The sequence below is a fragment of the Kitasatospora sp. NPDC088160 genome, from assembly GCF_044741445.1.
Taxonomy (GTDB): Bacteria; Actinomycetota; Actinomycetes; order Streptomycetales; family Streptomycetaceae; genus Kitasatospora.
On record NZ_JBIUSS010000011.1, the window covers coordinates 262,346 to 318,083 of the forward strand.

The 55,738-nt window shown below is 72.5% G+C and carries 51 protein-coding genes and 2 tRNA genes (1 of these 53 only partly in view); 30 read left to right on the forward strand and 23 right to left on the reverse strand.

What is annotated here, in order from left to right; all coding sequences use genetic code 11:
- Positions 1–237 precede the first annotated feature (237 nt).
- A complete protein-coding gene (locus tag ACIOGZ_RS19465) occupies positions 238–561 on the forward strand; it encodes a hypothetical protein (RefSeq protein WP_363589160.1) in 324 nt (107 codons plus the stop codon).
- 203 nt (positions 562–764) lie between these two features.
- Here the strand turns inward: ACIOGZ_RS19465 and ACIOGZ_RS19470 are convergent, their stop codons facing one another.
- On the reverse strand, positions 765–1,817 hold the full coding sequence (locus ACIOGZ_RS19470; RefSeq protein ID WP_400986560.1) for an alpha/beta hydrolase: 1,053 nt from the start codon (positions 1,815–1,817) through the stop codon (positions 765–767).
- Between the two features lie 114 nt (positions 1,818–1,931).
- On the opposite strand from ACIOGZ_RS19470, the gene ACIOGZ_RS19475 reads away from it, so the two are divergent.
- Positions 1,932–2,567: a TetR/AcrR family transcriptional regulator gene (locus tag ACIOGZ_RS19475; RefSeq protein ID WP_400986561.1), complete on the forward strand. Its 636-nt coding sequence runs from the start codon at positions 1,932–1,934 to the stop codon at positions 2,565–2,567.
- A gap of 445 nt (positions 2,568–3,012) precedes the next feature.
- Here the strand turns inward: ACIOGZ_RS19475 and ACIOGZ_RS19480 are convergent, their stop codons facing one another.
- On the reverse strand, positions 3,013–4,266 hold the full coding sequence (locus ACIOGZ_RS19480; RefSeq protein ID WP_400986562.1) for a serine hydrolase: 1,254 nt from the start codon (positions 4,264–4,266) through the stop codon (positions 3,013–3,015).
- An 830-nt stretch (positions 4,267–5,096) separates the two neighbouring features.
- Between ACIOGZ_RS19480 and ACIOGZ_RS19485 the strand changes: the two genes are divergently transcribed.
- Positions 5,097–6,332 carry a hypothetical protein gene (locus ACIOGZ_RS19485; RefSeq protein WP_363589152.1) on the forward strand — a complete coding sequence of 412 codons (1,236 nt, stop codon included), beginning with the start codon at positions 5,097–5,099 and terminating at the stop codon, positions 6,330–6,332.
- A gap of 781 nt (positions 6,333–7,113) precedes the next feature.
- Here the strand turns inward: ACIOGZ_RS19485 and ACIOGZ_RS19490 are convergent.
- Positions 7,114–7,524 (reverse strand): hypothetical protein, encoded by a 411-nt coding sequence (locus ACIOGZ_RS19490; RefSeq protein ID WP_363589150.1) that lies wholly within the window; start codon positions 7,522–7,524, stop codon positions 7,114–7,116.
- Positions 7,525–7,984: 460 nt separating this feature from the next.
- Complete coding sequence (locus ACIOGZ_RS19495; protein ID WP_400986563.1) at positions 7,985–8,731, reverse strand: hypothetical protein; 747 nt, start codon at positions 8,729–8,731, stop codon at positions 7,985–7,987.
- 505 nt (positions 8,732–9,236) lie between these two features.
- Here ACIOGZ_RS19495 and ACIOGZ_RS19500 point away from each other — a divergent pair.
- On the forward strand, positions 9,237–10,220 hold the full coding sequence (locus ACIOGZ_RS19500; RefSeq protein WP_400986565.1) for a hypothetical protein: 984 nt from the start codon (positions 9,237–9,239) through the stop codon (positions 10,218–10,220).
- 424 nt (positions 10,221–10,644) lie between these two features.
- Here the strand turns inward: ACIOGZ_RS19500 and ACIOGZ_RS19505 are convergent, their stop codons facing one another.
- Together ACIOGZ_RS19505 and ACIOGZ_RS19510 are read right to left on the reverse strand one after the other, a co-directional pair.
- The gene (locus ACIOGZ_RS19505) at positions 10,645–11,469 is read right to left on the reverse strand and encodes an alpha/beta hydrolase (RefSeq protein WP_363589144.1); all 825 of its coding nucleotides are present in this window, start codon (positions 11,467–11,469) and stop codon (positions 10,645–10,647) included.
- A gap of 287 nt (positions 11,470–11,756) precedes the next feature.
- Positions 11,757–12,560: an alpha/beta hydrolase gene (locus tag ACIOGZ_RS19510; RefSeq protein ID WP_400807353.1), complete on the reverse strand. Its 804-nt coding sequence runs from the start codon at positions 12,558–12,560 to the stop codon at positions 11,757–11,759.
- Positions 12,561–12,700: 140 nt separating this feature from the next.
- Here ACIOGZ_RS19510 and ACIOGZ_RS19515 point away from each other — a divergent pair, with 140 nt between their 5' ends.
- Positions 12,701–13,372 (forward strand): TetR/AcrR family transcriptional regulator, encoded by a 672-nt coding sequence (locus ACIOGZ_RS19515; protein WP_400986567.1) that lies wholly within the window; start codon positions 12,701–12,703, stop codon positions 13,370–13,372.
- Between the two features lie 241 nt (positions 13,373–13,613).
- On the opposite strand, the gene ACIOGZ_RS19520 is transcribed toward ACIOGZ_RS19515, so the two are convergent.
- The 4 genes from ACIOGZ_RS19520 to ACIOGZ_RS19535 all read right to left on the reverse strand — a co-directional run bounded on the left by ACIOGZ_RS19520 (position 13,614) and on the right by ACIOGZ_RS19535 (position 16,333).
- Positions 13,614–13,697, reverse strand: a tRNA-Leu gene (locus tag ACIOGZ_RS19520).
- Between the two features lie 62 nt (positions 13,698–13,759).
- Positions 13,760–15,088 (reverse strand): hypothetical protein, encoded by a 1,329-nt coding sequence (locus ACIOGZ_RS19525; RefSeq protein WP_400807350.1) that lies wholly within the window; start codon positions 15,086–15,088, stop codon positions 13,760–13,762.
- A gap of 146 nt (positions 15,089–15,234) precedes the next feature.
- Positions 15,235–15,369, reverse strand: coding sequence for a DUF397 domain-containing protein (locus ACIOGZ_RS19530; RefSeq protein ID WP_400807347.1), 135 nt, complete (start codon positions 15,367–15,369; stop codon positions 15,235–15,237).
- Positions 15,329–16,333, reverse strand: coding sequence for a helix-turn-helix domain-containing protein (locus tag ACIOGZ_RS19535; protein ID WP_400807345.1), 1,005 nt, complete (start codon positions 16,331–16,333; stop codon positions 15,329–15,331). The genes ACIOGZ_RS19530 and ACIOGZ_RS19535 overlap by 41 nt, the downstream gene beginning before the upstream one ends.
- 109 nt (positions 16,334–16,442) lie before the next feature.
- Between ACIOGZ_RS19535 and ACIOGZ_RS19540 the strand changes: the two genes are divergently transcribed.
- The 6 genes from ACIOGZ_RS19540 to ACIOGZ_RS19565 all read left to right on the forward strand — a co-directional run bounded on the left by ACIOGZ_RS19540 (position 16,443) and on the right by ACIOGZ_RS19565 (position 20,424).
- Positions 16,443–16,892, forward strand: coding sequence for an ATP-binding protein (locus ACIOGZ_RS19540; protein ID WP_400843983.1), 450 nt, complete (start codon positions 16,443–16,445; stop codon positions 16,890–16,892).
- Between the two features lie 13 nt (positions 16,893–16,905).
- Entirely contained in the window at positions 16,906–17,466 is a 561-nt protein-coding gene (locus ACIOGZ_RS19545) for a hypothetical protein (RefSeq protein ID WP_400843980.1), read from the forward strand.
- A 147-nt stretch (positions 17,467–17,613) separates the two neighbouring features.
- Positions 17,614–17,889 carry a putative ATP-grasp-modified RiPP gene (gene tgmA / locus ACIOGZ_RS19550; protein WP_363588642.1) on the forward strand — a complete coding sequence of 92 codons (276 nt, stop codon included), beginning with the start codon at positions 17,614–17,616 and terminating at the stop codon, positions 17,887–17,889.
- Entirely contained in the window at positions 17,889–18,854 is a 966-nt protein-coding gene (gene tgmB, locus ACIOGZ_RS19555) for an ATP-grasp ribosomal peptide maturase (protein WP_363632537.1), read from the forward strand. The genes tgmA and tgmB overlap by 1 nt, the downstream gene beginning before the upstream one ends.
- Positions 18,851–19,996: an ATP-grasp peptide maturase system methyltransferase gene (tgmC, locus tag ACIOGZ_RS19560; protein WP_363588638.1), complete on the forward strand. Its 1,146-nt coding sequence runs from the start codon at positions 18,851–18,853 to the stop codon at positions 19,994–19,996. Before tgmB ends, tgmC begins: the two co-directional genes overlap by 4 nt.
- A gap of 170 nt (positions 19,997–20,166) precedes the next feature.
- Complete coding sequence (locus ACIOGZ_RS19565; RefSeq protein WP_363588636.1) at positions 20,167–20,424, forward strand: hypothetical protein; 258 nt, start codon at positions 20,167–20,169, stop codon at positions 20,422–20,424.
- Here the strand turns inward: ACIOGZ_RS19565 and ACIOGZ_RS19570 are convergent.
- A complete protein-coding gene (locus tag ACIOGZ_RS19570) occupies positions 20,408–20,869 on the reverse strand; it encodes a nuclear transport factor 2 family protein (RefSeq protein ID WP_363588635.1) in 462 nt (153 codons plus the stop codon). The genes ACIOGZ_RS19565 and ACIOGZ_RS19570 overlap by 17 nt on opposite strands.
- Positions 20,870–21,157: 288 nt before the next feature.
- Between ACIOGZ_RS19570 and ACIOGZ_RS19575 the strand changes: the two genes are divergently transcribed.
- A complete protein-coding gene (locus tag ACIOGZ_RS19575; protein WP_363588633.1) occupies positions 21,158–21,676 on the forward strand; it encodes a hypothetical protein in 519 nt (172 codons plus the stop codon).
- Positions 21,677–21,802: 126 nt separating this feature from the next.
- Here ACIOGZ_RS19575 and ACIOGZ_RS19580 read toward each other — a convergent pair whose 3' ends face one another.
- A complete protein-coding gene (locus tag ACIOGZ_RS19580; protein WP_371519123.1) occupies positions 21,803–22,600 on the reverse strand; it encodes an SDR family oxidoreductase in 798 nt (265 codons plus the stop codon).
- Positions 22,601–22,746: 146 nt separating this feature from the next.
- Positions 22,747–23,277, reverse strand: coding sequence for a hypothetical protein (locus tag ACIOGZ_RS19585; protein WP_363618807.1), 531 nt, complete (start codon positions 23,275–23,277; stop codon positions 22,747–22,749).
- A 168-nt stretch (positions 23,278–23,445) separates the two neighbouring features.
- Between ACIOGZ_RS19585 and ACIOGZ_RS19590 the strand changes: the two genes are divergently transcribed.
- On the forward strand, positions 23,446–24,366 hold the full coding sequence (locus ACIOGZ_RS19590) for a sigma-70 family RNA polymerase sigma factor (RefSeq protein ID WP_400986569.1): 921 nt from the start codon (positions 23,446–23,448) through the stop codon (positions 24,364–24,366).
- Positions 24,367–24,500: 134 nt separating this feature from the next.
- Here the strand turns inward: ACIOGZ_RS19590 and ACIOGZ_RS19595 are convergent, their stop codons facing one another.
- The gene (locus tag ACIOGZ_RS19595) at positions 24,501–25,076 is read right to left on the reverse strand and encodes a nucleosidase (RefSeq protein ID WP_400986570.1); all 576 of its coding nucleotides are present in this window, start codon (positions 25,074–25,076) and stop codon (positions 24,501–24,503) included.
- Between the two features lie 373 nt (positions 25,077–25,449).
- On the opposite strand from ACIOGZ_RS19595, the gene ACIOGZ_RS19600 reads away from it, so the two are divergent.
- The 10 genes from ACIOGZ_RS19600 (at position 25,450) to ACIOGZ_RS19645 (ending at position 38,946) form a co-directional block, all read left to right on the forward strand.
- The gene (locus tag ACIOGZ_RS19600; RefSeq protein ID WP_400986572.1) at positions 25,450–26,943 is read left to right on the forward strand and encodes a hypothetical protein; all 1,494 of its coding nucleotides are present in this window, start codon (positions 25,450–25,452) and stop codon (positions 26,941–26,943) included.
- Between the two features lie 16 nt (positions 26,944–26,959).
- Positions 26,960–27,934: a transporter substrate-binding domain-containing protein gene (locus ACIOGZ_RS19605; protein ID WP_371519115.1), complete on the forward strand. Its 975-nt coding sequence runs from the start codon at positions 26,960–26,962 to the stop codon at positions 27,932–27,934.
- 192 nt (positions 27,935–28,126) lie between these two features.
- A complete protein-coding gene (locus ACIOGZ_RS19610) occupies positions 28,127–29,482 on the forward strand; it encodes a hypothetical protein (protein WP_371519113.1) in 1,356 nt (451 codons plus the stop codon).
- Positions 29,483–29,487: 5 nt separating this feature from the next.
- On the forward strand, positions 29,488–32,088 hold the full coding sequence (locus ACIOGZ_RS19615; protein WP_400986574.1) for a tetratricopeptide repeat protein: 2,601 nt from the start codon (positions 29,488–29,490) through the stop codon (positions 32,086–32,088).
- A gap of 3 nt (positions 32,089–32,091) precedes the next feature.
- Positions 32,092–33,438 (forward strand): protein phosphatase 2C domain-containing protein, encoded by a 1,347-nt coding sequence (locus ACIOGZ_RS19620; RefSeq protein WP_400986575.1) that lies wholly within the window; start codon positions 32,092–32,094, stop codon positions 33,436–33,438.
- Positions 33,439–33,560: 122 nt separating this feature from the next.
- A complete protein-coding gene (locus tag ACIOGZ_RS19625) occupies positions 33,561–34,919 on the forward strand; it encodes a VWA domain-containing protein (protein WP_063349411.1) in 1,359 nt (452 codons plus the stop codon).
- 73 nt (positions 34,920–34,992) lie between these two features.
- Complete coding sequence (locus tag ACIOGZ_RS19630) at positions 34,993–36,237, forward strand: FHA domain-containing protein (RefSeq protein ID WP_400986577.1); 1,245 nt, start codon at positions 34,993–34,995, stop codon at positions 36,235–36,237.
- A gap of 143 nt (positions 36,238–36,380) precedes the next feature.
- Positions 36,381–37,298, forward strand: a complete 918-nt coding sequence (locus tag ACIOGZ_RS19635; protein WP_363588618.1) for an ABC transporter ATP-binding protein — start codon at positions 36,381–36,383, stop codon at positions 37,296–37,298.
- Entirely contained in the window at positions 37,295–38,443 is a 1,149-nt protein-coding gene (locus tag ACIOGZ_RS19640; RefSeq protein WP_363588617.1) for an ABC transporter permease, read from the forward strand. The genes ACIOGZ_RS19635 and ACIOGZ_RS19640 overlap by 4 nt, the downstream gene beginning before the upstream one ends.
- Before the next feature lie 98 nt (positions 38,444–38,541).
- A complete protein-coding gene (locus tag ACIOGZ_RS19645) occupies positions 38,542–38,946 on the forward strand; it encodes a globin (protein ID WP_363588615.1) in 405 nt (134 codons plus the stop codon).
- Positions 38,947–38,994: 48 nt separating this feature from the next.
- On the opposite strand, the gene ACIOGZ_RS19650 is transcribed toward ACIOGZ_RS19645, so the two are convergent.
- The 5 genes from ACIOGZ_RS19650 to ACIOGZ_RS19670 form a co-directional block, all read right to left on the reverse strand.
- Positions 38,995–39,687, reverse strand: coding sequence for a hypothetical protein (locus ACIOGZ_RS19650; RefSeq protein WP_363632519.1), 693 nt, complete (start codon positions 39,685–39,687; stop codon positions 38,995–38,997).
- Positions 39,688–39,720: 33 nt separating this feature from the next.
- Positions 39,721–40,164, reverse strand: a complete 444-nt coding sequence (locus ACIOGZ_RS19655) for a thioesterase family protein (protein WP_063349408.1) — start codon at positions 40,162–40,164, stop codon at positions 39,721–39,723.
- A 109-nt stretch (positions 40,165–40,273) separates the two neighbouring features.
- Positions 40,274–41,938 (reverse strand): energy-dependent translational throttle protein EttA, encoded by a 1,665-nt coding sequence (gene ettA, locus ACIOGZ_RS19660; protein ID WP_079135893.1) that lies wholly within the window; start codon positions 41,936–41,938, stop codon positions 40,274–40,276.
- A 213-nt stretch (positions 41,939–42,151) separates the two neighbouring features.
- Positions 42,152–43,645 (reverse strand): Cys-Gln thioester bond-forming surface protein, encoded by a 1,494-nt coding sequence (locus ACIOGZ_RS19665; RefSeq protein ID WP_363632518.1) that lies wholly within the window; start codon positions 43,643–43,645, stop codon positions 42,152–42,154.
- Positions 43,646–43,998: 353 nt separating this feature from the next.
- Entirely contained in the window at positions 43,999–44,598 is a 600-nt protein-coding gene (locus ACIOGZ_RS19670) for a single-stranded DNA-binding protein (protein ID WP_363632539.1), read from the reverse strand.
- A gap of 643 nt (positions 44,599–45,241) precedes the next feature.
- Between ACIOGZ_RS19670 and ACIOGZ_RS19675 the strand changes: the two genes are divergently transcribed.
- A tRNA-Arg gene (locus ACIOGZ_RS19675) sits at positions 45,242–45,317 on the forward strand.
- A 354-nt stretch (positions 45,318–45,671) separates the two neighbouring features.
- On the opposite strand, the gene ACIOGZ_RS19680 is transcribed toward ACIOGZ_RS19675, so the two are convergent.
- On the reverse strand, positions 45,672–46,289 hold the full coding sequence (locus ACIOGZ_RS19680; protein WP_363376299.1) for a TetR/AcrR family transcriptional regulator: 618 nt from the start codon (positions 46,287–46,289) through the stop codon (positions 45,672–45,674).
- Positions 46,290–46,380: 91 nt separating this feature from the next.
- Between ACIOGZ_RS19680 and ACIOGZ_RS19685 the strand changes: the two genes are divergently transcribed.
- Positions 46,381–46,929, forward strand: a complete 549-nt coding sequence (locus ACIOGZ_RS19685; RefSeq protein WP_400812206.1) for a GNAT family N-acetyltransferase — start codon at positions 46,381–46,383, stop codon at positions 46,927–46,929.
- 103 nt (positions 46,930–47,032) lie between these two features.
- Here ACIOGZ_RS19685 and ACIOGZ_RS19690 read toward each other — a convergent pair whose 3' ends face one another.
- Complete coding sequence (locus tag ACIOGZ_RS19690; protein ID WP_400812205.1) at positions 47,033–48,517, reverse strand: MFS transporter; 1,485 nt, start codon at positions 48,515–48,517, stop codon at positions 47,033–47,035.
- Positions 48,518–48,668: 151 nt separating this feature from the next.
- On the opposite strand from ACIOGZ_RS19690, the gene ACIOGZ_RS19695 reads away from it, so the two are divergent.
- The 3 genes from ACIOGZ_RS19695 (at position 48,669) to ACIOGZ_RS19705 (ending at position 51,034) form a co-directional block, all read left to right on the forward strand.
- Positions 48,669–49,358: a TetR/AcrR family transcriptional regulator gene (locus ACIOGZ_RS19695; protein ID WP_400812203.1), complete on the forward strand. Its 690-nt coding sequence runs from the start codon at positions 48,669–48,671 to the stop codon at positions 49,356–49,358.
- Positions 49,359–49,393: 35 nt separating this feature from the next.
- On the forward strand, positions 49,394–50,203 hold the full coding sequence (locus ACIOGZ_RS19700; RefSeq protein ID WP_400986580.1) for an enoyl-CoA hydratase/isomerase family protein: 810 nt from the start codon (positions 49,394–49,396) through the stop codon (positions 50,201–50,203).
- Between the two features lie 228 nt (positions 50,204–50,431).
- A complete protein-coding gene (locus ACIOGZ_RS19705) occupies positions 50,432–51,034 on the forward strand; it encodes a hypothetical protein (protein ID WP_400986581.1) in 603 nt (200 codons plus the stop codon).
- A 69-nt stretch (positions 51,035–51,103) separates the two neighbouring features.
- On the opposite strand, the gene ACIOGZ_RS19710 is transcribed toward ACIOGZ_RS19705, so the two are convergent.
- Entirely contained in the window at positions 51,104–52,330 is a 1,227-nt protein-coding gene (locus ACIOGZ_RS19710; protein ID WP_363588595.1) for an acyl-CoA dehydrogenase family protein, read from the reverse strand.
- A 127-nt stretch (positions 52,331–52,457) separates the two neighbouring features.
- Between ACIOGZ_RS19710 and ACIOGZ_RS19715 the strand changes: the two genes are divergently transcribed.
- Positions 52,458–53,078: a TetR family transcriptional regulator gene (locus tag ACIOGZ_RS19715; RefSeq protein WP_400986582.1), complete on the forward strand. Its 621-nt coding sequence runs from the start codon at positions 52,458–52,460 to the stop codon at positions 53,076–53,078.
- An 85-nt stretch (positions 53,079–53,163) separates the two neighbouring features.
- A complete protein-coding gene (locus ACIOGZ_RS19720; protein ID WP_400986585.1) occupies positions 53,164–54,612 on the forward strand; it encodes a cellulase family glycosylhydrolase in 1,449 nt (482 codons plus the stop codon).
- A gap of 27 nt (positions 54,613–54,639) precedes the next feature.
- On the opposite strand, the gene ACIOGZ_RS19725 is transcribed toward ACIOGZ_RS19720, so the two are convergent.
- Positions 54,640–55,738: the 3' portion of a M3 family metallopeptidase gene (locus ACIOGZ_RS19725; protein ID WP_363588590.1), read on the reverse strand. It continues 926 nt past the right edge of the window; 1,099 of the gene's 2,025 nt are visible here — the last part of the coding sequence; the start codon falls outside the window, past its right edge — the gene reads right to left on this strand; its stop codon occupies positions 54,640–54,642.

Consider the following 55,738-nt stretch of genomic DNA (forward strand, 5'->3'; position numbering starts at 1 on the left):
GCCGCGGCGGGGGGGTCAGTTCCCCCGGGCGCCCCGCCCAAAACCCCCCCGCCCCCCCCGGCCGGCGCGGCGCCCGGCCCCCCCGGGGGGGTGGGGGGCCCCCCCGGCCTCCTCGGTTCGCTCCCGTCGTCACCGGGGCGGCGACAGCATGACGTGTTCATGCGAATGGGCCGATACGCAGGTGGATCGCAGGGGAACTGTCTGCGGAGTCCCGTCCCTCACCCAGGAGGTCCCCTCATGAAACGACTGCTCCTCGCCGCCGGCATGGCCACCGCCGTCCTGAGCCTGACCGGTGTCGGCGCCGCCGGCGCGGCCGACGGGGCCGACGGGGGCGTGCACGGCGCCCCGGGCAAGCGGGTCGGTGGAGTGATCCGGTGCGATGAGGTGAGCAGCGAGCCGCCGAACGTGTTCGGCCGCTCCTGCGACAGCACCACCTGGGGCCCGCTGAGCGACTTCGTCGTCATGGACCGGACGACGCGCGCGGCGTACCAGTGTCAGACCGGCTGGGCCGAGGGCTCCCTGTGGGTGAACGGCCAGAACTGCCGCCCCATCCCCGCCTGATCGGCGGTCGGCTCCGGGTGTCGGCGCGATCGACACCCAGTCGCCACTGTGGAACCAGAACGGCCGGTCGGCTGTCGAGTCGACCGACCGTTCTGGTGCGGCGAATCGGCACAATCCTTTGACCAGCAGCGATCCACCCGAGCGCCAGGCCAGCAGCGATCTACCCGAGCCCTGGGCCACCAGCGATCCACCCCCGCGCCGGATCAGCCGCCCAGGGCGTCCTTCAGCCAGGGGGCGATCACGGCCATCGCCTCGCCGAAGCGCGAGATGGCGCAGTGGCCGGTGTCCGGGATCAGTTCGACCCGGGTGTCCCGGCGCCCCTGGAACACCAGGGTGTCGTCCAGGGGGACGTGGACGTCCTCGGTGCCGTTGACCACCAGCATCGGCCCGTTGGCGTCCTGGTCCAGCAGCGGGCGCAGGTCGAAGGCCGCGAAGGCCTTTTCGAGCTCGGCCCCGCTCGGCATGGCGTCGAAGCCGAGGGCGTTGCCGACGATGCCGTCCATGCCGAAGGCGAAGCCGCGACCGGGAGCGAAGGAGCGCTCCACCGGGCCGCCGAGCACCACGGAGGCGTCCACCGATCCCGTCAGTCCGGTCCGGGCGGAGTAGTAGCCGCCCATCGAGATGCCGAAGTGGCCGACCTTCCCGTTGCCGGCCGCGCGGGCGAAGGAGACCAGTCCGGCGATCACCTCGGCCCCGCCGTCCGGGGTCATCGGCAGGTGGGCGGTCTCGCCGGTGCCGGGGAGGTCGAACAGCAGCAGCCGCGCCGGCAGGGTGAACGCGAGCTGCTCCCACATGCCGTGCAGGTCGGTCTTCCAGGAGTCCACGCCGCCGCTGGCCAGCACGACCGGCGCGTCGGCGGGCAGGCCGGGGGCGGCCATCAGGTGGATCGGCAGGGTGGCGTCGCCGCCGCGGTACGGGACGGTGAGCGTGCGGCGCTCGAACTCCACCGGAAAGCCGGGGGCGGCGAGGACGTACTGCTCGACCTGGCGGGCGAGCGCGGTGTGCTTCGGCTCGTCGGCGAGCGAGGGGAACTTGGCCCAGCCGTACGCCTGCGCGGCCAGGCGGTGGCGCCCGGCCTCGGCGTGCCGGGCGGCGAGGGCGGACCACTCGTACACCCAGCTGCCGGGCCGGTCGGGCCACATCTCGGTGACGGCGGCGCGGACCGCGTCCACCTCGTCGGTGGGGAGGCCGAGGGTCATCTGCGGGTAGCGCTCGACGAACAGGTCCTGCGGGTCCAGGGGCCAGGTGAAGGACATAGTGGTGCCTCCTGCTGCACTTAAAGCCGGAACGCTTGCATTAGTGACTATGCGCCCGGGCGGCGCCTAATGCAAGAACTCTTGCGTTAATGTGGTGGCCGAGGTGATCGACACATGACCGAAGAAGAGCCGGAGCTGACGCCGGAGCCGGAGCCGACGCCGGAGCCGATCCGCCGCCGCCCGGGCGGCCGTGCCGCGCGCGTCCGCCAGGCCGTCCTGGCCGCCGCCACGGAGGTGCTGGCCGAGGAGGGCATCGACCGGCTCAGCATCGCCGGGGTCGCGGCCCGCGCAGGGGTCAACGAGACCACGGTGTACCGGCGTTGGGGCAGTCGGGAGAAGCTCGTGCTGGACGCCCTGCTCACCGGCAGCAACGAAGGCGTCCCCGTCCCCGACACCGGAGCCGTCCGCACCGACCTGGCCGCCTTCGCCCGCGCGCTGGCCGAGTACCTCGCCACCCCGACCGGCCGTTCCGTCGCCCGGGCGGCCGCACTCAGCTCCGACGACCCCGACCTCGCCGAAGCCTGGCAGACCTTCTGGCAGTCCCGCCTCGACCAGGCCGGCGTCATCGTCAGCCGGGCCGTCGAACGCGGGGAACTCCCGACGGACACCGACACGGCCCTGGCACTGGAACTGCTCTGCGCCCCGCTCCAGACCCGCTCCCTGCTCGGCCACCGCCCGATCGAGTCGGATCTGCCGGAGCGCTTGACGGACATGGTGCTGGACGGCCTGCGGGGAGGAACCAAGGGCTGACCCTCAGCCCCCGGGAGCCGGCCCCGCCGGGGCAGCGCCATCGCCGAGGGCCCCACGAAACCACGAGGAGGCCCCCCGGGCCTCCGGACAGCGAAGAGGCCGGTCGATCCGACGTCATGTCGGCTCGACCGGCCTCTTCATGGTCCGACGACCTGTGACTCGTCCGCTGCCGCATGCGGATCGACCCATCGCTGAGCCGTGAGGTCCTGGGCGAGGTCCGGCCCGCGGTGAAGTCGACAGAGCGATCGTCAATCTCCAACGGCAGTGGATACGGCGGTTCGAGCGTGGCGCCCCGCAGTCCCGTACGCGGCGGTACGGCGAATGTCCAGGTCGGCAGGCGTGCCCCAAGTGAGGCCCTCAGCAGGAGCCGGGTGGCGGTTCGGCGGTGCCGCAGCGACCGTGGCTCACGCAAGGCCTCAAGGCCCGGGACAGGACAGGACAGGATTCAATCCTGTGAGGTCAGCAAGTCGAATGCACCTCGGATGATGGCCTGCCCTTTCAGCGCCATGGCGACCTTGTCAGGGGCTGTACCGGCGTCCGAGACCATCAGGCTGGTGACCAGAGTGCGGTCGTCGTTCGTGTGTGCCAGGTAGTTCAGCGTGATGACGCCGGGTTCGCTGCCGCCTTTGTACCAGACGGTCGGGAATCGGGACGGGGCCAGATTCAGTCCGTCGTCGTTAAGGGTGAGTGCGTGCTCGATCTCGGGCTGGTCGAACCGCCACAGCGCCGCGTAGGCGTTGCAGATGTCGATCGGTGAGGCGAACCATTCGATCTGGTCGATCTTCCTCGGCTGGGGCCAGGTCTCGCGAACATCGGGCAGGGGGAGTCGTTCAAGCTCCCGCAGCGCGGCGGAGCGGTGGTGTTCGGGCAGTGCCAGGTACTCGTCCGCGCGGGCCGGGTACTGGTTGGCCTTGAGTTGGAAGAACGCCTTGGTGGTCAGGCACGGAATGTTCGCTCGGGGCTGCTGGTGGCCGAACAGGTCCATTTGGTGCGCCACCGCGTCTTGGCCGAGCCGGTGGATGAGGTGGTCGGTCGCGGTGTTGTCACTGAGGGAGATCATGCAGTCGGCGGACTCGGCCATCGTGACCGCGGTGCCGGCCGGGTAGTCCTGCAGTCGGCCCGAGGGCAGGCTCTTGTGGTCATCGCGGATGACCAGCGATTCGTCCCAGGACGCTCGTTGTTCGCTGACGGCCTGCGCGAGCGCGCCCAGCACATACAGTTTGAACGCCGAGCCGATCGGCCGCTGGGTGTCGGCGCGTACACCGTGCACCAGCTCGCAGCGCCCATCCGGGCCGATCCGCGATGCGGCGAACGACACGCGGGCTCCCAACTCGGCCAGCATGTCGTCGACTTGGGTCCACGACGAGAGCGGCGCCTCGTCGGGAGTGAGGCTCACATCATTCACCAGGCCCGAGGGAGCCACACACACCCGTAGAAGGTAGTCGCCGTCACGGCCGCTGACCGCCGCCTGCACGTGATCCCGACCCGACTCGACGATCTTGTTCAGGGTGAGCGGACCCAGTTGGTGCAGCACTGCGTTGAAAGCGTTCGGACCGCCGCTGGCAGCCAGGAGTGGCGCAGCTATGTGGTCGTGGATCTCGGTGTCCGTCATCGGCACCCGGGCCGAGGCGTCCACAAGCCAGCCCACCTGGGCCTGGGCGGTCGGCGGTGGCGCGTCCGTACCGGGTGTTTCGATCATTTTTGCCCCTCCGCAGGGTAAGGGCCGAGGGAGGCGGTCCCGCTCTCGGCGATCGATTCAACTCTGGTTCTGCGAACCATACTTGTTCACGCGAGACCACGGGTTCCGGGAACCTGCTGGTGGATGGTCCCCACCTCGTCGACGTCGAAGACGAGCCCCTGGCCGCCGGGCCGGTGCATCGCCAGGCCGGGCCGGGTTGCCGCCGATGTTGCCGATCTTCATATCAGCCCGCTGTCCGCGAGTGTCACACGCTTGTCGTCCCACCCCGATCACCCGGTGACGCCGTCGATTCCCGGCGCAGGGTGGTTCTTCCGGAAACGCTCCCTTCGACAGCGCCCCCTCCGACAAGGTCCCCTCCCGGGAATTCGCCGACCGCGCTGTCCTGCGCAGCAGAGGGTTATCTGATCTTCGTCAGCGTCGATGTCGCGGGGAAGGGCGTGGCGGCCCGGAGGTTCACCGTCTTCAACGTGTCGCCGATGAGCGTCCACTGGAAAGCGATCGAGGACATCACCTACCCCGGCAGGCTCCGCGACGACCTCCAGCGATTCGGCCGCGCCCCCTTCCGCTTCGCCCGGCCCCTGTCACCGCTCACCTGCCAACACCCGTCCCTCACCGGCCCAGGCACGTCGGCCTCACGGTTGGACGGCCGCCCGAAGACCCGGACGCAGCAGGGGAATGGGCGTTCGGTCGATGCCGCTGCGTCATCCGGGTGGACGGCGGGCGGTGTTCGGATCTCGGTGTGCCGCGGCGCGGGCTCCCTGGAGGTAGGGATGGTCTGCGCTGCCGGGTGGCAGCGGTTCGAAGAACCATGAACGGAGTGCTGGCCACAGATGATCAGGAAGCGCAAGGAACGGACCGGTGGCATGATCGCGCTGCCGCAGGCACCCGCCGTCTGCCCCGCAGGCGGGCTGTCGAAGAACGGACAGCGGGGGTGGGTGCGGGTCGGTGCCGCGCTGTCGCTGGGCGGCGTGCTGACCGCCGGGGCGATCGCGCCGACGCCCGCCCAGGCGACACCCCGGCAGAACCAGCAGGTCACCGACTTCTCGACGCCGGGTGACAGCTCGTACGTGATCACGCCGAACGTCACCTCCCTGCAGATCGAGGCATGGGGCGCGGGTGGCGGCGGCGCGGGCGGCGGCGGCGGGGCCGGTGGCGGCGGAGGAGGAGGCGGGGGTGGTACCGGCCTGTCCATCACCACCCGCACCGACGGCGGCGACGGGGGCCGCGGCGGCAATGCCGGGGGCGGCGGCGGGGGTGGGGCCGGCGGGGGCGGCGCCTACACCAAGTGCGTGTTCCCGCTGGACGAGACCCAGCCCCTCACCGTGACGGTGCACGTCGGATCCGGGCGGGTCGCCGCACGTGACGGCGCCGGCGGCCCCGGTGGGACGGGAGGCACCGGGGGGACAGAGGGAACCAACAACCTCGGCGTCAACGGCGGCAACGGCACTACCGGCGCCGGCGGCACGCAAGGCGTCTTCGGCGGGGACGGCGGCGAGTCACGCGTGTTCTTCCGGGGAGGTGTTCCGCCTCACACCCTGGAACTGGCGTTCGCCGGCCCTGGCGGCGGCGGCCACCAGGGCACCGGAGGGCGGCCCGGCGGCGCGGGCGGCGGCGGTGGTGGAGGCAGCATCCTGACCAGTTCGAACGGCACACCCGGCGCGAGCGGCGCCAACGGCAACGGTGGGACGGGCGGGACGGGCGGAGCACCCGCCACCCGGCCGGGAGCAGTGTGCCCCGAGGGTTCCGCGACGACGTTCTTCGGCGGCACCGCCGGTGGCGGCGGCACGGACGGCACGGGCGGAAACAACAGGGTGACAACCGGCGCGGGCGGGCCGGGCAGCACGGCCGGCGGGGTGCCGACCGGCCCCGCCGCTCCGGTACCGGGAGTCGGTATCGGCGGTAACGGCGGCACCGGCGGGACCGGCACCACCGGTGGATCAGCAGGTGCCGGTGGAACCTCCGGCATCGACCCCACAAAGGGTGGCGCCGCCGCGGCCGCCGGTGCGGGCGTGGCAGGCGCGGCGGGCGGCAACGGCTTCGTCAGGATCACCGCGATCCTGAGCTAGGACCGCGACAGGCCCACCGGTCCCGCACCGCGACGATCGCGCCGCGATGCGGACCCGGTTCCGGCACCCCGGGGTGTGGGCGGTCGTGTTCAGCACGACCGCCCACACCCGCGCACCAGGCCCCCGGGCGGGAGATGTCTTTCAATTCAGCAACCCTCGGCCCGCACACGGAACCTTTCGCGCACAACCCGCTCCCGAGGACGCGTCCGCCAGCCCGCGCTGTCGCTCACTCACGAACTCGGCCACGCCGCAGAGCGTGGGGGCAGGCGCACGGGGACGGCAGGCATCCGCTCGTGCCACCAACGGCCCAAACCCCATGACCCGCGTCCCCTGTATGGCCGGGGGCGCGTACCCGCGCCCCGGCCGGCTCGTTGAAACGCAGGTGAGCACAGCACTGCCGCCAGCGGGCCGTCACCGCCCCGCGCCGGCACCCGGCCGGTACGACGCGACCGGGAAGTCGATCACCGCCGGCGCACAGCCTGCGGCCGAAACGGCCCTGGCCCCGTCCTGCGAACCGATCTACGCGGAGCTGGCCGCCGCGTGGCGGGCGATGGACAGGACGGTGCCCGGCCAGCCCGACCCGCTCTGGGACACCCTGGTGGCGAGCGGTACGGGACGACACTCACGGGGGTGGTATCCACGTCCGTCGGCAGCGTGACCTGCGAGGCCACTACGGCTTGACGCGGGTTGTGCGTGCACGGTGCCCTGGCCGCGGCAGTGCCGTTCCCGGGTCGTGCGGTCGAAAGACCCCTGCTGACGACGCGTGATCGAGCCGGTCTCGTCAGAGGAGCTCAACAGGGCTGGTGACCGTGGTGGGGGTGTAACCGGCTCCCTGGATCTTGACTGAGGCGGTTCCCGCCCCGACCACCCAGCTACCGGTGCCCCCGTTCGGGTTCACGGAGATGACCACCGTCTTCGGCTGACCGGTGCAGGTGTACTTGGTGGCGAAGTTGGAACCAGTTGCGCCGCTCGGCTGCGTCAACGAGGCCACGATGCGCAGCTTCCCCACCGACACCGAGCAGTTGTAGGTGAACCCCACGCCGGCAGCGTTCCCCACATAAGTGACGAGGGGAAAGATATCGATGGTGACCGGGAACGGGGTCGCGGCCGCGGCCTGAGCCGTGGGAGCGCAGAGTCCCGCGAAAGCGAGGGCGCCGGCCATCAAACCGGTGGCAGTCTTCAGCGATCCCATAGTGATCTCCATCTCTGTGCATGCTTCCTGGAGTCTCACGCTAGGACTCGGCCAGACACAGCTGCCCGCCGAACTGCTCCATTCGGCCTTGATCCCCTGGGCGTTGAAGCTGAGAGGTCGCGCAGCCTGCCGGCCACCGCCGGCCACCCCGACACGCACCTCGGGGCCGCCACGCTGATGATCCTGCACCACGGCGCGACGAACCGCAGCCGTTTCACCGCGCCCCAGGCCGTGCGTAGCGCACTGTCCGCGGCGGTGGCCCACGTGCTGGAGCAGGCCGCTCCGGGAGCCGCTGCGCCCTGACGGGGGTGGTGCGGGGTGGCTGTGGCGGCGTGGTCCGGTGTTCGTCGCGGGTGGTGGTGCGGCCCGGGAACCTGGGGTTCCCGGGCCGCGTGTTCCGTCGGCATCCGGCATCCGGTGTTCGGCCGTGGGTCGTCCTGGCCGGTGCCGTGTTCCGGGCTTACCTGGTGCCGTTGCTCCGGCGCTTGCGGGTCTGGACGAACCAGGTCAGCAGTGCCCCCACGGCCAGGAGCCAGCCTCCGGCGATGCCGGCGGTCCGCACCTGGGTGCCGGCGTGGGCGAGGGCGATCCCGCCGTTGGGGTGGTCGCCCCAGCCGCCGTGGCCGCCCAGGTTGTGGCCGTCGCAGCCGCCGTGGTCCTGGTCCTCGCAGGGGGTGGCGACGATGGTGACGGTGTTGCTGGTCGCCGTCACCGGGGTGCCGTCGGGGGTGGTGCCGGTGACGGTAGAGGTGTCGGTGATCTTCCCGGCCTGCACGTCGGACTCGGCGGTGGAGTACGTCGCGGTGCAGGTCGTGGACGCGCCCGGGGCCAGGGCGGTCACCGGGCAGGAGACGGCCGGCGTGCCCGGGCCGGAGTCCGTCACGGCGAGCGAACTGATCGTCGTGTCACCGGTGTTGGTGACGGTGAAGGTGTAGTGCAGGGCCTGTCCGGCGGCGGAGAACGAGGTCTCCTGGACGGCCTTGACGATCTTCAGCCCGGCGAAGGGCACGGTCACCTTGTTGCTGGTGGAGGTGATGTTCTGGCCACTGGGGGTGGTGCCGGCGACCTGGCCCTGGTCGGGCACGTTCTGGGCGGCGACGTCCGCCGCCGTCGTGACGTACGTGGCCTGGCAGATGGTGGACTGGCCGGGCGCGAGCTGGTTGGTTCCGCAGCCCGAGACGGTGACGCCGGGCGTCAGGTCGGTCACCGTCACGTTGGTCAGTGCGATCTGGGCAGAGGCGTCGGCGGACAGGTCAGCGCCCGGGTCCCGGACCTCTCGCCCGCGCCGTTCGCGGGCGAGGCGGCGGCGGGCCTGACGGACGCCGTGTCCCGTGTCGGGGAGGAGGCCAGTGCCGCGCCTCCTCCCCAGCCCGCCGTCATGCCGATGACCGCCAGCCCGATCGCCGCGGCGAGAGCGCCGCGCGATGGGCCGCGTCTGATCCCTGCCATACCGCCTCCGTTCCAGTCGGGCGTGATCACTGGAGGGCCCCACGCCACAGCATTCCAATGACACTGAGTGCCCACATGAACACTCCAAGTGGCGTGGCATGGGTCGGCTCGCGCGGGCGATCCGCACCCGAACCAGTCGGCGGCGGCCTGATGTCGGCCACCTGGCCCCGTCGCGGCCCCCTCGCGTGGCGCCCGTGCTCCGGCGGCCCGCAGCCTGATAGCGCCAAGGCAGCCCCCGCGCCACCTTCCGGAAGGACTCCCGCATGAGCGCACTGACCAGGTTCGAGACGCCCGAACCGAACGAGGACGCACTCGTGGCCGAGATGATCGAGGCCATGAACCGGCAGCAGGAGAAGGACTACCCGCCCGGCGCCACAGGCCGGGCCGCCCACGCCAAGCACACCGGGCTCGTGAAGATCACCTTCGCGGTCGAGCCCGACCTGCCGGCCAACCTGCGCGTCGGCGTGTTCGCCCGGCCGCACACCTACGAGGGGTGGCTGCGCTTCTCCAGCGGCAACGGCAAACCGCAGTCCGACGACGTCAAGGACCTGCGCGGCGCCGCCATCAAACTGCACGACGTGCCCGGCGAACGCATCCCCGAGAGCGACGAGCCCACCACCCAGGACTTCATCCTGCTCAACACCCCCGCCATCCCGCTCGGCACCGTCAAGCTGTTCCACGACGTCATCACCCTCGAACCGGCCAAGTTCGCCGCCAAGATGCTCACCAGCCACCCGCACGTCCTCGCCGGCCTGGCCAAGGCGGTCATCACCCCCACCTCACCCGCCGACATCCACTACTGGAGCAACACCGCCTCGCTGCTCGGCCCCGACCAGGTCGTCAAGTACGTCCTCGTGCCGACCTCGACGTACACCAGCCCGGGGCGCGAGAAGCACCAGGACCACTACCTCGGCGACCACCTCCAGGAGCACCTCACCCAGACTGACGCCACCTTCGACTTCACGGTCCAACTGCGCACCGACCCCGACACCATGCCCGTCGAGGACATCGCCGTCGCATGGGGCACGGACCAGGCCCCGCTGGTGAAGGTCGCCACCGTCACCATCCCCCGGCAGGAGTTCCGCACCGCCGCCCGCAACCAGCTCGCCGAGGAACTCACCTTCAGCATCGCCCACGCACTCCAGGACCACCGGCCGATCGGCGCCGTCGCCCGCGCCCGCATCCGCATCTACGGCCAGATGGCCACCTGGCGCCACCAGCGCGACCAGCGCACCAAGACCACCTGACCCACGACCAGCGCAGCCACGCCCGGCGGCAGCCACGGTGACCGCACGCCCGCCAGGCCGGCCGACACCACATCTCCGACTCGATGCGCAGAGCATCGGCACGACACGCAGCCTCACGGGCAGGGCCGCGTCCGCCATGTCCCCCTCGCTCACCGCTACTCCCTTGCTGGTCCCTCTACATGGGATAGAGGGACCAGCAAGGGAACACCTCGCAGCTCTGCCTGCGGCGACTGCCTCGACCTGCCCGCTGCCCCGGCGCTCGTGGCCGAGAACACGTGGGCCGGGGCCCACGCCCGTTACACCGCCGCCCCACTCCTGAGCGCCCACTCGGCGCGACGGCCGGGCCGCCCGCCCGTTATGACCTCGACAAGCCGAACGGCCCGCCGGATGAGGTGAATTCGACGGGCCGTCACGAAGTGTGAGGCTAGTGGGAGGTGGAGCGGGCGGCGTCCTCGATGAGGTGGGTGACGGCCGCGGGGTGGGAGATCATCGCGACGTGTGAGCTGTCGACCTCCACGGTGTGGGAGCCGGCGCGCTTGGCCTCGAAGCGCTCCACGTCCGCGCCCAGGGTCTTGTCCTGGGTGGCGATCATGGCCCACGAGGGGATCGTGTGCCAGGCGGCGGCGCTGGCGGTGGAGGCGAAGGTGGCGGCGGTGACGGGCCGCTGCTCGGCCGCCATGAGGTTGGTCTCGGAAGTGGGGACGTCGGCTGCGAAGACGTCGTGGAACCGGGCGGGATCGATGTACAGATCGGTCCCGCCGGTGCCGTCGGCGTTGGCGTACGGGACGGGCTTGAGCGCGGGCTGCAACTGCGCCTGAGTGGACCTCGCGGTCAGCGCGCCGAGGACCTCTCCCTTCTCGGGCATCAGCGCGGCGATGTAGACCAGTGCCTTGACCTGGGGGTTGCCGGCGGCGGCCTGGGTGATGACGGCGCCCCCGTAGGAGTGGCCGACGAGCACGACCGGCCCCTGGACGCTCTTGAGGACGCTGGTGAGGTACGCGGAGTCCTCGGGCAGTCCGCGCAGCGGGTTGGCGGGAGCGATGACGGTGTAGCCGTCGTGCTGGAGGCGCTTGGCCACGCCGTTCCAGCCGGAGGCGTCCGCGAACGCGCCGTGCTCCAGCACGACGGTCGGCTTCGCCTTGGCCGGGCCCGAGTCGGCCGACGCGAGGGGGGTCAGGGTGGCCCCGAGAAGGGCTGCCCCGACTGCTGCGAGGGCCACGGTACGTACACGGACACGGCGATTACGCATGATGTTCCTTAGGGAGGAGATGACCTGGCCGGGAAGGCGGCCGGGCGTAGGGGGAAAACGGTGGGTGCGCAGCGTGGCGCGCACCGCCGTCGGTCAACGGAAGCGGCTACTCGACGGCCGGAGGGGCCGGGATGTTGCCGTGGGCCGGCTTGGAGTGCGGGCGGCAGGCGTGGGTCCGCTCGACCGACCCCGGGAGGCGGTCCGGCGGTTCGACGCGTGGCGTCACCTTGATGCCGTTGCCCGTGGCACGCGGGGCAGGGCGCCGCACCTGGGGGTGGGCCGGCTGTTCAGCCGATGTGGTGCTGGTCGAGCCAGGTGAGGGTGTGGTCGGCGAGTTCGGTCCAGCCGTGGTCGACGGTGAGGGAGTGGCCGCGGTCGTCGAAGCGGTGGTAGTCGGTGACGGCGGGGGACTTGCGGTACTGCTTGTGGGTGGAGCGGGTCAGCACGTCGGGCACGGTGTGGTCGAGCTTGCCGGACAGGAGGAGGAGCGGTCCGCGGCTCTCGTTGCGGGTGTCGACCTTGGCGGGGGAGTGCGGGGCGAAGTTGCTCAGGGCGAGTTGGAAGAGGGGGCGGGCGGGGCTGGGGATGGTCCATTCGTCGAAGAGCTGGTCGGATTCCTGCTGGGAGACGGCGTTGGCGAACGCGTAGCGGAACTGCTCGGGGTTGAGTGAGACGGCGCGCTTGGTGTTGCCGGGGTTGCGCAGGAAGGCGAAGGCGGACTTGGCCTGGGCGGGGCCGACGGCTTTGACGCCCTTGATCTGGCCGGGGCAGATCGCGACGGCGGCCTGGGCGAGGTTCTGGCCGAGGAGGTGTTGGGCGATGAAGCCGCCGACGGAGTGGCCGACGAGGACGGGCGGGGTGTCGAGGTCGCGGATGATGCGGGCGTGGTGGGCGGAGATCTCGGCGAGGCCGATTCCGCCCTGGGGGTCGGGGTTCCTACGGGCCTGGGCGACGGTGGCGGGGACGCCGGGCCATTCGGGGAGGATCGGTTCGTAGCCGGCGTCGCGGAACCGGTCGGCCCAGCCCTGCCAGCTCGTGGAGTGCAGCCAGAGGCCGTGGATGAACATGACCGGGGTGCGGTTGCTGGGCATGGCGGGGTCTCTCCTGGCGAAGGGGGGTTCGGGGGTCCGGGGTGGTGGCCGACCGGGGCACGGCGGTCCAGCCCGTGAAGTAGAAGAAGCGTTCTCTCTGCCAACTCAAGGTAGAACGTTCCTTCTGCTAGCGTCAAGTCATGACGACGAAGGACTCCAGTCCGCCGCGGGAGCGCATCCTGGCCGCGGCGATGCGGCTCTTCTACACGCAGGGCGTGCGCGGGGTGGGCATCGACCGGCTGATCCGGGAGTCGGCGGTCGCCAACGCGACGTTCTACCGGCACTTCCCGTCCAAGGACGAGGCGGTCCTCGCCTACGTCCGCGAGCACGACCGGGCGTTCCGCGAAGCCGCCGCGGCCACCGGGCGCTCCCCGCGGGAGACGGTCGAGGCCCTGTTCGCGGGGATCGCGGAGCAGTTCTGCGCACCGGGTTTCCGCGGCTGCCCGCTCATCAACGCCGCCGCCGACTACCCCGACCCGCACCATCCCGTCAGCCAGGCCATCCAGGAACACATGGACTGGTTCCGCGCGCGGTTGCTGGAACTCCTCACCGCCGTCGGCCACCCGGACCCGGAGGGCGCGGCCGACACGCTGCTGATCCTGCGCCACGGTGCGATGAACCACAGCCGCTTCACCACGCCCCAGGCCGCACGGAGCGCGCTGTCCGGGGCGGTGGCCGCCGTCCTGGAGCAGGCCCACGCGGGAGCCGACGCGCCCCGGACTGGCCTGCCTCGACGTCGACTGTCCTCAATGCCGCGACAGGAGGCAGCCGGCCGGTTCTCGGACGATGGGTCGCCGGTCGCGACCCGGTGATGTCCGTGACTGTCGAGTTGTTCAACCGGCCCGAGGTCACACGGGTGTTCGGTGATTTCGTGCGTGCTTCACCACACCACCACCTAACCCACCCCACCCCACAAACCCCACCTGACCAGCCAAAGCACCAACGGCCCCTCGCAACCAAGCGAGGGGCCGAACGCATGCATCGACAGCAAAACGGCCGGTCAACCCGACATACTGTCGAGTTGACCGGCCGCATTGGGTCGGTTGACCAATGTGCGCGAGGGGGGAGTTGAACCCCCACGCCCTTTCGGGCACTGGAACCTGAATCCAGCGCGTCTGCCTATTCCGCCACCCGCGCATCTGGGTGATGTGGAATAGCTTAGCCCATCCGCGGGGGTGCCCCGAACCAGGTGGGAGGCGTCAGCGGGCGAGCTGCTCGACGATCCAGTCGACCAGCACGCGGGAGACGTGGCTGTGCTCGGTGTTGGCGTCGTCGAACTTCACGGCGTCCAGGTGTGCGTTCTCCAGGGCGGCGTCGGTGATCGCGGCGGCCGGGTCGACGTCCCACTTCACCGGGTCGAAGTCCAGCGCCACCGCGCTGACGGCCGGGACGAAGGTGCCGCTGCGGTACTCCTCGGAGATCTTCGCCTTGAGGGCGGTCGCGACCTTGCCGAAGGAGTCCAGGGTGCCGCCGGGGACGGCGTCCAGCGCCGGGACCTCGGTGGTGGTGCTGCGGCGCACGGTGAGGGCGAGGTGCATGCCGCCGACCGGCTGCTTCTCGCCCTTGTTCGGCTGGAAGCGGGCCGTGGCACTGGCGAACAGGGCCTGCCAGTCAAACGCCACCTCGCCCGCCGGCAGCGGGAGGCCGACGCCGTCGCGCCGACCGTTGGAGACGCCGAGCTTGCGCGGGATCTGCGGGAAGTTGCCGACCCGGTCGAGGTCGGCGAGGAACTCCTTGCGCAGCCGGCTGGAGGTGGCCACCGGGCCCTCGTACTTCGAGTTCTCGACCCACGCCCAGAGCAGCTGTTGGGCGGCGGGGCTGCGGATCAGGTCGGCCTGCTTGACGCCGTCCGGGCCGGCCGGGGTGAAGCCCTCGAAGAAGTAGGCCATCTGCTGGAGGATCAGCGGGATCCAGGCGCCGTTGTGCGGGGAGTCGAAGGAGAGGTACGTCGCCGTCTCGTGGTCCACGGTTGCCGTCTCCAGCTTGGCGAGCGCGTAGCGGGTGATGATGCCGCCCATGCTCACCCCACCGACGGTCAGCCGCTCGTCGCCCTTGCGCTCGGCGATGGCCCGGAGGATGGCCGCGATCGCGACCTCGGCGTTGGCCTGGATGTGGGTGTGGCGCTCCGTGAAACCGACCAGGACGATGTCGTAGCCCGCACTGAGCAGTTGGTCGAAGAGGCCCGGCCCGCCGTCGGCGACGGTGTTGAAGTAGGCGAAGAGGCCAGGGAGGTCGCTCGGGCCGTAGTTGAAGCCGTCCGCGAAGAGGAACGGCTTGCGGAGGCCGAACTTCGGGTTGGCGTAGTAGACCGCCGCCTGCCCGGTCGCCGTCTGCCCCTCGTAGGGCGAGCCGGTCAGCTCCCACGTCACGTCGGCGGCGCGACCGGCGACCTCGCCCGACAGCGCGCTGGTGAACCAGACGCCGGGCGTGAGCGAGTTGGCGACCTCCGCCAACTCGGCCTTGCTGGGCTCCGCCTGGCCTTCACTGAGGGCCGTCGGCGCTACGTCGATACGGGGTTCTGGTGCCATGACTGCTACCGCCTCTGTTGGGTCGAACAGGGACCACTCGTGCACTGCGGGTGACTGTAACTGCACGGTTACGCACCGCATCGACAGAACACGCAGAGTGGTCGAAGTTGTTCGAGAGGGGTTGTCAGGCGATCGGAACTGACCGGTCAGGCAGGGAAGTCCCCGGCCCGGACGGAGGCGATGAAGGAGTCCCAGGAGGCGGCGGGGAAGACGAGGGCCGGGCCGTCGGGATCCTTGGAGTCACGGACGGGGATCACGTCGGGAAGGAACCCGGGGGCCACCTCGATGCACTCGCCCCCGTGATCCGCGCTGTAGCTGCTCTTCCGCCACCCGGTCACGCCGGGCTCGCTGCTCGTCATACCGATACCTCTCCATTGCGTCGGCGATCAGTGCACGAGAGTCGCCCACCGAGAGTACATCTCCGCGCAGAAAGTCAAGATCCCGCCGGTGCTCCGCAATGATTGACGGTGCATCACTGAAGTGCCCTCGATAGAGACTCTCCGAGTAGACCCACTCCTTCCCATCCGGCATCTGCAGCAGGAACACGGACGTAGCAGGAAGCCGGGTGCTCGGGAGATTGAAGGGCGCCACCTGAATGCTGATGTTCGGCCGCTCACCCAGGGCGAGAAGGTGCTCCATCTGCTTCCACATCACTCCGGGGCCGCCGTAGACACTGCGGATGGCGCTCTCATGGAGGACCACGAGCAACATCGGGCCATCGGACGCCAGGAATCGATCCTGCCTGCTCAGTCGCGCTGCGACTCGCTCAGCCACCAACTCCGGATTCTCACGGCCGCTTCCGTTCGAGAAGACCGCATGCGCGTACTCCTCGCACTGCAATAGGCCATTGATTCGGTGGTACTGAAATACCCGAATCGCCACGGCCTCCTCCTCCAGCTCCACGTACTTCTGGAACCAGTCAGGGTGCTCGATGTCCGCATGCCAGTCCACCCGCTCCCACAGCCGAACCAGCAGGCCCCCCATGGCGAGTGCAGCGTCAACTCTCTCCACGGTGTCCCGATCCATCGGCCGCCTGCCGCCCTCCCAGCGGGTGATCGCCGTCCGGTGACAGTGCAGGAGTCTGCCCAGGCCTTCCTGCGTGTAGCCAGCCTGCTCCCGTGCAAAACGAAGCGCTTCGCCGAACATCTCCGCCGGGCTAGACGTAGGTCCGCTCTCAAGACGCCGATGTGCCACGCGTTTCCCCCTCAGGTGCCACCGCTCTCTCCACACGGATTTGGTCGCCACCGTAACTCCGGCACCCCGATGATTGATACCTGAGAGCGATCTTTTGCGTGCATAGCGTTACGTCGCACTCCCTTCGCACGCCCCCATCCGCCCCCTGAGGTGCCCCGCCATGCTCAAAATCCGTACCGCGCCCCGCCCCCGAACGTTCGCCGCGCGCCTGGACTCGCGGACCGAATCCACCCCCGTCGCCCGGCAGTTGCTCCGCGCCTACCTCGCCGCCCTCCCCACCGGCGACCGCTACCGCGACACCGCCGAACTCCTCCTCGGCGAACTCTTCGCCAACGCCGTCCAGCACACCGACGCCCCCACCGACCGCCTCATCGAGATCCGCTTCGCCCTCGTCCGCGACCGCCTGCGCCTCGAAGTCCACGACGCCGGCACCGGCCGCCCCTCCCTCCACACCCCCACCCCCGAGGACGAACACGGACGCGGCGTCCTCCTCGTCAACGAACTCGCCGAGAAGTGGGGCTGCTGCCCCCGCGCCGGCGGGGTCGGCAAGTTCGTCTGGGCCCTGATCGCCCCCGCACCCTCCCCCACTTCCACCCTCCTCACCGTCTGAACAGGTGCCCACCATGCGACTCCCCCTCACCGCCCGCCACCTGTTCGACACCGGCTCCACCCCCGCCGACGCCTACGCCACCCTCGCGCGCCGCACCCGCGAGCCCCTGCGCTCAGCCCGCGCCGTCTGCACCGCCCTCGGCATCCCCGCCGCCGAAACCCAACGCCGCCTCGACGACTGCTTCGACGCCCTCCTCGCCAACCCCCGCCCCGGCACCGAGAACGACACCGGCGAACTCCTCGAAGCCCTCGGCGTCTTCGACATCCCCAAGACCCCCGACGACCGCGACCTCGCCGTCATCGAACTCTTCCTCACCGCCATCGACGCCCACGGCAGCATCCGCGCCGGCCACCAACACGGCCTCACCCGCTGGTTCACCACCGGCAACCTCACCACCGCCTACCTCTCCCTCACCGCCACCCAACCCCACCCCACCACCGGCGACCCCACCCACTACTGGACCACCCTCACCACCGCCGGCGAACTCCTCACCGCCACCCCCAACCCCGACCCCCGCCTCAAACCCGCCCTCACCCACTGCCGCACCCGCGCCAAGGCCGCCACGCCATGCTGACGCGCCGCCCCAACACCCTCGACCCGCCAGCGCGTTACAGGAGCATCGGGCGCCGAACGGGCCGATCTCCGCCGTCCGTCCCGGCGCGGCCCCGCAACCCACCGGACACACCGGACGGACACCGACACACCGAAACGGAGACGCCAGATGGCACACACCCTCGCCCCGCCGTGGGGCACGACCAGGATGCGCCCCTTCCCGGAGACCACCACGGTCCCCTCGGGCACCCCCGTCATCGACCCCGACACGCAGATCGCCGTGATCGTGGACGGCAGCGGCCGCACGGTCGAGTTCGGCGCTCACGGCACCAGCACCAGCGGCCTCACGCCCACCACGACCAGGCCCGGTGACGGGGCCGGACCGGGCGGGTCCACCGACTCGGACACCACCGAGTCCTACGACCAGGACCAGAGCGCCGGCTGATGACCCACCAACGCGGGTCGGTGCTGGTGCTGACCAACCCTCACGACGTGACCACCGACGTGGTCCTGCGCATCCTCGCGCAGCGCCGCGTTCGCGTGCTTCGCCTCGACCCCGGCACCGACCTGCACACGGGTGCCTCGCTGACCGCCGCGTACCGCACGGGCGGCCGGCGGGGCACCCTGCGCACCCCGAGCCGGGAACTCGACCTGACCCACGTGCGCTCGGTCTGGGTCCGACGTCCCTCCCCTTACGAGGGACCGCCCGAACTGCACGGCCAGGACCGGCGCTTCGCCGCCACGCAGTCCCTGTGGGGTGCCGGGGGCATCCTCGCCTCCCTTCCGGGGGCGCACTACGTCAACCACCCCTGGCACAATCGGGCCGCGGAGTACAAACCGGCGCAACTGGCCAGCGCGCAGCGGCTCGGGTTCACGCTCCCGGACACCCTGATCACGAACGACCCGGCGGAGGCGCGCGCCTTTGCTGCCCAGCACACCGGCGGGGTCGTCTACAAACCGCTGTGGAACACGTCGTACACCGTGAACGGAACGCCCCGGACGGTGTGGGTGCGGGAGGTGGAACCCCGCGAGATCACCGACGCGGTCGCCGTCTGCCCCCACCTGTTCCAGGCCACGGTGGTGAAGGCGTTCGACGCCCGGGTGACGGCCGTCGGCGACCGGCTGTTCGGGCTCCGGATCGCCAGCCCGGACCTCGACTGGCGGCGCCGGCAGAACCTGATGTCCTGCACGCCGGTCACGGTCCCCCCGCCCGTCGCGCGGTCCATCGCCGGCTACCTCGCCGACTTCCGCCTCGTGTACGGCGCATTCGACTTCGCCGTGACACCCGACGGCTCCTGGCAGTTCCTGGAGTGCAACCCGAACGGCCAATGGGCCTGGCAACCCGAGCAGGTGACGGACGCCATCGCCCAGGCCATCGCCAACCAGCTAGAGAAGGGACCCAACCCGTGAACCAGTCCACCGAGTTGCGCGCAGCCCTCGTCGACCGGCTCGCCTCGGACGGTGCGCTCACCGACCCGGCGTGGCGCGAGGCCGCCGAGGCCGTCCCACGCGAGGCCTTCGCGGGCGCCTACTTCGAGGCCGTACCGGGCAGTTCACCGACCGGCTACCGGGCGGTGCTCGACACCTCGCCCGGGTGGCTCGCCGGGATCTACACCGACCGGACGTTGATCACCCAGCTGGACGGCCGGACCCGCCCCCGCGACGTCGACGGCGCCCCGGTCCCCGGCTCGCCCACCTCCTCGTCCACCCTCCCCTCCCTCGTCCTGCGCATGTGGCACCAGCTCGACACCAGGGCCGGGCACCGTGTCCTGGAGGTCGGCACCGGCACCGGCTATTCGACCGCCCTCGGCGCGCACCGCCTCGGGGACACCCACCTCACCAGCATCGAATACGACCCGGTGGTGGCCGAGGCCGCCGCATCCGCGCTCAAGGCCACCGGCTACGCCCCCCGGCTGATCGTCGGCGACGGCCTTCGGGGAGACCCCGACGGCGGCGACTACGACCGGCTCATCGCCACCTGCGCGGTCCGCCACCTCCCCCTGCCCTGGCTGCACCAGGTGAAGCCCGGCGGCAAGATCCTCGTCACGCTCTCCGGCTGGAGCTACGCCTCCGGCCTCGCCCTGCTCACCGTCACCGGCCCCGGCAGCGCCACCGGCCGGTTCCTGCCCGGCCACACCAGCTTCATGATCGCCCGCCCGCACGACCGGCCGCCCCGCCCGAGCCTGGCCCTGCTGCCCGGCGCCGAGCGGCCGACCCGCATCGACCCCGCGGTCATCGGCACCTGGACCGGCAGCTGGATCGCCCAACTCGCCGCCCCCTCCGCCGAACGCATGGGCGCGGACGGCCACCAGATCCTCTCCGACGTAGCCACCGGCTCCCAGGCCCGGACCACGCCGGACCCCGACGGCGGCGGATGGACCGTGGTCCAACGCGGCCCACTGCCCCTCTGGGACCGGGTCGAACAGGCCGTCGAGACCTGGCGGGCAGCCGGCGAACCCCACCAGGAGGAGTTCGGCATCACCGTCTCCCCCTCCGGGCAGCGCGTCTGGATCGGCAGCGAGACCGGGCCGGGCTGGGACCTGCCGATCTGAACCCGGCCCCAGCAGCACGCTGACCAGCCCGCCACGCCGATCAGCCGGCGCCTGGCGGCCGACGGCGCCTCTACGATCCGAGGCACGTACCACCTGCGGCACGGATGCAGCAGTCCACTGCCGAAGTTGGCCGCTCCCGGAGACCAGCTGACTGTCCACCAGGAGCGGCCATGACCCTCACCGTGCCGTGGAACCCGACCGCGCTCGCCGAGTTGCGCGATTGCCTGGACCTGATGACCGCCGACACCACCGTCCCCGGCGGCGTCATCGCCCACGGCACCCACGACACCGAGCCCGGCTACCTGGCCTCCGGCGTCGTCGCCCCCGAGTGCGGCGACGCCCGACCGGGCCCGGACACGGTGTACGACGTGGCGTCGCTGACGAAGGTGCTGGCCACCTGGCCGCTGGGTTTCAGTGGCGGTCGCTGAGGCTGGTGACCAAGGCGGCCAGTCGGTCCATCGCGTGGGCCACACCGAGCCCGTCCATGTAGTCGCGGACGTGCACGATCCGGCCGTTGCGGACCCGGATCACCAGGAGGCCGGGAATGCTGAAGGTCCGGCCGGTTGTGGTCACGGTCCCGGTGACGACCTGCTCGACGGTGATCACCTCGGGGTCGGTGCTCTCGTGTACGGCGACTTCGCGGATCTCCTGCGGTTGCGCCGGGCTGGCACCCCAGGCCGCTCGGTAGCCCGCGCGGACCTCTTCGCGTCCCTCATAGCGCGCCGGCATACCGGGGGAGAGGAACGGGAACTCGTGGACGGCGTCGACCGTGTAGAGATCGGCCAGGTCGTCCGCGGACTTGTCGAGCATCGCCCGCTGGTAGCGGGCCAGGACCTCACGAGGGCCGGGGCTGGCGGAGGTTATATCCGACATGGCGCTTGGGCTCCGTTCGGTCACCACGCGGCCGAGCTCTTTCGGGCGATGGGCCGGGACTTCGGGTGTGCGGATGTGGCCATGGCCTCCAAGATCCGCTTGTGACACCCGACTTGGAGGCCCGCTTGACCGCACCTTACGTGAAGGTCGACGACGGGATCGGAGGAACATGATGGATGGGACGACCACCCCGGGCGGGCGCCGGGCGGGAACTCACTCGCGCGCGGGCATGTCGGGGTCTACTGGTGACCCAAGAACCTTTTTTCACCGATCAGTTGGGGGATCCCTGTGTTCCGCAGCAGCGAGCCGCGCAAGTTCCACATCCCCACCGACCGCGAGACCGCCGAGGAGTGGGGCGGGCGGATCGCCGTCCTGCGCGACGCGCCGCCCGAGTGGTTCGTCCTCCTCGGGCGGATGGGCAGCGACGGCTACCTCTGCCACGTCGATCTGAACTACCACCTGAAACGCGAGCTCATCGCGATCGTCCAGACCTCCCGGCCCGTCCCCGACGGCTTCCGGGTGAAGTCCCTGACCACCCCCGGATCACAGCTCTTCAACTTCCTCGGCAACTCCGGCCGCATCGACCCGCGCCACCACCTGGGCCCGCTCGACCCCGAATCCATCAGCGCCGGCGAGATCCGCCTGGACGGCGAGCCCGTCCCCGTCGAGATCCACCACAGCCACGGCTGCCGCAGCGCCCTGATCCCCCGCCTCCCCGGTCAGGAGGGCTACGTGATCGTCACCGCACCCGACGAGCACTGGACGTCCGTCCTCGATCTGCTCCTTCAGCCCCCGTCGGCGTTCTGACGCTGCCTCAACACATCACCCCAAGGTGGGGTTTGGCTCAATGAACCCCACCTTCCGTGCCGAGAAGCGAACGGGGTGGCGGCGCTGAGGGCTGCCACCCCGCCGACCTTTCGACACCCAGAGGGATTACGCGGGCGGGATCGGACCGAGGAAGGTGCCGCCGGAGGCGTCGATGGTCTGGCCGGTCACCCAGCGGCCCTGCGGGCCCGCCAGGAAGCCCACCACGTCCGCGACGTCCTCCGGCTGGCCGATCCGGCCGAGTGCGGTGATCGATTCGAGCCCGGCCATCGCCTCGGGGACGCCCGTCCACTGGGACGTCATGTCGGTGAGGATCACGCCGGGGTTGACGGTGTTCACGGTGATCCCGCGCCGGCCGAGCTCGTTGGCGAGCGGTGCGGCGAGGGCCACCAGCGCCGTCTTGCTGACGGTGTAGCCGATCTGCACCGGGGAGCCGATCCGGGTGGCCGCCGAGGCCACGTTGACGATCCGCCCGCCGTCCCGCAGCAGCGGAATCGCCCGCTGGATCACGAAGATCGGCGTGCGCACGTTGATCGCCATCAACCGGTCGAACTCCTCCTCCGTGAGCTGCCCGATCGACCCGGCCAGGTGGATGCCCGCGTTGTTGACCAGGATGTCCAGGCCTGCCCCGCCGTCCCCACCGGGCTCGCCGTGCTCCGCCAGCCCGGAGGCGAGGCCCTCGAACAGCTGGTCCAGCGCGCCGTTCTCGCCGAACCGGGCCCGCACCGCGAACGCCCGGCCGCCTGCCTTGGCGATCAGCTCCACGGTCTCCGCGGCGGCCGCCTCGTTGCCGCCGTAGTGGACCGCGACCAGCGCCCCGTCGGCGGCGAGCCGCTGTGCCACCGCCCGCCCGATCCCGCGCGAGCCGCCCGTCACCAGTGCCGTCCTGCCGTCCAGTTCGCCCACGATCGCCTCTTTCCTCGTGCCGCCCCCGGTCGGATCCGGGGCCGGTCTCCCGCCGTCACGACCCGATGCCGGACAACCCTTCATGTATGCCCGGGGCCGGATAGCTGATGCCACCCGCCCGCACGACCACCCGCACGACCACCCGCTCAGGCCCGGAACAACGGCTCGTACGCGCCGCCCTCCTCGGCGTTGAGCAGGACGTACGCGGGCCCGAGTCCGACCGCGACCTCCCGCAGCCGGGCCAACGCCGCTGCCACGCCCGGGACTTCGAGGCCGAGTGCGGCGGCGGCCGCGTCCCGCTCCGCGTACAGGCCGGGCTCGTCCTCCAGGTACTCCTCCGCGGCCTCCGCGCTCTCCTCCACCGTCAGCCGCGGGCAGTCCCGCCACCACGGCACGGCCAGCAGCAGCCGGACCAGCTCCGGCAGCCCGACGGCCAGCACCGCCGCGCCGCCCTCCGAGTCGGCGTACAGGACGGGACGCTCCTCGCCGCCCTCCCCGCACAGGAAGAAGGTGCCGCCCGCGCCGTCCTTGGCCACCGGCTCCAGGGCCTCGCCGGAGGCGAGCACCACCTCCTCGACGTGCGGGTAGTGGTCGAGGCTGAGGTCGCCCGGCCAGGCCAGGTAGTCGAGGGCGGCGGGGTTGGCGCGGATCGCGTCGAGCAGCGGGGTCGTCGGCATGGCGGCCAGCCTAGAACTCGGCGGTGACACCCACGACGGCAGCCGATCGGGGGTGTTCGCCAGCCCTCGTCTCCGACTCGCCCCGGGTGGGGAGTTGATCTCCACGGCGCAGCCGTTGTTGGGTGGCTCCTGTTGCTCTGACCCCCAGCGGCGAAGGAATGTGACACGGTGGACGAGAAATTACCTCCGGACGAGCGGGCCGCACTGTTCGAGGCGCAGCGGCCCCGGCTGCGGGCCGTGGCGTACCGGATGCTCGGCTCGGTGAGCGAGGCCGAGGAGGCCGTCCACGAGGCCTGGCTGCGCTACGACCGCACCGACGCCTCCGACGTGCAGAACCTCCCCGGCTGGCTGACCACGGTGGTCTCGCGGGTCTGCCTCAACCTGCTGCGCGGCCGGGAGCTGCGCCGCGAGGAGCCGCCGGAGGCCGAGGCCGGTGAGCCGGGCCCGACGCGCATCCCGGACCCGCTGCTGCGGCGCGAGGGCGTGGCCGACCCCGGGCAGGAGGTGCTGCTCGGGGACTCGGTGGGCCTGGCGCTGATGGTGGTACTGGAGTCGCTGGCCCCGGCCGAGCGGGTCGCCTTCGTGCTGCACGACCTGTTCGCGGTGCCGTTCGCCGAGATCGCCCCGCTGATCGAGCGGACGGCGGCCACGACCCACCAGCTGGCCGACCGGGCCCGCCGCCGGGTTCAGGACCAGGCACCGGCGCCCGACCCGGACCCGGGCCGTCAGCGGGCCGCCGTGGACGGCTTCTTCGCGGCCGCCCGCGCCGGCGACCTGGGCGCGCTGGTGGCCGTGCTCGCCCCGGGCGTGGTGCTGCGCTCGGACGGCGGCGCGGTGCGGTCCGGGCACCCGGTGGTGCTGGCGGGCGCGACCGCCGTGGCCGACCAGCCGGTGCTGTGGGGCGGGCTGTCGCCGTTCGCCCGCCCGGCGCTGGTCAACGGCGCCGCGGGCGCGGTGGCGATCGGCGAGGGCGGGCGGCCGCTGTCGGTCATGGCGTTCACCGTGGTGGACGGCGCGATCGCGGCGATCGAGGTGCTCACCGATCCGGAGCGGCTGGCGGCGCTGGACCTCTCGGCGTTCCGCGGCTGAAGGCGGCGGGCGACGGTCCGCGGCTGAACCTGGCGGGCGAGGTTCCGCGACTGAACGCGGGCGGGCGAGAGGGAGGCCGACCGCCCTCTCACCCGCCCGCGCCGGTCGGCGCCGCGCGTCCCCGGGACGCGCCGTCACCAGCCCTGCGCGACGACCCAGTCGGCGAGGTGGCGGGCGCAGGCGTCGACCGACTCGCGCCAGGTGTGGCTCGCGCCCTCGCCGGCCTCGTCGCTGACGTGCTTGACCAGGCGCACCGGCACCCCGAAGCGGTGGGCGACGGCGGCGACGGCGTAGCCCTCCATGTCGACCAGGTCGGCGTGCTCGGCGAGCCGGTCGCGGGCCGCCGGGTCGGAGACGAAGAGGTCGCCGGTGGCCAGCACCGGCCCGTCGCCCTTGCCGACCACCAGCGGGGCGCCGTAGCTGCGGCCGGTGAGCGCCAGCAGGGCCGGGGTGTCGAGGTCGTGCTGGATGACCTGGACGACGTGGTGGGTGCCCTCCCAGCCGGGGCGCAGCGCGCCGGCCGTGCCGAGGTTGATCACCTCGGACGGCTTCTCGCCCCGGGCGAGGACGGTGGCCAGCGCGGCGGTGGCGTTGATCTTCCCTATTCCGGTGAGCAGGACGGGCAGCCGGTCGTCGAGGTGGGCGGCTTCCTCGCGCACGGCGACGACGAGCAGCGGGCGGTCGGGCGTGATCGTTCCAAGCAGGCGCATGCCGCCCATCGTACGGAGGGTGTCCGCCGAAACCGGGTGCACCGACCGAGCCGGGGCCGGTGGCGTCACGGCGGGACCGCCCCCGCCGCCGGTCCTGGGGTCCGTCCTCGGCTCCCCGCGCGCCGACGCGGCAACCGGACCTCGCCGCTCCGGCCTGTCCGAGGAACCGCATAGGGTGCATCCCGCGTCGGACGGTTCACCGCCGGCCGCCGGGCGGCGGGGGCCCCGGAGGCGTGCGGGACCCGTGCGGGGCACGTGCGGGGCAAGCTCAAGATCGGCGCAATTCGGGTGTGGCCACGGGGAGTCACGGCCATACTGCTGGCATCGGCCGGGCCCCGGACAGCGGGCCCGACCCCTGGGGAGGATGAGGCGGGTGGCAACACCAGTAGGTAACGGCGCACCGGGCGCCGTGGTCCCGGCACGGCCGAGCGGCCCGCCGGGCACGGCGCCGGCCGTGCCGGGCGTCCGGGGCGTCCCGGCGTCCGGACCCGGCGCCGCGCCGGCCCGGCGGCCGTCGGCCGGGCCCGCGCCGCGCGGCCTGTCCGGCCTGCGGGCCCGGCTGGCGAACGCCACCCGGACGGCGCCGGGCCGGCTGCGACTGGCCGGGGCGGTGCTCGCGGTGCTGACCGTGGCCTTCGGCGCGCTGACCGCCTGGCAGTTGGAGACCAAGGCGGAGGCCGCCGACCGGGTGGTCCAGCACAGCCAGCCGCTGAGCAAGGACGCGGCCGACATCCACCGCCTACTGGCCCGCGCCGACACCACGGCGGCCACCGGCTTCCTGCTCGCCGGGGCGGAGACGAAGACCGTGCGCGGCGACTACGAGGGCGATCTGGCCTCGGCCACCGACCTGATCACCAAGGCCGCCGCGCAGACCACCATCGGCTCCCCCGCGTACCAGAAGCTCACCGAGCTGAGCGAGCAACTCCCCGTCTACGCCGGCCTGGTGGAGACCGCGCGGGCGAACAACCGGCTGGGCCTGCCGCTCGGCGGCGCCTACCTGCGGTACGCCTCCGAGCAGATGCAGGGCACCCTGCTGCCGCGCGCCGCCGAGCTGACCGCCATCGAGAACGACGAGCTGGACAAGGACTACGCCGAGGCGAAGTCCAGCCCGTGGGCCGCGTACGGCCTGGGGGTGCTCACCCTCGGCGCGCTGGTCTGGGTGCAGCTGACGCTGTTCCGCCGCACCAACCGGGTGTTCAACCCCGGCCTGCTCGGGGCCACCGCCGCCGTCCTGGCCGGGGCGCTCTGGCTGGCCGTCACCGGCCTGACCACCAACGCCGCGCTCCAGCAGAGCTGGAAGCAGGGCGCGCAGCCGCTGCGGGCCCTCAACACCGCCCGGGTGCAGGTGCTTTCCGCCCGGCTGGCGGAGAACCTGAACCTCGTCGCCCGCGGCTCCACCACCGCGTACGCGGACCAGTGGACGACGATCACCCGGCAGCTCGCCGGGGGCGAGCCCGCGAACGTCCCGATGGAGCAGCACTCCGGCTCGCTGCGCCAGGCCCTCGACCTGGCCCCCGCGGACGCCCGGCAGCAGATCGGCGAGGCCGACCGGCAGTACGGGACGTGGCGCACCCGGCACGACGCGGCGCACACCCTGGAGACCCAGCAGGCCGACTACCAGGGCGCGCTGCAGGCGACCGTGACGGCGGACCCGGCCGCCGAGGCGAACACCGCGGACGGCGCCTTCAAGGCCACCGACAAGGCGCTCGACCAGGCCGCCACCACCGAGCAGGACCACTTCGAGCGCTCCGCCAAGGGCACCGAGGGCGACCTCCGGCTCGCCGCCCTCGCGGCCGCGCTGCTCGGCGTGGTGGCCGCAGCCGCCGCACTGCGCGGCCTGGGCCGCCGACTGGCCGAGTACCGGTAGAGGGGGGAACGGACACATGCGCAGGAGAACCGCAGGCACCAGGTCGGCCGCCGTGCTGGCGCTGCTGGCCGCCGGCGCGGCCGTGCTCGGCGGGGGCGGGCCGTCCGGCGCCGCGCCCGCGTCCGCCACGGGCGCACCGCAGGCCGTCCGGTCGACCGGGCAGGAACAGGCCGGGCAGGACCAGGCCGAGTCCTGCGACCTGACCAGCACCGTGCCGCCGAGCACCGTGGACGGCCCGGCGGTGAAGGCCATCAAGGCCAAGGGCACCCTGATCATCGGCGTGGACCAGAACAGCTACCGCTGGGGCGCCCGCAACCCGAACACCGGTGAGCTCGAAGGCTTCGACATCGACCTCGCGAGGGCGATCGGCGCGGCCGTCATGGGCGACCCGGCCAAGGTGGTGCTCAAGCCGGTGTCGACCGCCGGCCGGGTCGACGCCCTCACGGGCAACCAGGTCGACCTGATCGTCCGCACCATGACGATCAGCTGCGCCAACCTGAAGAAGGTCGCCTTCTCCCGGTCGTACTTCAACATCAAGCAGCGGGTCCTGGTGCCCCGGTCGTCCACGGCCAGGAACCTCGACGAGGCGATCAACGGCAGGACGGTCTGCGCCGCGGACGGCTCGGTGGCCAAGGACGTGCTGAACGCGAAGAAGAGCGCCAAGCAGCTCGTCCTGGTGACCAACCAGCTCGACTGCCTGGTCCGCATGCAGCTCGGCAAGGTCGACGCCACCATGACCGACGACGAACTGGCGGTCGGCCAGGCCGCGCAGGACCAGACGGTGAAGGTGGTGGACGGCTTCGAACAGCCGGAGACGATCGGTGTCGCGATGCGCCAGAACAGCACCGACCTCACCGCCCGGGTCAACCAGGTGATCTCCGACTACTACGCGGACAAGGACAAGGGCTGGCAGAAGTCGTTCGAGCAGTGGGTCCAGCCCTACCTGCCCGAGAACTCCAAGGACCCCGGCCTGTACTGGCCGGCCCGCTGACGCACCGGGCGGCGCACGGGCGTCAGCAGGCCGTTGACGCGGTCTTGACGCCCACCGCCCGCTCCGCCCGAACGGCCACCGGCTAGGGTTCGGGACGATCACCACGGGGAGACCGGTGGTGGGCACGGGGGATGTCGTGGGATCGCACGTCAGGTACGTCGGGATCGCACGCGAGGAAGGAAGGACACGGCGTTGGCGGCTTCGGCTGGCCCGGTACTGAGCCGGGAGGAGGTGGACCGCGCGCTGGCGCGCCTCGGCGCGGAGCGGGACGCGGTCGAGTCGGCGCTGCTCGCCCTCCAGGACCATCCGGGCCTGCGGCTGCTCGACGGCGCCGAACTGGCCGGGCGCACGCTGGAGCGCTGGTCCGTCGCCGGGAAGGGCCTGCCGCTGCTCTGGGCGCTGTTCGACCGCTACGCGGAGGCACTGGCCTCGGCGCGCGCGGTACGGGCCCGCAAGGCCAAGCCCGGCGCGCCCGAACTCGCCGAGCTGAGCGAACTGCTCACCGGCGACGCGGTGACCGTCCCCGGCGGCGCGCTGCCGGACGGCCCGCAGCTGCTCGGCGCGCCCGCCCGGCTGGTCGAGCGGATCAGCCTGGACACGCTGATGACCCGGATGAACTCCTGGTACGCCACCGTGCTGGAGGTGGTCAGCGCCGCCGACGCGGTCTGGTCGGCGCTGCCGGCCCGGATCGACCTGCTGCTGGCCGAACTCCACCGGGTGGGCAACCTCGCCGCCTCGCTCGGCGTGCGGGCCGGCGGCCACCCGCTCGCCGACGACCTGGCCGGGCTGGACGCCGACCTCACCGGGCTGCGCGCCGAGGTGCGCGAGGACCCGCTGGCGCTGTGGCGCCCGGCCCGGGTGCCCGCCCAGCGCGGCACCGTGCCGGAGGGCGGCGCCTTCGCCACCCCCGCCGGGGTGGTGGACACCGAGCGGTTCGACCGGGCCGGGCGGGCGCTGGACGGCGTCCGGCTGGAACTGGAGAACCTGCTGCGGCTGCGCGACGACGCCGAGGAGCGCCTCCAGGGCGTCGGCGACCTGCTCCAGCGGGCCGACGCCACCCTGGCCGAGGCCCGCCGGGCGCGCGGCGAGGTGCTGGCGAAGATAGCCTCCAGCGACGTCCCGGCGGTGCCCGGGCCTGCCTCGGCGCTGCGCGAACGGATCGTGACGGCACTGGAGTTGCGCCAGGGCGGCCAGTGGGGCCGGTTGGCGCCGCTGCTGGACACGCTGGAGGACGCCGCCGCCAAGGAGCTGGCCCGGGCCCGGCAGTCGCTCACCGAGGTGACCCAGCCGCTGGCCGTCCGAGCCGAACTGCGCGGCCGGCTGGACGCGTACAAGGCGATGGCCGCCCGGCTGCGGGTCTCCGAGGACCCGGAAGTGATCGAGCGGTACGAGAAGGCGCGCTGGCTGCTGTGGAGCGCGCCCTGCGACCTGCGGGCGGCGGCCGCCGCGGTGGCCCGCTTCCAGCAGTCGCTGCGGCCGGCGCAGGCCGAGGCCGCACAGGAGACGACCGGCCAGACGCCGGTCGACGGACAGGTCCAGGGGGGCTGAGGTTGATGGGCGGGACGTGCGTACGGCCGGAGTGCTCCGGCAACGGCAGGATCGACGCGGACGGCTACTGCGACGAGTGCGGGCTCGCCCCGGCCGCGGTGTCCTCCAAGGCTTCCGGGGCTTCCGGGGCCTCCAAGGCCACCGGGGCGCCGGCCGCCGGCCCCGGCGCGCCCTGCCCGAGGGACTGCTCCGGCACCATCGACGCCGACGGCTACTGCGACGAGTGCGGCCTCACCCCGCCCGGCGGCGACACCGGCGTCACCCAGCCCTACGTCCCGTCCTCCCGGCTCTCCACCGACTCGGCGCGCAGCGGCTCGATCCGCTCGACCCGCACCGGCTCGGCCCGCTCGATGTCCGGCCGCTCCCGCTCGCACCGCTCGACCCGCACCGGCAGCAGCCGCTCGGTCTCGGTGCGCAGCACCCGCGGCAGCGTCAGCGCGGGCACCCGCAACCGGCTGGGCGCCGGCCTGGTGACGGTGCCGACCGTCGAGACGGCCGATCCGTCGCTGGCGGTGCTGGAGAACCCGGAGGTCCCGGAGCGCAAGCGGTTCTGCTCCAAGTGCGAGACCCCGGTCGGCCGGGAGAAGAACGGCCGGCCGGGCCGCCCGGACGGCTTCTGCACCAAGTGCGGCACGCCGTACTCGTTCACGCCCAAACTGCGCCGCGGCGACCTGGTCGGCGGGCAGTACGAGGTGGTGGGCTGCCTGGCGCACGGCGGCCTCGGCTGGATCTACCTGGCGATCGACCGGCGGGTCAACGACAAGTGGGTGGTCCTGAAGGGCCTGCTGGACACCGGGGACGAGGACGCGCTCGCCGTGGCCGTCGCCGAGCGCCGCTTCCTGGCCGAGGTGGACCACCCGAACATCGTCCGGATCATCAACTTCGCCGAGCACCTGGACGTCGGCTCCGGCTCCACCGACGGCTACATCGTGATGGAGTACGTCGGCGGCAAGTCGCTCAAGGACATCGCCAACGACCGCCGCACCCCGGACGGCCGGCGCGAGCCGCTGCCCGTCGAGCAGGCGATCGCGTACGCGCTGGAGGCACTGCCCGCGCTCGGGTACCTGCACAGCCGGGGCCTGATCTACTGCGACTTCAAGATCGACAACGTGATCCAGAGCGGCGACACGCTCAAGATCATCGACATGGGCGCCGTCTGCCGCCTCGACCACGACGGCCCGATCTACGGCACCGTCGGCTACCAGGCCCCGGAGATCGCCACCCACGGCCCCTCCCCCGCCTCCGACCTCTACACCGTGGCCCGCACCCTCGCGGTGCTCACCTTCGACTTCCAGGGCTACAGCACCACCTACCGGGACACCCTGCCCGGCCCCGAGGACGTCGAGGTCTTCGCCCGCTACGAGTCGTACTACCGCTTCCTGGTCCGCGCCACCGACCCGGACCCGGCCCGCAGGTTCTCCTCCGCCGACGAGATGGCCGACCAGCTCACCGGCGTGCTGCGCGAGATCCTCGCCCTCCAGGACGGCCGGGCCCGGCCCGCCCTGTCCACCCTCTTTGGCCCCGAACTACGCGTCGTGGACACCGAGTTGGTCATGCCCACCGAGCAGCCCGGACAGCTCCTGGTGACCGCCCTCGACCCGGCCGCCGCCGCCCTCGCGCTGCCCGTCCCGCGCGTCGACCCCGGCGACCCCAACGCCGGCTTCCTCGCCACCCTGCTCGCCACCGACCCCGAGGAGGCGCTCGCCGCCCTGTCCGGCGCGCCCGCCCTCTCCATCGAACGGCGGCTGCGCGAACTGCGCGCCCACCTCGAACTCGGCCGCCGCGCCGCCGCCGAGGAGGCCCTCGACGCCCTGGAACGGGAGTACCCGGACGACTGGCGGGTCGTCTGGTACCGCGGCCTGGTCGCCCTGGTCGGCGCCGTGCACGGGCTGCACGGCTCGGACGGCCCTGGCAGCTCGATCGCCCTGGTCGGCGCCGTGCACGGGCCGGACGGCCCGGACGGCCCGGCTTCGCCCGACGAGGCCGGGCTGCGCGCCGCCGCCGAGGCCTTCGACGCGGTCTACGACGCCTTCCCCGGCGAGGCCGCCCCCAAACTGGCCCTCGCCATCTGCGCCGAGCTCCTCGGCGACGGCGGCGACGCCGCCGAGTTCTACCGACTGGTCTGGACCACCGACCCGGCCTACCTCAGCGCCGCCTTCGGGCTCGCCCGGGTCCGGCTGGCCGAGGACGACCGGCCCGGTGCCGTCCGCGTCCTGGAGTCCGTCCCGGCCACCTCCAACCAGTACACCGCCGCCCGGATCGCGGCCGTCCGCGCCCGGCTGCGCGAACGGCCCGCCACCGACCCGCTCGCCGCCGACCTCGGCGCCAGCTCCGACCAGCTGACCGCGCTGCGCCTGGACGACCGCCGCCGCGAGGAACTGGCCGTCGAACTGCTCGGCGCCGCCCTCGGCTGGGTCACCGCGGGCTCGACCGGCGCCCAGCAGGGCGGCGGCACCACGGTGCTGGGACGACCTGCGGTGGAGCGGGAACTGCGCTTCGCCCTGGAACAGTCCTACCGGGTACTCGCCCGGTTGGCCGACCGGGCCGAGACCAGGATCGAGATGGTGGAGCGGGCCAACCGCGCCCGCCCCAGGACGTGGGTGTAGCCGATGCCGCAGCAGACCGTGTGCCCGAGCTGTTCCGAACCGCTGGAGCCGGAGGACGCCTACTGCGGCGCCTGCGGCGCCAGCCGGGACGGCCGGACCGCCCCGGGCGCGATGCCCGCGAACTGGGCCACCGCCCGGGCCGAGGGCGTCCCGCCCCAGCACGGGCCGGTCTGCGCGCACTGCGGGCTGCCGCAGGTCACCGCGGACGGCTACTGCGAGGCGTGCGGCGGCGCCCAGCCCCGCCCGCGCGACCACATGGAGAAGTCCCTCGCGGGCGTCGCCGGGGTCAGCGACCGCGGCGTGCGCCACCACCGCAACGAGGACTCCTTCACCATCGCCGCCACCTCGCTGCCCGGCGGCGAGCCGGTCGTGGTCGCCGTGGTCTGCGACGGCGTCTCCTCCTCCGACCGGCCGGACGAGGCCTCCGAGACCGCCGTCGACGCCGCCTCCGAGTCGCTGCTGAGCGCCCTGGAGGCGGGCCGCGAACCCACCGCCGCCATGCGCCAGGCCATCGCCGACGCCGCCGGGGCCGTCGCCGACCTCGCCCAGGCCGGCCCCGGGCCCGCCCGGCCCGACCTCAACGCGCCCGCCTGCACCTACGTCAGCGCCATAGCCTCCGGCGGCCGGATCACCATCGGCTGGGTCGGCGACACCCGCGCCTACTGGATCCCGGACGACCGCGCCGGCGCCGAGCCCTTCCGGCTCACCCAGGACGACTCCTGGGCGGCCCGGATGGTCGAGGCCGGGCTGATGAGCGAGGCCGAGGCGTACGCCGACCCGCGCGCCCACGCGATCACCGGGTGGCTCGGCGCCGACGCCGAGGAGGTCGTCCCGCACACCCTCGACTTCACGCCGCACGTCCCCGGGGTGCTGCTGATCTGCACCGACGGGCTGTGGAACTACGCCGAGGCCGCCACCGACCTGGCGTACTTCGTCCGGCCGGACGCCCGCACCGAACCGCTCGCGGCGGCACAGACCCTGGTGAAGTTCGCGATCGCCGCCGGCGGCCACGACAACATCACCGTCGCCGTCCTGCCGATCGACCCGCCGGCCGCGGGCGCCGCTGCCGGCGTCGGTGCCGGTGCCGGTGCCGGTGCCGAGGACCAGGGCGAGGACGAGGACGACCCCCGGACCGCCACCGCGCTCGACCTGCCGCTGATCACCGCGGCGGGTGCCAGGCGCGCCGCCGAGGAGGACGAGGACTACGAGCCGACCCTGCCGGACCTCCCGGTGATCGGCTCCCCCGCCGCCCCGCTGCCCCCCGCCGCCCCGCCGGCGCCCCCCGCACCGCCCACCGCTCCCGCCGCACCCACCGTCCCCCCGCAGCCGCCGCACCCGCCGACGGCCTGACCGGACGCCGCCCGCCCGGGGCCGACCCCGGCGGTCACCCGGCCCGCCGGCCCGCCCCCGACGCGGCCGGCCCCCACCGACCGATCCGTACCGACGACCCTTCCGACGGGAGCCACCGGCCCATGGCAACACTGGCGAAGCCGAACCTGCCCAGGTTCGACGTGGAGATCTTCCAGAACGAGTACCTTGCCGACGGCGCCCGCGAGGTCAACGCCATCGTCACGGTCACCGCGACCGGCGGCGGCACCTCCGGCGGCCGCCCGCTCGGCATCGCCGACGCGGGCGGCCCGCAGAGCGCCGACACCGCCGCGGCCGTGGTGATCCTGGTGGACTGCTCGGGCTCGATGGACTACCCCAAGACCAAGATCAACGGCGCCCGCGAGGCCACCGCCGCCGCCATCGACGCGCTGCGCGACGGCACCGCCTTCGCCGTGGTCGCCGGCACCCACGAGGCCCGCGACATCTACCCCGGCGACGGCACCCTCGCCACCGCCTCCGCCACCACCCGCGGCCACGCCAAGGAGTCCCTGCGCCGCCTCACCGCCGCCGGCGGCACCGCGATGGGCACCTGGCTGGCCAAGGCCGACAAGCTCTTCCTGACCCGCCGCGACATCGCCATCCGGCACGCCGTCCTGCTCACCGACGGCAACAACGAGCACGAGTCGGCGGTCGACCTGGAACGCGCCATCGAGCGGGTCACCGGACACTTCACCGCCGACTGCCGCGGCGTCGGCACCGACTGGCGGATCGACGAGCTGCGCAAGATCTCCTCGGCGCTGCTCGGCACCGTCGACATCGTCGCCGAACCCTCCGGCCTGGCCGAGGACTTCCGCTCGATGATGGCCGGCGCCATGGGCAAGCAGGTCGCCGACGTCGCGCTGCGGATCTGGACCCCGGCCAACGCCGCGGTCAAGTTCGTCAAGCAGGTCGCCCCCGCGGTCGAGGACCTCACCGCCCGGCGCGCCGAGGCCGGCCCCCGGGCCGGCGACTACCCCACCGGCTCCTGGGGCGACGAGAGCCGCGACTACCACGTCTGCGTCGAGGTCCCGGCCGCCTCCATCGGCAACGAGATGCTCGCCGCCCGGATCAGCCTGGTGCTGCCCCCGCAGGTCGGCAGCGGCACCCCCGAGGTGCTCTCCCAGGGCCTGGTCAAGGCGGTGTGGACCGACGACCTGGCCTCCTCCACCCGGATCAGCCCGCAGGTCGCCCACTACACCGGGCAGGCCGAGCTGGCCTCCTCCATCCAGGAGGGCCTGGAGGCCCACCGGGCCGGGGACGTCGACACCGCCACGTCCAAGCTGGGCGCCGCCGTCCGGATCGCGCACGCGACCGGCAACGAGGGCACCTACAAACTGCTGCAGAAGGTGGTGGACGTGGTGGACCCGAAGGAGGGTACGGTTCGGTTCCGTAAGAACGTGAGCGAGGCCGACTCGATGACCCTTGAGACCCGGTCGACCAAGACGGTGCGTGTGAAGAAGTGACCGCTGAAGACGTGACCGGGCCGACGACCCGGTGCGACGCCGCCCCAAGCCGGCTCGATGTGAGGGGGAACTGATGCCGATCTGCCCGAGGGGCCACGAGTCGCAGGCCGAGGACTGGTGCGACTTCTGCGGCTTCCCGATGACTCCGCCGGCCCCGACGCCGCCCGGAGCCCACCCGGGAGCCCACGGGGCCCACGGGGCCCACCCGGGGGCGTACGGCTCCCACCCGGTGCCCGGGGCACCCGCCTCGCCCGAGGCACCCGACTCGTTCGAGCAGTCCAGGCACCCGGACCACCGCGGCACGCCCTACGGCGCGCCGCTGTCGCCTCCGCCGATGCCGCCGGGGAGCGTCCCGCCGCAGCCCGGCGCGATGCCGCCGCCACCGGCCCAGGGCCACCCCAACCTGACCGAGGGCCTGACGGTCTGCCCGATCTGCCGCAGCCCGCAGACCGGACGGTTCTGCGAGGAGTGCGGGTACGACTACGAGCTCTCCACCCCCTCGCGCCGCCAGCCGCCGCTGAACATCCCGGCGGCGTACGGCGGCGCGCCGGCCACCCAGCCGCCGTTCGGCCAGCCGCCGTTCGGCCAACCGCCGTACGGCCAACCGCCCCTCCCGCAGCAGCCGCAGCCGCAGCACACCCAGCACCCGCAGCAGGCCCCCGCGCCCGCGCACACCTACGGCTACCCTCCCTCCCTGCCCGCCAACGGGCAGGAGGGGCCCACGCCGGAGGGCGCGTTCCCCGAGGCCCCCGTCCGCGAGGACTCCGGCCCGGTGTACGCCGAGCCCCCCGGACCGAACAACCGCGGCGGCGACTTCGGCACCTCGTTCCACCTCGCCCCGCCGCATCAGCAGCAGCCGCAGCAACCCCAGCAGCCGCAACCGACGGCCGCCCCCGCGAAGCCGCTCCGGGCCAACTGGATCGCGGTGGTCTCGGCCGACCGCGAGTACTTCACCGAGATGATGGCCCGCAGCGGCCCCGAGGCGGCCGGCCTGTTCTTCCCGCCGTACTGCCCCGAGCGGCGCATCCCGCTGACCGGCCGCGGCCAGCTGCGGATCGGGCGGCGCAGCCAGCACCGCGGCACCGTGCCGGAGATCGACCTGTCGGTGCCGCCGGAGGACCCGGGCGCCTCGCACCAGCACGCGATGCTCGCCGAACAGGCGGACGGCAGCTGGGTCCTGGTGGACCAGGACTCGACCAACGGCACCACCGTGAACGGCGGCGCGGAGCCGATCGCCCCGCACACCGCCGTGCCGCTGAACGACGGCGACCGGATCCACATCGGAGCCTGGACGACGATCACGGTGCACCGCGCCTGAAAGGCCGTCGGCAATAACTCCGGCCGGGCCGGGCGGAATTCAACTTCCGCCCGGCCCGGCTTGTTCCCGATTCCTCAAACGATCCACAAATTCGTCGCCACCGACGTGCACAGGGACCTTCGCAAGCCCTAGGCTCAGGCCACATGACTGCAGCTATATCCGCCGACGGCATCCGTCAGCGGTACGGGGACGTGCAGGCCGTCGACGGGGTGTCCCTCACCGTCGAGGCCGGCGAATTCTATGGAATCCTGGGCCCCAACGGCGCCGGGAAGACCACCACGATGGAGATCCTGGAAGGCGTCCGCAAGCCGGACGAGGGCCGGGTCGAGCTGCTGGGACTGGCGCCCTGGCCGCGCAATCCGAAACTGCTGCCGCGCATCGGCGTGCAGTTCCAGGCCTCCGCCTTCTTCCGGAAACTGACGGCCCGGGAGACCATCCGCACCTTCGCGTCGTTCTACGGGGTCGGCCCCAAGCGGGCCGACGCGATGCTGGAGCGGGTCGGCCTGACCGACAAGGCCGACGTCATGACCGACCAGATGTCGGGCGGTCAGGCGCAGCGCCTGTCGATCGCCTGCGCGCTGGCCCACGACCCGGAGATCGTCTTCCTGGACGAGCCCACCACCGGCCTCGACCCGCAGGCCCGGCGCAACCTCTGGGACCTCCTGCGGGACATCAACGGCGAGGGCCGCACGGTCGTCCTGACCACCCACTACCTGGACGAGGCCGAGGTGCTCTGCGACCGGGTCTCGATCATGGACCACGGGAAGATCCTGCACACCGGCGCCCCGGCGACGCTGATCCGCGAGATCGACGACACCGTCCGGATCAGCATCGCGTCCGGCCAGCTGTCCGTCGAGCGCGCCCGTGACCTGCTCACCACGGCCGGCGCCGACATCGCCGCCCTGGAGGACGACAGCGTCTCGCTCTCCGTCTCCACCCGCCTCCCGGCCCCGGTCCTGAGCGTCCTGGCCGAGCAGAACGCGCTGCGCGGCCTCGAAGTGCGCGGCGCCACCCTGGAGGACGTCTTCCTCCAGCTGACCGGACGGGAGTACCGCGCATGACCGCCAGCACGTCCACCGAGCCGAAGACCCCCGCCCGGCGCGACGGGTCGAGCGGCGGCGCGAGCGCCGAGCGGGAGCGGGTCAGCGCGTTCTGGAGCCTGTCCCGCGCGATGCTGCTCGGCATGAAGCGCGACCGCACCGCGACCTTCTTCATCCTGCTCTTCCCGCTGGTGTTCCTGGTGTTCTTCGGCACCGTGGGCAAGGGCTCCGGCAGCCCGCACGCCAAGGTGGCGCAGGTCGGCGCGGTGAAGCTGTTCGACTCGATCCAGGGCGAGGGCCGGGTCGACCTGGACAAGGTCCTCACCATCACCAGGACCGACGACGCGGCCGCCACACTGGAGAAGGTCCGCAAGGGCGACTTCGACGCGATGATCGAGCAGGGCCCGGACGGCAAGGTCGAGCTGCGCTTCAGCGCCGCCGACACGGTCCGTGCCGGCGCGCTCCAGGGCATCGTCAACTCGGTGGTCCAGAGCGCCAACCAGGCCGCCACCGGCCAGAAGCCGGCCTACGTGCTGGACGCCCAACAGGTAGAGGACCAGTCGCTCAAGCCGATCCAGTTCCTCACCCCCGGCCTGCTCGGCTGGGCCGTCGCCACCGGCGCGGTGTTCGGTGCCGCGCTGACCCTGGTCGGGTGGCGCAAGAGCAAGGTGCTGCGCCGGCTGCGGCTGGCCCCGGTGAGTGCGGGCACGGTCATCAGCTCCAGGATCCTGGTCTCGCTGCTGACCTCGCTCCTCCAGACCACCGTCTTCCTGACGGTCGCCACCAACTTCTTCGGGCTCAAGCTCACCGGCAACTGGTGGCTGGTCATCCCGCTGGTGGCCTGCGCGACGCTCGCCTTCATGTCGATCGGCCTGCTGGCCGGTTCGGTCGCCAAGACCGAGGAGGCGGCCAACGGCATCTCGCAGATCATCGTGCTGCCGATGTCCTTCCTGTCCGGCGCGTTCATCCCGCTGGACAGCGCGCCCGGCTGGCTGGAGACCATCTCCAAGGTCATGCCGCTGCGCTACCTGGTGACGGCCGCCCAGTCGGTGCTGACCCGCGGCGGCGGCGTCATGGACGCCCTGCCCACCATGGGCGGGCTGCTGCTCTTCGCGGCCGTGCTGACCGGCGTCGCCTGGAAGCTGTTCAAGTGGGAGGACGTGTGACCGCCGCCCCGGTCGCCTGAGCCCCGACACACGCCCTGCGGGGTCGTACGCCTTTGGTCCCGGTGTACGACCCCGTCGGCGTCTGCGACCATGGTCGGGTGAAAGAGATCCGGCGAGGAACGTTCAGCGAGGAGACCTTCTTCGACCAGGTCGGCGGCGAACCGACCTTCCGGCGACTGGTCCACCGGTTCTACCAGGGCGTCGCCGAGGACGAGTTGCTCCGGCCGATGTACCCCGAGGAGGACCTCGGCCCGGCCGAGGAGCGGATGGCCCTGTTCCTGATGCAGTACTGGGGCGGCCCGCGCACCTACAGCGAGCAGCGCGGCCACCCCCGGCTGCGGATGCGGCACGTGCCGTTCAAGGTCGACCGCGCCGCGCACGACGCCTGGCTCAGGAACATGCGGGCCGCCGTGGACGACCTGGCCCTGCCGGCCGAGGCCGAGCAGCAGCTCTGGGAATACCTCACCTACGCCGCCGCCTCGATGATCAACACCCCGGGCTGAGCCCCGGGCCGGGCCCGGTCACCGGATCGGGCTGAGCCCGGGGCTGGGTTACCGGAGCGCGCTGAGCCCCAGCCCCGCGCCGGGCGCGGCCGCCGTCCGGACCGCCACCGAACCGGCCGGGGCGCTCAGCCGCAGCCAGCCGCCCGCCCGGTGCACGGTGAGCGGGGCCCCGGGCTTCAGGAAGCCGATCACGTACGCCGCGTGCACCGCCCGCAGCGGCAGCTCCGGCAGCACGGAGACCGGGCGGGACCAGATCTCGTCGGCCAGCGCGTCCAGCACCGCACGGCCGCGGTGGTGCGCCGGGACGGCCTCGCTGCGCTCACGGAACTCCCGCACCCCGGCCATCAGTTCCGGGTACACCTCGGCCGCCGGCGGCGCCCCGACCGGCCGCCAGCCGGTGCGCGGCGGCAGCAGCCCGGCCCAGGCCGGTCCGGTCACCGGGGCGGGCAGCTCGACGGCACCCGTCCCGGCGTCCACGCCGTCCAGCAGCTGGCCCGCCGAGACCGTCAGATCGGTCGGCTCGGCCGGCCCGGTCAGCCGGGCGGTGCGGATCGCCAGCGCGCCCGAACCGCCCAGCGGCAGCCGGCCGAAGACCGCCAGCACGCCGTCCTCCCCGGCCGGGGCCACCGCCTGCAACCGGACGGCCGCCGCCCTGTCGAAGCGCAGCAGGCGCAGCAGGAACGCGGAGAGGTCGGCGGCCTCCCCGGCGTCGGTGAGGGCGAGGCGGGCGGTGATGGTCAACGCGGGTCAGCTCGAATCGTCGGAGGTGGGTGCTCAGGCGGCGACTACGGCGGGCTCCTCGTCCATGAAGCGGGACAGGAACTCCCGCTCCACGGGCGAGATCCGGCGCGGCCGGCCCTCCGCCAGGTCGTAGGGCACGACCACGGTGGACGCCTGGACGTACACCGTCTCGGTGCCGTCCTCGGCGACGTCCTTGATCTCGTAGGACACGGTCAGCGAGGCGCCGCCGATGCGGGTCACCCTGGTCTCGACGGTGACCGGCTCCGGCCGGTGCACCAGCGGGCGCTTGTAGTCGATCTCGTGGCGGGCCACCACCGAGCCGCCCGCGAACTCCCCCGCCCCGGCCTCGGCGGCCTGGGTGAACATGAAGTCGATCCGGGCCTCCTCCAGGTAGCGCAGGAAGACCACGTTGTTGACGTGGCCGAACGCGTCCATGTCGGACCAGCGCAGCGGGCAGGCGTAGATGTGGCGGGCCACAGGTGTTCTCCTCGACGTCCGGTCGCCCGCCGCCGTGCGGTGGCGGCGGGCCGGCGGCCAGCAGGCCGCCCCGAGGGGCAGTCTGCCGGGCCGCCGTGACGGCTGGGTGTCAGCCGCGGGTCAGCTTCTTGTACGTGGCCCGGTGCGGGCGGGCCGCGTCGGCGCCGAGCCGCTCGATCTTGTTCTTCTCGTACGACTCGAAGTTGCCCTCGAACCAGAACCACTTGCTCTCGCCCTCGTAGGCGAGGATGTGGGTGGCCACCCGGTCCAGGAACCAGCGGTCGTGGGAGATGACCACGGCGCAGCCGGGGAACTCCAGCAGGGCGTTCTCCAGCGAGGAGAGCGTCTCGACGTCGAGGTCGTTGGTGGGCTCGTCGAGGAGCAGCAGGTTGCCGCCCTGCTTGAGGGTGAGCGCCAGGTTCAGGCGGTTGCGCTCACCGCCGGACAGCACGCCGGCCGGCTTCTGCTGGTCCGGGCCCTTGAAGCCGAAGGCCGACACGTAGGCGCGGGACGGCATCTCGACCTGGCCGACGTTGATCCAGTCCAGACCGTCGGAGACGACCTCCCAGAGGGTCTTCTTCGGGTCGATGTTGGCACGGCTCTGGTCGACGTAGCTGATCTTGACGGTCTCGCCGACCTTGACCACGCCGGAGTCCGGGGTCTCCATGTCCTGGAGCATCTTGAACAGCGTGGTCTTGCCGGCGCCGTTGGGACCGATGATGCCGACGATGCCGTTGCGCGGCAGGGTGAAGCTGAGGTCGTCGATCAGGATCTTCTCGCCGAAGGCCTTGGAGAGGTTCTCCACCTCGATGACGATGCTGCCCAGACGCGGGCCCGGCGGGATCTGGATCTCCTCGAAGTCCAGCTTCCGCATCTTGTCCGCCTCGGCCGCCATCTCCTCGTAGCGGGCCAGACGGGCCTTGGACTTCGCCTGGCGGCCCTTGGCGTTGGAGCGGACCCACTCCAGCTCCTCGCGGAGCCGCTTGGCGCGCTTGGCGTCCTTCTGGCCCTCGACCTTGAGGCGGGACTGCTTGGACTCCAGGTAGGTGGAGTAGTTGCCCTCGTAGCCGATGGCGCGGCCGCGGTCGAGCTCCAGGATCCAGCCGGCCACGTTGTCCAGGAAGTACCGGTCGTGGGTGACGGCGACGACGGTGCCGGGGTACTTGGCCAGGTGCTGCTCCAGCCAGTTCACCGACTCGGCGTCCAGGTGGTTGGTGGGCTCGTCGAGGAGCAGCAGGTCGGGGGACTCCAGCAGCAGCTTGCAGAGCGCCACGCGGCGCTTCTCGCCACCGGAGAGCTTGGTGACCGGCCAGTCGCCGGGCGGGCAGCCCAGGGCGTCCATGGCCTGCTCCAGCTGGGCCTCCAGGTCCCACGCGTTGGCGTGGTCCAGGTCCTCCTGGAGCTTGCCCATCTCGTCCAGCAGGGCGTCCGAGTAGTCGGTCGCCATCAGCTCGGCGATCTCGTTGAAGCGGTTGAGCTTCCCCTTGATCTCCTTGACGCCGTCCTCGACGTTCTCCAGGACGGTCTTGGTCTCGTCGAGCGGCGGCTCCTGGAGCAGCATGCCGACGGTGAAACCGGGCGAGAGGAAGGCGTCGCCGTTGGAGGGGTGCTCCAGGCCGGCCATCATCTTCAGCACGGTGGACTTGCCCGCGCCGTTGGGGCCCACGACGCCGATCTTCGCCCCGGGGAGGAAGCTGAGCGTCACGTCGTCAAGGATGACCTTGTCTCCGTGCGCCTTGCGCACCTTGCGCATCGTGTAGATGTATTCCGCCACGTGAGATCGCTCCGGCGTCGTCGGGAGTATTCGGCTTGCAGCCTTCCATTGTGCCGCACCCGGCCGGGAGCCCCGAACGCCCGGTGTGCCCCACGGGGGTATCCGCAGCGCGGGGTTGAACGGCGAAGGCCCGGCCCCCGCAGCGGGTGCGGGGGCCGGGCCGGGTGCCGTCAGGGCCTCAGGAGGTCAGCGCCTCCGGGCCTGCGGGGCGGTTCAGGCGGCGGTGCGACCGTGGCGGCCACGGCGGCGCAGGACGAAGACCGCGGCGCCACCGGCCAGGACCAGGCCACCGGCGACGGCGGCGAGGATCGGGGTCGAGTCACTGGCACCGGTCTGGGCCAGGCCACCGGTGCCCGGGGCGGAGCTGGTCGCGGCCGGGCTCGGGTGCGCGCCGGCGGCGGTGCTGGCACCGGCCGACGGGGTGCCGGCCTGGCTCGGGGTGCCACTCGGGGTGCCGGTCGGGGCGGTGCTCGGGGCGGTGCTCGGGGTGCCGGTCGCGGCCGGGGTCGACGGGCCGGAGGTCGGCGGGGTCACGCCGGTCTTGCAGTCCAGGACGCCCTTGAATTCCTTGGCGAAGCCGTTCGGGCCGGTGACGTTGATGTCGTAGGCGGCCTTCTCGGCGACCGGGACGAGCACGTTCTCGGTCTTGCCCGGCTGGACGGTCAGCTGCTTGCCCGGCTTGACCGTGACGGTGGCGGCCTCGTCACCGCCGTTGGTGACGGTGACGCGCACGCCGTTGTTCTCGCACTCGACCTGGGCGGTGCTGTCGACCAGCGCGCCCGCGCCCTGCTTCCAGGTGGCCTTGGCGCCGGCGGAGACGCTGAGCTTGCTGGAACCGGCCAGGATCATGCTCTGGCTGTGCCGCTTCGGGTCGTAGCCCTCGCTGAGGAAGACCCGGCCGCTGGGCACGACGGTGTCGGCGGCGGCGGCGAGGGCGACCGAGCCGTCCGGGGTGCCGGCCGGCACGTCCAGGAACAGCTGGGTGTCCTTGATCGGACCGGTCAGGGTGGCGCCGACCGGCTTGCCGTCCTTGTCCACCACCTTGACCTTGTCGGCGGCGTCACCGGTGACGGTGAGCTTCACCTCGGCCGCGCTGGACTTGAGGGTGAAGGGGCCGAGCTTGTTGCCGGACTTGCCGGAGACGGAGTCCGGGTTGAGGGTCAACGAGGGGTTGGGCTCGGCGGCGATGCCCTTGTTGGCGTCGCCGAGCAGGTAGTCGCGCAGCTTCTTGGCCTTGGCGTTGCGCGGGGTGGCGTTCTTGTTGTCCGAGAACTTCCAGATCGCGGCCTGGGTGCCCGCGGCGGCGTCCTCGGCGGTCAGGCCGTCGACGCCGACGGTCTTGCCGAGCGCCGTCAGGTCCTTGACCTGCGGGTAGGAGTTCTCCAGGATCCAGCGGATCTTGGAGGCCGCCTCGACCTTGTTCTTGCCGCCGAGGGAGCTCGACTTCCAGTCCGACTCCTGGTACTTCGCGGCGCTGTCCAGGTAGACCGGGTTGTCGAAGTCGATGCAGTAGGTCTGGATCTCGCCGTTGGACGTCTTGAGGGTGAACAGACCGCCGTCGACGGTCCCCTTGCCCTCGACGTCGATCTTCTCGCCCAACATCGTGTTCTGGAGGACGGCCTTGACGCCCGCACCCGGGGTGTCCGCCGCGGCCGCCGCACCGGCCGCGAACAGGCCCCCGCCCAACACCAGGCTGGTCGTGAGCATGACAGTGGTTATGCGGGGGAGACTCCGCGCCTGCCTCTGGAACATCTGGGATCCCTCCGGGCCGGGCCGCACCGATGGACAGCCCGCCGACTTGCCGTGCCGCGCGCGCCCCCTGTGGCGCTGCTGCGGGTATGAACCAGACGAATCCTATTGAGCCCCGCAGGCCCCGAAACCCCCATGCGAAATCAGGACGATTCCGTATCTGGATCGTTATCAACCCCCTCAGTTTCGACACAAGCTGACGATCAGCCAGAATCTCCTCGCGACTTTTCGTTATCCGGGCGAGATTGCGCGTGCGGGAGCAACAACAGTCTCGATCAACATATTTGTCGACAGTTAAGGTCATCGACCCGTCAGATCAGCGCAGCCTGCTCGCCACCTCCCCGCTCCCCCTCGGCCACCCGCCCCCGCTCCCCCGCCTCCGCCTCCGACACCCCACCCGACACCGGCCGCACCGGCGGCGGGGGCTCCGGCGGGCGCGGCGCCGAGGCCACCGCCGAGGCCTTCCGCGCCTCCAGCGCGTCGGCGATCCACCCCGGCACCACCCCTCCGCCGGCCTGCGCCCCGGCCGGCCCGGCGGCGCCCGGCGGCTGCCCGCGCACCCCCGCCGCCCAACGGAACGCCGAGGTACCACGGGTGAGGTCGTGTCCGACCGATCGGGCGTCGATCTCGGCCCCGGTGCGCTTCACCTCGCCGTCGATCCACTCCCGCAGCCGCAGCCGACCACTCACCAGCACCGGATCCCCCTTGGCGAGCGAACCGATCAGGTTGACCGCGAGCCCCCGCCAGGCCGTCACCGTCAGCCACTGCGTCTCGCCGTCCGCCCAGCACTCGCGCTGCCGGTCGTACCGGCGCTCGGTGCAGCCGAGCCGGAACTTGGCCATCGGCACCCCGCTGCCCGTTTCGCCGTAGGTCACCTCCGTCGCGACAATGCCGACGATCGTCACCTGCATCTCGTTCACAGCGCACTCTCCGTTCTCGCCGATGCACCGTACGGAATCGACCGGCGCGCGTTGAGAGTGTGCTTCGCGGGAAATCCCCGCCAGAGAGTTCTGAAATCCTGTGGACAACTCGATGCCTCGGAAAACCGACGTCACTCGCAGGGGTGAATTTCGGCCTTTCGGCACCCCTTCGCGCCCATCTCATCGCGGCCATGACAACAAACCGACTGCTCGTCGCCCCCAACCGACACGCCCCGGAACAGCGCCGGCCGACCGTCCGCGCACGTCATCCGACCGGAGGAAGCCGAATACGGCCCCCCACCCGCACCGGTGACGACACATTCTCCGTGCCGAATCCATAACGGGTGGGGCGGCAGCCCCGTAACGACTGCACAACGTCCGGCTCGGAACACTCCCAGACCGCTGCACTCACGGCGTTCACCTGCGATTATCGGACCGCTCCACCGAACCGACACACCAACGGCGGTGTCGTCACACTCGGCCGAGGAACTGGGCACCCTTATCCTGTCCCCGACAGGGCGAGGGCCCACCGACCCCCACCCCCACCCTCACGGTACGGGGCCGGACACGCGCGCCCCCAGCGCTCGTCGCCCGACCCGGCCACGGTCACGCCCGCCCGGGCGCAGCCCGTCCCGCCCCCATAGCTCAGCGGATAGAGCACCCGCCTTCTAAGCGGTAGGTCGCAGGTTCGAATCCTGCTGGGGGCACCACCTCGCCATTCCCGCAGGCCGCCAGGCCGGCGGCCGCATTGCCCGGCCGCCACGGGCTCCCGGAAATCCCGTCCGCACGCCGCCCGATTGCCCGTACCCACCGCACCTAACCCGTGACTATCCGTGTCATGGCCACTGCGATAACCGGCCGATCCGGATGACCGCCACTACGGACCGGATGCGGGAGAAGACCCGAACAACCGAAATTCCGGGCGAATCACGCCCCGGGGACGATCCGCCCCACCGACCCGGCCGGGAACCGCTCGGTCGCGAACCCGGCCGGCCGCCCGGCCCGTGATCGCGAACCCAGCCAGCCGCTCGGCCGGTGGTGGCGAGCCTGCCGGCGGTGGCGAGTCAGCCGGCGGTGGCGAGCCCGGCCAGGTAGGCGTCCAGCAGAGCGGTCTGCCGCTCGGGCGGGAACTCCGCCGGGGCGAACAGCACCTGCACCACCAGGCCGAGCGCGAAGGCCTGCGCGCCGGTCGCGAGCGCGGCGGCGTCGGCCCCGGCCGGGAGCTCCCCGAGCCGCTGAGCGTCCGCGACGTGCACCGCGAGGGCCTCGCGCGAGCGGGCGTAGCGACCCGCGTGCGCGGCCGCGAGCGCGGGGTCCGACAGGGCGACGTCCCAGGAGCCGACCCAGATCCGGTTGCCGGCCACCGCCGCCCCGTCCAGCGGCAGGACGTCGAGCAGCGCGGCCCGCAGCCGGGCCAGTCCGGGGGGTGGCGGCGGGGTGCCGTCGGCGGGGGCGGTGCGCCGGGGCCGGGAGCCGGAGCGCCGGTCGAGCTCGTCCAGCGCGTGGCTCAGCAGGGCCCGTTTGTTGGGGAAGTAGTGCGTCAACAGGCCGGTGGAGGCGCCCAGTTCGGTGGCCACGGCACGCAGGGTCAGCCCTTCGAAGCCGCGACTGGAGAGCACCCGCCACACGCCCTCGGACACTTCCAGGCGGCGGGCGTCATGGTCTCCACGGGCCGGCGTCATGGGGGTCATCGTACATACCAAACGTTTGTTATGTATGGTTCCCAGCACACCGCGCATCCCGTGAACCGTGCATCCCGTGAAAGGCCAGCCCATGTTTGCCGTACCGCTCGCCGAGAACGCCGAACTGCGCCCGCTGGAGCCGTGGCAGGCGACCGAGTTCCTGGCCCACATCGACCGCGCCCGCGCCCACACCGACCCGTGGATCCCCTGGGCCACCCGCTCCACCGACCTCGACTCCGCCCGCGCCACCCTCCAGCGCTACGCCGACCAGCAGGCCGCCGACAGCGGCCGGATCTACGGCATCTGGCGGGACGGCACGCTGGTCGGCGGCGTGATGTTCGTGAGCTTCAACGCCCAGAGCGGCGTCTGCGAGATCGGCGCCTGGACCGAGCCCGCCGGCGAGGGCGGCGGACTGATCACCACCGGCGTCCGGCGGCTGCTCGACTACGCCTTCACCACCCGCGGCCTGCACCGCGCCGAGTGGTGGTGCTCCGCCGGCAACGCCCGCAGCCGGGCCGTCGCCGAGCGGGTCGGCATGACCCTGGACGGCACCCTGCGCGAGTGGTACCCGCACAACGGGGTCCGCCACGACAAGCAGATCTGGTCGATCCTGGCCCCGGAGTGGACGCCCGGGGCCTGACCGGACGCGGCGGGGCCCGGTGGACACCCCCGTGTCCCACCGGACCCCGCCGCTCCCCGGGCCGTCGCCCCCGGGCCCCAGCCCCTCAGGCCGCTCAGGCCCCTCAGGCCGCCAGCACCGGCGGCTCCGCCGCCGCCACCGTCCTGGGCACCCGCAGCGCGAGCAGCAGGACCAGCACCAGCAGGCCGCCGGCCGACAGGAACACCACGTCGACCGCGTCCGTGAAGCTGCGCAGCGCGTGCTCGCGGGCCGCGCCGCCGAGCGTCCGGACGGCGCCGAGCGGCAGGCCGGGCTCGCCGTCCGCGAAGGCCCGGGCCAGCACGGTGCCGAAGAGCGCCGCGCCGAGCGCACTGCCGAGGGTCTGGAAGAAGCGGATCCCGGTGGTCGCGACGCCGAGCTGGTGCCGGGGGACGGACTCCTGCACCACCGCGACCAGCTGGCCGATCAGCTGGCCCATCCCGAAGCCCAGCAGGACGAGTTCGCCGCAGACCGCCCAGAGCCCGGTGGTCGGGCCGCTGAGGCCGAGCAGGAGCAGGGCGATCGCCGCACAGCCCGCGCCGGCCACCAGGAAGGTGCGCTCCGCATGGCCGCGGGCGGTGAGCCGGCCGGCCAGCAGGCCGACCGCCGTCATCCCGCCCGCCATCGGGATCAGGTAGAGGCTGGCCGAGGTGGGGTCGATGCCGCGGGCGATCTGCAGGTAGAGCATCACGTAGACGATCGAGCCGGTCATGCCCATCCCGACCAGGCCCTGGATCGCGAAGCCGAGGCGCACCACGCTGATCCGGAACAGCGACAGCGGCAGCACCGGCTCGGCGGCGGTGGCCTGGCGCCACACGAAGAGGCCGAGCGCGGCCAGGGTGGCGGCGACGAGCCCGAGGATCACCGGGGAGGTCCAGGCGTAGTCCTTGCCGCCCCACTCGGTGACCAGCAGCAGCCCGGTCGCGAAGGCGGCGGCGAGGGCCGCACCGAGGAAGTCCAGGCTGCGGCGGCCGGCCGCCGGCGGCAGCTTGATCACCAGGGCGGTGCCGACCAGGACGAGCAGGCCGAGCGGCAGGTTGATGTAGAAGATCCAGCGCCAGCTGAGGTGGTCGGTGAACAGCGCCCCGATCAGCGGGCCGACCGCCATGCCGATGCCCGCGACGACCCCGCCCATCGCGCCGCCCTTGCCGCTGCCGCGCTCGGCCGGGTCCTTGAGGTGGGCGATGACCACCATGGTGACGCTCATCAGCCCGCCGCCGCCGATGCCCTGGACGGCCCGGAAGGCGATCAGCTGGCCCATCGACTGCGCGAACCCGCAGAGCGCCGAGCCGACCAGGAAGGTGCCGACCGCGCCGAGCAGCACGCGCTTGGCGCCGTACAGGTCGCAGAGCTTGCCGTAGAGCGGCAGCAGCGCGGTCGCGGCGAGAGCGAACGAGCTGATCAGCCAGGGCAGTCGGTCGATGCCGTGGACGGGGTCGAGCTCCCGGACGATCGGCACGGTGGCCGCGGACACGATGTTCATGTCGAGCACGGCCAGCACGATCGTGACCAGGCAGAGCAGCATGCCCAGGTTGCGCTGGGCCGGTGTCATCAGGGCAGCGGGTGCCATCGGTAAGTCCCCCCAGGGTCGGTGGAGTTCGGGCCGGGCCGGTGCGGCCGGCGGCACGTCCTCACCATGGCAGTTTTTTTATACCTGGTCAATTCTTAAGCTCGGCTCAATCTTTATCCTGGTCGATCTTTGATCCTGGTACAGTCGAACCATGGCGACGCACACCGGCTTCAGCCCCGACGACGACCGCGACCTCGACGCCCTTCCGCTGCGCGAGCGCAAGAAGATCCAGACCGGCATCCGGATCTGGCGCACCGCCATCGGGCTGTTCGCCGAGCGGGACTTCGACCAGGTCTCGGTGGCCGAGATCGCGGCCGCCGCCGAGGTGTCCAAGATGACCGTCTTCAACTACTTCCCCACCAAGGAAGACCTGGTCATGGCCCCCATGGAGCAGCACCTCGACGAGCCGGCCCGGGTGGTCCGCGAACGCGCCCCCGGCACCTCGGCGGTGGCGGCGCTGCGCGAGCAGTACCTCGCCGCGCTGGAGCAGCACGACCCGGCCACCGGGTTGAGCGACGAACCGCTCGTGCTCGACGTGGTCCGGCTGATCCACCGCACACCGGCCCTGGCGATGCGCGCCACCGCCGGCTTCGGCCGGCACGCGCAGGGCCTGCTGACCACCGAACTCCTCGCCCAGGACCCGGCCCACGACGAGCTCACCGCACAGATCGCCGCCGCCCAACTGCTCGCCGCCCGACTGGCCCTGACCACCGAGAACCAGCGCCGGATGCTGGCCGGCGAACGCGCCACGGCCGCCCTGCCCGCCGCCCTCGACCGGGCCGCGCGCGCCTTCGCCCTGGTCGAGGGCGGCCTCGGAGACTACTGCGCCGTCGCCTCCTGAGAGAGTGGGCGCACCACGACCGCCCGGAGGTGCGCATGGACCAGCCGCTGCTCACGCGGGACCGCTCCGCCCTGCCAGCCCACGCCGAGGGCCTGCACGCGTACGTCGGCGAGGACGGCGTCGCCGTCCTGGAGTTCGCCCGACCGCACCGGCGCAACGCGGTGACCCTGGAGATCTGGCAGGCGCTGCCGAAGGTGCTGCTGCGCCTCGCCGAGCAGCCGGGGGTGCGCGCCCTGCTGGTCACCGGCGCCGGCGGCACCTTCAGCGCGGGCGCGGACATCGCCGAACTCGCCGAGGTGTACGGCGATCCGGAGCGCGCGGACGCCTACCACGCGGTCAACGTCGCCGCCGAGGAGGCGCTGGCGGCCTTCCCGCACCCGACCGTCGCCGTGGTGCAGGGCGCCTGCGTGGGCGGCGGCTGCCAGCTGGCCGTCGCGTGCGACCTGCGGTTCGTCGCCGAGGACGCCCGGCTGGGGATCACCCCGGCCAAGCTCGGCGTGGTCTACCCGGCGGTACCGACCGTGCGGCTGGCCCGGCTGGTCGGCCCGGCCCGCGCCAAGTACCTGCTGTTCTCCGGCGAGTTGGTGACGGGCCGCGACGCGCTGCCGCTGGGCCTGGCGGAGCGCGTCCTGCCGGGTGCCGAACTGGACGCCGCGGCACTGGAGTTCGCCCGGCTGCTGACCCGGCGCTCGGCCCAGACCATCGGCGCGGTGAAGGCCGCGCTGGCCGTCCCGGCCGAGCGGGCGGCACAGGCGCTGGCGCCCTGGGAGCGCCGTTCCCGGGAGACCTCGGACGTGTCCGAGGGGCTGGCCGCTTTCCTGGAGGGCCGCCCGGCGCGGTTCTGACCGGGGCCGGGCGCCAGGTCCGGACGTCGACTTCGACCGGGACCGGACGTCGACTCCGACCGGGACCGGGCCCCGGGTCCGGGCACCGGCCGCGAGGACGGGCTCGCGTACGATCATCCGATCGGTGCCGGGCCGTCCCGACGCCCCCGCCCTGACGCCCCCGTCACGCCGATCCCTCGCACCGCCCCTTCACGCCGACCCCTTTGCGCACCCGGAGCACACACCCCGATGACGACCGAGGCCACGACCGCCCCCACCAGCCGGACGACCTGGGCCCGCCGGGTCACCGACGGCGTCGAGCCGAAGAACGTCATCATCGCGATGCTCCCGCTGATGGGCGTCATCCGCTACGGCTGGACGGGCCTCGGCTGGGCGGCCTTCGCGGCCCTGTTCGCGGCCGTCATCCCGACCATGTTCATCCAGCGCGGCATCCGCAAGGGCACCCTGGAGGACCGCCACGTCGGCCATCGGCAGCGCCGGCTGACCGTCATCCCGTTCATCATGGGCTCGGTCGCGACCAGCTTCGCCGTGATGCTCTGGCTGGACGCCCCGGCCGACCTGACCGCGATGGTGCTGGCGATGTTCGCCTCGCTGGTCCCGATCCTGGTGATCACCGTCTGGTGGAAGGTCTCCGTGCACACCGCCGTCGCCGCCGGCGCGGTGGTCTGCCTCGGGATCGCGCTCGGCCCGCTGTGGCTGCTGCTCGCCCCGCTGGTCGCGGCGGTCGGCTGGTCCCGGGTGGTGCTGCGGGACCACACCACCGCGCAGACCATCGTCGGCGCGGCGGTGGGCGCGCTCACCGCCGGACTCGCCTTCTGGGCGGCCCGGTAGCCCGACGGGCCGCCGGCCCGACAGCCCGGTAGCCCAGCGGGCCCAGCAGGCTCGACGGACCCAGCGGGCTCAGCGGATCGGCATCCCCGAGATCGCCCGCGCGATCACCAGCCGCTGGATCTCGCTGGTCCCCTCGAAGATCGAGTAGATCGCGCTGTCCCGGTGCATCCGCTCCACCGGGTACTCCCGGGTGAAGCCGTTGCCGCCGAGGATCTGCATCGCCTGCGCGGTGACCCACTTGGCCGTCTCGCCCGCGTACAGCTTGGACATCGAGCCCTCGGCCGCGGTGAACGGCTGGTTGTTGGCCGCCATCCAGGAGGCCCGCCACACCAGCAGGCGGGAGGCGTCGATCCGGGTCTTCATGTCGGCGAGCTGGAAGGCCACGCCCTGGTTGTCGATGATCGGGCGGCCGAACTGCTCGCGGGTCCTCGCGTAGTCCAGCGCCACCTCGTACGCGGCCCGGGCGATGCCGATCGCCTGCGCGCCGACGGCCGGCCGGGAGGCCTCGAAGGTGGCCATCGCCGCGTTGCCCCTGCCCCCCGGGCGCTTGACCCCCTCGCGGGCCCGGGCCAGCCGCTCGTCCAGCTTCTCCTTGCCGCCGAGCAGGCAACTGCCGGGCACCCGGACGTCGTCCAGCACCACCTCGGCGGTGTGCGAGGCGCGGATGCCGTGCTTCTTGAACTTCTGGCCCTGGCTCAGTCCGGGGGTGCCCGGCGGGACGACGAAGGAGGCCTGGCCCTTCGCCCCCAGCTCCGGGTCGACGGTGGCGACGACGACGTGGACGGCGGCGATCCCGCCGTTGGTGGCCCAGGTCTTGGTGCCGTTGAGCACCCACTCGTCCTTGGCCCCGTCGTACACCGCCCGGGTGCGCAGCGCGGAGACGTCGGAGCCGGCGTCGGGCTCGGAGGAGCAGAACGCGGCCACCTTGAGGTCGTCCGGGGTGCCGAACATCTGCGGGGTCCAGGTGCCGATCTGCTCGTCGGTGCCGTTGGCGAGCACCGCGACGGCGGCCAGCGTGGTGCCGACGATGGACAGCCCGATGCCCGCGTCGCCCCAGAACAGCTCCTCCATGGCGATCGGGATGCCGACGCCGGAGGGGTCGAAGTACTGCTGGGCGTAGAAGTCCAGCGAGTAGATGCCCAGCTTGGCGGCCTCCTGGATGATCGGCCAGGGGGTCTCCTCGCGCTCGTCCCACTCGGCCGCGGCGGGGCGGACGACGTCGGCGGCGAAGCCGTGCAGCCAGTCGCGTACGGCGAGCTGGTCCGCGCCCGGGTCCAGCGAGAACGTGCTGCTCATGGTGCTTGCCTCCGAAGAAGGGGTACGGCCGACCAGGGGGGTTACCTCGGGTAACATCGTCGGAGTCTGCTACTGATTGGTAACTGGTGTCAACGCCCGGTCAGACCCCGACCCCGAGGAGCAGCACATGTCCCGAGAGCCCCGCCGCGAGCAGCTGCTCAACGCCGCCGACCGGGTCATCCAGCGGGACGGCCCGACCGCCAGCATGAACGCCATCGCCGCCGAGGCCGGCATCACCAAACCGATCCTCTACCGCCACTTCGGCGACCGGAACGGCCTGATCACAGCCCTCACCGAGCGCCACACCGGCGGCCTGCTGGCCGCCGTCCGGGCCGCCCTCGCCGCACCGCTGGAGCGCCGCGACCGGGTCGAACACGTCCTGGACACCTACCTGGCCGGGATCGAGGCCCGCCCGCAGGTCTACCGGCTGCTCACCCACCCCGAACCGGGCGACCCGAGCGGCGCCGGCACCGCGCTCGCCCCCGCGCTGCGCCAGATCGCCGCGGAGATCACCCGGGCCGTGCAGAGCCAGGTCGACCTCGGCGCGGACCGCGAGCTGCTCGCCGAGGCCTGGGGCCGGGGCATCACCGGCATGGTGCTGGCGGCCGGCGACTGGTGGCTGGAGACCAGACCCTGCTCGCGCACCCGCATGGTGCAGGCGCTCGCCGACCTGCTCTGGGGCCGCCTGGCCGCCGCCGCGGACCTGCCCACCCCCGCCACCCCGGCCCCGACCCCGGACGCCGACTGAACTCCCCTTCCGCGCAAGGCCCTTGTGCGACACGCGGCACCGCGGGCATCATCGGGCCCCCACCCCCGCGCCGTACGAGGTCCCGATGCGCCTGCGCCGCACCGCCGCCGCCCTGCTGCTCGCCGCCACCACGGCCCTCACCGCGGCCCCCGCCACCCCCGCCGCCGCGCACACCGGCCCGCCCGCGCGGTTCCCCACCGCGACGGCCACCGGCCCCGACGGCCGCACCGCCTTCACCGACGCCCAGGGCCGCCGCCTCCAACTGCGCGGCTTCAACCTCGACAAGTACGCCGAGACCACCGAGGCCGACCTCAAGTCCCTGGCCGCACAGGGCTTCACCCTGATCCGGGTGGCGGTCTCCTGGAACAGGCTGGAGCCCGTCCGCGGCCGCCTCGACCCGGCCGAACTGCACCGGCTGCGCCAACTCCTCGGCTGGGCCGACCGGTACGGCCTGCTCGCCCTGATCGACCTGCACCAGGACGTCTACGGGCCGGCGTTCGGCGGCGGCGACCGCGGCATCCCGCCCTGGGCCACCCGGGACGACGGCCTGCCGTTCACCCCCGACCCGAACGACTGGTTCGCCGGCTACTTCCAGCCCGCCGTCCAGGCCGCCTTCCGCCACCTCTACGACGACCCCGACCTGCGCGCCTGGCAGGCCGACTTCTACACCCGGCTCGCCCTCGAACTGCGCGGCCACCGCTCGCTGCTGGGCTACGACCTGTTCAACGAGCCGTTCGGCCCGGTGGACGGCGACCCGAGCGACCCGGCCGTGCTCGCCGCCGCCTCCGCCGCCCTCGAACAGGGCCGGCTCGCCGACATGTACCGCCGCCTGATCGCCGCCGTGCGCCGGGTCGACCATCGCGCCTGGCTGTTCGTCGAACCCACCGTCCTGGTCGGCCAGGGCGTGCCCACCCGGCTGCCCGGCTTCGACGACCCGCGCCCCGGCCCGCCCCGGCTCGGCTACGCACCGCACTTCTACGACACCGCGGTCGAGAACGGCGCCGACTGGGACCCGGCCGACGGCTTCGTCGAGCGCTACACCGCCGCCGTCACCGCCTACCCCGCCGCCCACCGCCTGCCCGTCCTGGTCGGCGAATGGGGCCCGCCCGACTCCCGCAGGCCGGGCAACACCCTGCTGGTCCGCCGGCAGGTCGCCGCGATGGACGGCTTCGCCGAGGGCTGGACCATGTGGTACTGGTGCCGCGGCACCGGCGGCTACTGCGCGCTCGACCCGGCCGGGCGCCCCGCCCCCGGCGACGAGCCCGCCTTCGGCCCGTACCCGGCGGCCGTCGCCGGGACGGACGTGCGCACCGACGCCGCCACCGTCCGCTGGAGCGCCGACGGCACCCGGCACGGCAGCGAACTCGTCCTGCCCCCGGCGGCGTTCCCGCACGGCGCCGAGGTCACCGTCACCCCCGCCGCCGCCCGCGTCGACGTCGAGCAGCCGGCCGGCGGGCGGGCCGGCACCGTCCGGATCCGCCTCCCGCACGCCCGCCCGGGCACCCCGGTGACGGTCACGGTCACACCGCGCTGACCGCCACCGGGGCCGCCCGGGAGGCGCCTAGAGCAGGCCCCGCCGCGCCAGCAGCGGACCGGTCTCCGGCGCCCGGCCGACCACCGCGCGGAAGGACTCCAGCGGGTCCCGGCCGTAGCCGCGCGCCAGCAGCTCGCGCCGGAACAGCTCGCCGCTCTCCCGCACCGCGCGCCCGTTGCCCTCGAACCACTGCACGGTGTCGGCGTCCAGCACCTCCGACCAGATGTACGCGTAGTACCCGGCGCTGTAGCCGCTGGCGAAGACGTGCTGGAAGTACGCCGTCCGGTAGCGCGGCGGGATCGCCGGCACCGCGATCCCGGCCTCCGCCAGCGCCCGTGCCTCGAACTCCTCGGCGTCCGCGATCTCCCGGCCCTGCGGCACGGTGTGCCAGGCCCAGTCCAGCAGCGTCGCCGCGAGGTACTCCACCGTCCGGAAGCCCTCCCCGAAGCCCTCGGCCGCCACCATCCGCTCGACCAGATCGGCCGGCAGCGGCTCCCCGGTCACGTGGTGGCGCGCGTAGTTGGCCAGCACCTCCGGCCGGACCATCCACATCTCGTTGACCTGCGAGGGGAACTCGACGAAGTCCCGGGGCACCGAGGTGCCCGCGAACAGCGGGTACCGCACGTCCGAGAACAACCCGTGCAGCGCGTGCCCGAACTCGTGGAAGAGCGTGCGCACCTCGTCCCAGGCCAGCAGCACCGGCTCGCCCGGCGCCGGGCGGGCGATGTTCAGGTTGTTGAGCACCACCGGCCGCCGACCGGTCAGCCCCGACTGGCTCACCAGCTCGTCCATCCAGGCACCGCCGCGCTTGGACGCCCGGGCGTGGAAGTCGCCGATGAACAGGCCCAGCGAACCGCCGTCCTCCTCGAACACCTCGAAGACCCGCGCGTCCGGGTGGTGGGCCGTCAGGTCCGGCCGCTCGGTGAAGGTCAGCCCGTACGCCAGCCCCGCCGCGAAGAACACGCCGTCCCGGAGCACCCGCTCCAGCTCGAAGTACGGGCGCAGCACCGCCGCGTCCACCTGGTAGGAGCTCTGCCGGACCTTCTCCGAGTAGTACGCCCAGTCGTGCGCGGCGATCTCCTCGATCCCGTCCGCCGCCGCCAGCTTGGCCAGCTCGGCGGCCTCC

Coding starts and splice junctions, on each gene's coding strand:
- ACIOGZ_RS19465 (WP_363589160.1), top strand. CDS start 238: ATGAAACGACTGCTCCTCGCCGCCGGCATGGCCACCGCCGTCCTGAGC.
- ACIOGZ_RS19470 (WP_400986560.1), bottom strand. CDS start 1,817: ATGTCCTTCACCTGGCCCCTGGACCCGCAGGACCTGTTCGTCGAGCGC.
- ACIOGZ_RS19475 (WP_400986561.1), top strand. CDS start 1,932: ATGACCGAAGAAGAGCCGGAGCTGACGCCGGAGCCGGAGCCGACGCCG.
- ACIOGZ_RS19480 (WP_400986562.1), bottom strand. CDS start 4,266: ATGATCGAAACACCCGGTACGGACGCGCCACCGCCGACCGCCCAGGCC.
- ACIOGZ_RS19485 (WP_363589152.1), top strand. CDS start 5,097: ATGATCAGGAAGCGCAAGGAACGGACCGGTGGCATGATCGCGCTGCCG.
- ACIOGZ_RS19490 (WP_363589150.1), bottom strand. CDS start 7,524: ATGGGATCGCTGAAGACTGCCACCGGTTTGATGGCCGGCGCCCTCGCT.
- ACIOGZ_RS19500 (WP_400986565.1), top strand. CDS start 9,237: ATGAGCGCACTGACCAGGTTCGAGACGCCCGAACCGAACGAGGACGCA.
- ACIOGZ_RS19505 (WP_363589144.1), bottom strand. CDS start 11,469: ATGCGTAATCGCCGTGTCCGTGTACGTACCGTGGCCCTCGCAGCAGTC.
- ACIOGZ_RS19510 (WP_400807353.1), bottom strand. CDS start 12,560: ATGCCCAGCAACCGCACCCCGGTCATGTTCATCCACGGCCTCTGGCTG.
- ACIOGZ_RS19515 (WP_400986567.1), top strand. CDS start 12,701: ATGACGACGAAGGACTCCAGTCCGCCGCGGGAGCGCATCCTGGCCGCG.
- ACIOGZ_RS19525 (WP_400807350.1), bottom strand. CDS start 15,088: ATGGCACCAGAACCCCGTATCGACGTAGCGCCGACGGCCCTCAGTGAA.
- ACIOGZ_RS19540 (WP_400843983.1), top strand. CDS start 16,443: ATGCTCAAAATCCGTACCGCGCCCCGCCCCCGAACGTTCGCCGCGCGC.
- ACIOGZ_RS19545 (WP_400843980.1), top strand. CDS start 16,906: ATGCGACTCCCCCTCACCGCCCGCCACCTGTTCGACACCGGCTCCACC.
- tgmA (WP_363588642.1), top strand. CDS start 17,614: ATGGCACACACCCTCGCCCCGCCGTGGGGCACGACCAGGATGCGCCCC.
- tgmB (WP_363632537.1), top strand. CDS start 17,889: ATGACCCACCAACGCGGGTCGGTGCTGGTGCTGACCAACCCTCACGAC.
- ACIOGZ_RS19565 (WP_363588636.1), top strand. CDS start 20,167: ATGACCCTCACCGTGCCGTGGAACCCGACCGCGCTCGCCGAGTTGCGC.
- ACIOGZ_RS19570 (WP_363588635.1), bottom strand. CDS start 20,869: ATGTCGGATATAACCTCCGCCAGCCCCGGCCCTCGTGAGGTCCTGGCC.
- ACIOGZ_RS19585 (WP_363618807.1), bottom strand. CDS start 23,277: ATGCCGACGACCCCGCTGCTCGACGCGATCCGCGCCAACCCCGCCGCC.
- ACIOGZ_RS19595 (WP_400986570.1), bottom strand. CDS start 25,076: ATGCGCCTGCTTGGAACGATCACGCCCGACCGCCCGCTGCTCGTCGTC.
- ACIOGZ_RS19605 (WP_371519115.1), top strand. CDS start 26,960: ATGCGCAGGAGAACCGCAGGCACCAGGTCGGCCGCCGTGCTGGCGCTG.
- ACIOGZ_RS19615 (WP_400986574.1), top strand. CDS start 29,488: ATGGGCGGGACGTGCGTACGGCCGGAGTGCTCCGGCAACGGCAGGATC.
- ACIOGZ_RS19620 (WP_400986575.1), top strand. CDS start 32,092: ATGCCGCAGCAGACCGTGTGCCCGAGCTGTTCCGAACCGCTGGAGCCG.
- ACIOGZ_RS19625 (WP_063349411.1), top strand. CDS start 33,561: ATGGCAACACTGGCGAAGCCGAACCTGCCCAGGTTCGACGTGGAGATC.
- ACIOGZ_RS19630 (WP_400986577.1), top strand. CDS start 34,993: ATGCCGATCTGCCCGAGGGGCCACGAGTCGCAGGCCGAGGACTGGTGC.
- ACIOGZ_RS19635 (WP_363588618.1), top strand. CDS start 36,381: ATGACTGCAGCTATATCCGCCGACGGCATCCGTCAGCGGTACGGGGAC.
- ACIOGZ_RS19640 (WP_363588617.1), top strand. CDS start 37,295: ATGACCGCCAGCACGTCCACCGAGCCGAAGACCCCCGCCCGGCGCGAC.
- ACIOGZ_RS19665 (WP_363632518.1), bottom strand. CDS start 43,645: ATGCTCACGACCAGCCTGGTGTTGGGCGGGGGCCTGTTCGCGGCCGGT.
- ACIOGZ_RS19670 (WP_363632539.1), bottom strand. CDS start 44,598: ATGCAGGTGACGATCGTCGGCATTGTCGCGACGGAGGTGACCTACGGC.
- ACIOGZ_RS19680 (WP_363376299.1), bottom strand. CDS start 46,289: ATGACGCCGGCCCGTGGAGACCATGACGCCCGCCGCCTGGAAGTGTCC.
- ACIOGZ_RS19685 (WP_400812206.1), top strand. CDS start 46,381: ATGTTTGCCGTACCGCTCGCCGAGAACGCCGAACTGCGCCCGCTGGAG.
- ACIOGZ_RS19690 (WP_400812205.1), bottom strand. CDS start 48,517: ATGGCACCCGCTGCCCTGATGACACCGGCCCAGCGCAACCTGGGCATG.
- ACIOGZ_RS19695 (WP_400812203.1), top strand. CDS start 48,669: ATGGCGACGCACACCGGCTTCAGCCCCGACGACGACCGCGACCTCGAC.
- ACIOGZ_RS19700 (WP_400986580.1), top strand. CDS start 49,394: ATGGACCAGCCGCTGCTCACGCGGGACCGCTCCGCCCTGCCAGCCCAC.
- ACIOGZ_RS19705 (WP_400986581.1), top strand. CDS start 50,432: ATGACGACCGAGGCCACGACCGCCCCCACCAGCCGGACGACCTGGGCC.
- ACIOGZ_RS19710 (WP_363588595.1), bottom strand. CDS start 52,330: ATGAGCAGCACGTTCTCGCTGGACCCGGGCGCGGACCAGCTCGCCGTA.
- ACIOGZ_RS19715 (WP_400986582.1), top strand. CDS start 52,458: ATGTCCCGAGAGCCCCGCCGCGAGCAGCTGCTCAACGCCGCCGACCGG.
- ACIOGZ_RS19720 (WP_400986585.1), top strand. CDS start 53,164: ATGCGCCTGCGCCGCACCGCCGCCGCCCTGCTGCTCGCCGCCACCACG.